50 protein-coding genes (2 of these 50 only partly in view) are annotated in these 57671 nt (G+C 56.1%); 30 read left to right on the forward strand and 20 right to left on the reverse strand.

Features of this window, described 5'->3' with window-relative positions:
- Positions 1–977: the 5' portion of a polysaccharide biosynthesis C-terminal domain-containing protein gene (locus ACOQOT_RS04485; RefSeq protein ID WP_420561176.1), read on the reverse strand. The gene continues 301 nt to the left of window position 1, outside the view; only the first 977 of its 1278 coding nucleotides appear in the window; it begins with the start codon at positions 975–977; its stop codon lies off the left edge, out of view.
- Positions 978–1163: 186 nt separating this feature from the next.
- Between ACOQOT_RS04485 and ACOQOT_RS04490 the strand changes: the two genes are divergently transcribed.
- The 10 genes from ACOQOT_RS04490 (at position 1164) to ACOQOT_RS04535 (ending at position 12496) form a co-directional block, all read left to right on the forward strand.
- Positions 1164–2396, forward strand: a complete 1233-nt coding sequence (locus ACOQOT_RS04490) for a glycosyltransferase family 4 protein (protein WP_420561177.1) — start codon at positions 1164–1166, stop codon at positions 2394–2396.
- Positions 2380–3012 (forward strand): sugar transferase, encoded by a 633-nt coding sequence (locus ACOQOT_RS04495; protein ID WP_420561178.1) that lies wholly within the window; start codon positions 2380–2382, stop codon positions 3010–3012. Before ACOQOT_RS04490 ends, ACOQOT_RS04495 begins: the two co-directional genes overlap by 17 nt.
- Positions 2999–4282 (forward strand): glycosyltransferase family 4 protein, encoded by a 1284-nt coding sequence (locus ACOQOT_RS04500; protein ID WP_420561179.1) that lies wholly within the window; start codon positions 2999–3001, stop codon positions 4280–4282. The genes ACOQOT_RS04495 and ACOQOT_RS04500 overlap by 14 nt, the downstream gene beginning before the upstream one ends.
- A 1-nt stretch (position 4283) precedes the next feature.
- Positions 4284–5384 (forward strand): non-hydrolyzing UDP-N-acetylglucosamine 2-epimerase, encoded by a 1101-nt coding sequence (gene wecB, locus ACOQOT_RS04505; RefSeq protein ID WP_420561180.1) that lies wholly within the window; start codon positions 4284–4286, stop codon positions 5382–5384.
- Complete coding sequence (locus ACOQOT_RS04510) at positions 5381–5998, forward strand: acetyltransferase (RefSeq protein WP_420561181.1); 618 nt, start codon at positions 5381–5383, stop codon at positions 5996–5998. Before wecB ends, ACOQOT_RS04510 begins: the two co-directional genes overlap by 4 nt.
- A gap of 35 nt (positions 5999–6033) precedes the next feature.
- A complete protein-coding gene (locus ACOQOT_RS04515) occupies positions 6034–7179 on the forward strand; it encodes a DegT/DnrJ/EryC1/StrS family aminotransferase (protein ID WP_420561182.1) in 1146 nt (381 codons plus the stop codon).
- Between the two features lie 96 nt (positions 7180–7275).
- Positions 7276–8646: a nucleotide sugar dehydrogenase gene (locus tag ACOQOT_RS04520; protein WP_420561183.1), complete on the forward strand. Its 1371-nt coding sequence runs from the start codon at positions 7276–7278 to the stop codon at positions 8644–8646.
- Positions 8647–8659: 13 nt separating this feature from the next.
- Positions 8660–10210, forward strand: a complete 1551-nt coding sequence (locus tag ACOQOT_RS04525; RefSeq protein WP_420561184.1) for a Gfo/Idh/MocA family oxidoreductase — start codon at positions 8660–8662, stop codon at positions 10208–10210.
- An 8-nt stretch (positions 10211–10218) separates the two neighbouring features.
- Positions 10219–11343 carry a DegT/DnrJ/EryC1/StrS family aminotransferase gene (locus ACOQOT_RS04530; RefSeq protein ID WP_420561185.1) on the forward strand — a complete coding sequence of 375 codons (1125 nt, stop codon included), beginning with the start codon at positions 10219–10221 and terminating at the stop codon, positions 11341–11343.
- 46 nt (positions 11344–11389) lie between these two features.
- Positions 11390–12496, forward strand: a complete 1107-nt coding sequence (locus tag ACOQOT_RS04535) for a glycosyltransferase (RefSeq protein WP_420561186.1) — start codon at positions 11390–11392, stop codon at positions 12494–12496.
- Here ACOQOT_RS04535 and asnB (ACOQOT_RS04540) read toward each other — a convergent pair.
- A complete protein-coding gene (gene asnB, locus ACOQOT_RS04540; protein WP_420561187.1) occupies positions 12461–14434 on the reverse strand; it encodes an asparagine synthase (glutamine-hydrolyzing) in 1974 nt (657 codons plus the stop codon). The genes ACOQOT_RS04535 and asnB (ACOQOT_RS04540) overlap by 36 nt on opposite strands.
- 137 nt (positions 14435–14571) lie before the next feature.
- Here asnB (ACOQOT_RS04540) and ACOQOT_RS04545 point away from each other — a divergent pair, with 137 nt between their 5' ends.
- Both ACOQOT_RS04545 and ACOQOT_RS04550 read left to right on the forward strand, forming a co-directional pair.
- Positions 14572–15672, forward strand: a complete 1101-nt coding sequence (locus ACOQOT_RS04545) for a glycosyltransferase (protein WP_420561188.1) — start codon at positions 14572–14574, stop codon at positions 15670–15672.
- A 47-nt stretch (positions 15673–15719) separates the two neighbouring features.
- Positions 15720–17441, forward strand: coding sequence for a glycosyltransferase (locus ACOQOT_RS04550; protein WP_420561189.1), 1722 nt, complete (start codon positions 15720–15722; stop codon positions 17439–17441).
- A 20-nt stretch (positions 17442–17461) separates the two neighbouring features.
- Here ACOQOT_RS04550 and ACOQOT_RS04555 read toward each other — a convergent pair whose 3' ends face one another.
- The 3 genes from ACOQOT_RS04555 to ACOQOT_RS04565 form a co-directional block, all read right to left on the reverse strand.
- The gene (locus ACOQOT_RS04555; protein WP_420561190.1) at positions 17462–18367 is read right to left on the reverse strand and encodes an NAD-dependent epimerase/dehydratase family protein; all 906 of its coding nucleotides are present in this window, start codon (positions 18365–18367) and stop codon (positions 17462–17464) included.
- The gene (locus ACOQOT_RS04560; protein WP_420561191.1) at positions 18364–19485 is read right to left on the reverse strand and encodes a hypothetical protein; all 1122 of its coding nucleotides are present in this window, start codon (positions 19483–19485) and stop codon (positions 18364–18366) included. Before ACOQOT_RS04560 ends, ACOQOT_RS04555 begins: the two co-directional genes overlap by 4 nt.
- Positions 19486–19604: 119 nt before the next feature.
- Positions 19605–20681, reverse strand: coding sequence for an NAD-dependent epimerase/dehydratase family protein (locus tag ACOQOT_RS04565; protein WP_420561192.1), 1077 nt, complete (start codon positions 20679–20681; stop codon positions 19605–19607).
- Between the two features lie 171 nt (positions 20682–20852).
- Between ACOQOT_RS04565 and asnB (ACOQOT_RS04570) the strand changes: the two genes are divergently transcribed.
- The 9 genes from asnB (ACOQOT_RS04570) to ACOQOT_RS04610 all read left to right on the forward strand — a co-directional run bounded on the left by asnB (ACOQOT_RS04570) (position 20853) and on the right by ACOQOT_RS04610 (position 31575).
- Positions 20853–22709, forward strand: coding sequence for an asparagine synthase (glutamine-hydrolyzing) (asnB, locus tag ACOQOT_RS04570; RefSeq protein ID WP_420561193.1), 1857 nt, complete (start codon positions 20853–20855; stop codon positions 22707–22709).
- Between the two features lie 36 nt (positions 22710–22745).
- Positions 22746–23567, forward strand: coding sequence for an ABC transporter permease (locus ACOQOT_RS04575; protein ID WP_420561194.1), 822 nt, complete (start codon positions 22746–22748; stop codon positions 23565–23567).
- Complete coding sequence (locus ACOQOT_RS04580) at positions 23564–24928, forward strand: ABC transporter ATP-binding protein (protein ID WP_420561195.1); 1365 nt, start codon at positions 23564–23566, stop codon at positions 24926–24928. Before ACOQOT_RS04575 ends, ACOQOT_RS04580 begins: the two co-directional genes overlap by 4 nt.
- Before the next feature lie 76 nt (positions 24929–25004).
- Positions 25005–26126, forward strand: a complete 1122-nt coding sequence (locus ACOQOT_RS04585) for a class I SAM-dependent methyltransferase (RefSeq protein ID WP_420561196.1) — start codon at positions 25005–25007, stop codon at positions 26124–26126.
- Positions 26127–26244: 118 nt separating this feature from the next.
- A complete protein-coding gene (locus tag ACOQOT_RS04590) occupies positions 26245–27156 on the forward strand; it encodes a class I SAM-dependent methyltransferase (protein WP_420561197.1) in 912 nt (303 codons plus the stop codon).
- An 11-nt stretch (positions 27157–27167) separates the two neighbouring features.
- Positions 27168–28157, forward strand: a complete 990-nt coding sequence (locus tag ACOQOT_RS04595) for an NAD-dependent epimerase/dehydratase family protein (RefSeq protein WP_420561198.1) — start codon at positions 27168–27170, stop codon at positions 28155–28157.
- A gap of 70 nt (positions 28158–28227) precedes the next feature.
- Complete coding sequence (locus ACOQOT_RS04600; protein ID WP_420561199.1) at positions 28228–28947, forward strand: hypothetical protein; 720 nt, start codon at positions 28228–28230, stop codon at positions 28945–28947.
- Positions 28932–29831 (forward strand): methionyl-tRNA formyltransferase, encoded by a 900-nt coding sequence (locus ACOQOT_RS04605; protein ID WP_420561200.1) that lies wholly within the window; start codon positions 28932–28934, stop codon positions 29829–29831. The genes ACOQOT_RS04600 and ACOQOT_RS04605 overlap by 16 nt, the downstream gene beginning before the upstream one ends.
- 10 nt (positions 29832–29841) lie before the next feature.
- Positions 29842–31575 carry a glycosyltransferase gene (locus ACOQOT_RS04610; protein WP_420561201.1) on the forward strand — a complete coding sequence of 578 codons (1734 nt, stop codon included), beginning with the start codon at positions 29842–29844 and terminating at the stop codon, positions 31573–31575.
- A 132-nt stretch (positions 31576–31707) separates the two neighbouring features.
- Here ACOQOT_RS04610 and ACOQOT_RS04615 read toward each other — a convergent pair whose 3' ends face one another.
- From ACOQOT_RS04615 to ACOQOT_RS04625, 3 genes are all read right to left on the reverse strand, one after another.
- The gene (locus ACOQOT_RS04615; protein ID WP_420561202.1) at positions 31708–32094 is read right to left on the reverse strand and encodes a DCC1-like thiol-disulfide oxidoreductase family protein; all 387 of its coding nucleotides are present in this window, start codon (positions 32092–32094) and stop codon (positions 31708–31710) included.
- Positions 32066–33598 (reverse strand): hypothetical protein, encoded by a 1533-nt coding sequence (locus ACOQOT_RS04620; protein ID WP_420561203.1) that lies wholly within the window; start codon positions 33596–33598, stop codon positions 32066–32068. The genes ACOQOT_RS04615 and ACOQOT_RS04620 overlap by 29 nt, the downstream gene beginning before the upstream one ends.
- 192 nt (positions 33599–33790) lie before the next feature.
- Positions 33791–35008, reverse strand: a complete 1218-nt coding sequence (locus ACOQOT_RS04625) for an acyl-CoA dehydrogenase (RefSeq protein WP_420561204.1) — start codon at positions 35006–35008, stop codon at positions 33791–33793.
- Between the two features lie 222 nt (positions 35009–35230).
- Here ACOQOT_RS04625 and ACOQOT_RS04630 point away from each other — a divergent pair, with 222 nt between their 5' ends.
- The gene (locus ACOQOT_RS04630) at positions 35231–36964 is read left to right on the forward strand and encodes a sensor histidine kinase (protein ID WP_420561205.1); all 1734 of its coding nucleotides are present in this window, start codon (positions 35231–35233) and stop codon (positions 36962–36964) included.
- A gap of 78 nt (positions 36965–37042) precedes the next feature.
- Here ACOQOT_RS04630 and ACOQOT_RS04635 read toward each other — a convergent pair whose 3' ends face one another.
- The 4 genes from ACOQOT_RS04635 to ACOQOT_RS04650 all read right to left on the reverse strand — a co-directional run bounded on the left by ACOQOT_RS04635 (position 37043) and on the right by ACOQOT_RS04650 (position 41332).
- Positions 37043–37582 (reverse strand): hypothetical protein, encoded by a 540-nt coding sequence (locus ACOQOT_RS04635; protein ID WP_420561206.1) that lies wholly within the window; start codon positions 37580–37582, stop codon positions 37043–37045.
- Between the two features lie 103 nt (positions 37583–37685).
- Complete coding sequence (locus tag ACOQOT_RS04640; RefSeq protein WP_420561207.1) at positions 37686–38102, reverse strand: hypothetical protein; 417 nt, start codon at positions 38100–38102, stop codon at positions 37686–37688.
- A gap of 26 nt (positions 38103–38128) precedes the next feature.
- Entirely contained in the window at positions 38129–40021 is a 1893-nt protein-coding gene (locus tag ACOQOT_RS04645; protein WP_420561208.1) for an alkyl/aryl-sulfatase, read from the reverse strand.
- A gap of 153 nt (positions 40022–40174) precedes the next feature.
- The gene (locus ACOQOT_RS04650; RefSeq protein WP_420561209.1) at positions 40175–41332 is read right to left on the reverse strand and encodes a PQQ-dependent sugar dehydrogenase; all 1158 of its coding nucleotides are present in this window, start codon (positions 41330–41332) and stop codon (positions 40175–40177) included.
- Between the two features lie 151 nt (positions 41333–41483).
- Here ACOQOT_RS04650 and ACOQOT_RS04655 point away from each other — a divergent pair, with 151 nt between their 5' ends.
- Positions 41484–41918 carry a hypothetical protein gene (locus ACOQOT_RS04655; RefSeq protein ID WP_420561210.1) on the forward strand — a complete coding sequence of 145 codons (435 nt, stop codon included), beginning with the start codon at positions 41484–41486 and terminating at the stop codon, positions 41916–41918.
- A gap of 82 nt (positions 41919–42000) precedes the next feature.
- On the opposite strand, the gene ACOQOT_RS04660 is transcribed toward ACOQOT_RS04655, so the two are convergent.
- Positions 42001–43008 carry an NAD(P)H-dependent flavin oxidoreductase gene (locus ACOQOT_RS04660; RefSeq protein WP_420561211.1) on the reverse strand — a complete coding sequence of 336 codons (1008 nt, stop codon included), beginning with the start codon at positions 43006–43008 and terminating at the stop codon, positions 42001–42003.
- Between the two features lie 221 nt (positions 43009–43229).
- On the opposite strand from ACOQOT_RS04660, the gene ACOQOT_RS04665 reads away from it, so the two are divergent.
- Positions 43230–43889 (forward strand): peroxiredoxin-like family protein, encoded by a 660-nt coding sequence (locus ACOQOT_RS04665; RefSeq protein ID WP_420561212.1) that lies wholly within the window; start codon positions 43230–43232, stop codon positions 43887–43889.
- A 69-nt stretch (positions 43890–43958) separates the two neighbouring features.
- Here ACOQOT_RS04665 and ACOQOT_RS04670 read toward each other — a convergent pair whose 3' ends face one another.
- Entirely contained in the window at positions 43959–44840 is an 882-nt protein-coding gene (locus ACOQOT_RS04670) for a metal-dependent hydrolase (RefSeq protein ID WP_420561213.1), read from the reverse strand.
- A 176-nt stretch (positions 44841–45016) separates the two neighbouring features.
- On the opposite strand from ACOQOT_RS04670, the gene gdhA reads away from it, so the two are divergent.
- A complete protein-coding gene (gene gdhA, locus ACOQOT_RS04675) occupies positions 45017–46360 on the forward strand; it encodes an NADP-specific glutamate dehydrogenase (RefSeq protein WP_420561214.1) in 1344 nt (447 codons plus the stop codon).
- An 18-nt stretch (positions 46361–46378) separates the two neighbouring features.
- Here gdhA and ACOQOT_RS04680 read toward each other — a convergent pair whose 3' ends face one another.
- Positions 46379–47287: a LysR family transcriptional regulator gene (locus ACOQOT_RS04680; RefSeq protein ID WP_420561215.1), complete on the reverse strand. Its 909-nt coding sequence runs from the start codon at positions 47285–47287 to the stop codon at positions 46379–46381.
- Positions 47288–47515: 228 nt separating this feature from the next.
- Between ACOQOT_RS04680 and ACOQOT_RS04685 the strand changes: the two genes are divergently transcribed.
- Both ACOQOT_RS04685 and ACOQOT_RS04690 read left to right on the forward strand, forming a co-directional pair.
- Positions 47516–48514: an NAD(P)H-dependent flavin oxidoreductase gene (locus ACOQOT_RS04685; protein ID WP_420561216.1), complete on the forward strand. Its 999-nt coding sequence runs from the start codon at positions 47516–47518 to the stop codon at positions 48512–48514.
- Between the two features lie 105 nt (positions 48515–48619).
- On the forward strand, positions 48620–49474 hold the full coding sequence (locus ACOQOT_RS04690) for a TauD/TfdA dioxygenase family protein (RefSeq protein ID WP_420561217.1): 855 nt from the start codon (positions 48620–48622) through the stop codon (positions 49472–49474).
- Here ACOQOT_RS04690 and ACOQOT_RS04695 read toward each other — a convergent pair.
- From ACOQOT_RS04695 to ACOQOT_RS04710, 4 genes are all read right to left on the reverse strand, one after another.
- A complete protein-coding gene (locus ACOQOT_RS04695; protein WP_420561218.1) occupies positions 49471–50376 on the reverse strand; it encodes an EamA family transporter in 906 nt (301 codons plus the stop codon). The two genes, ACOQOT_RS04690 and ACOQOT_RS04695, sit on opposite strands and share 4 nt — an antisense overlap.
- Before the next feature lie 33 nt (positions 50377–50409).
- Positions 50410–51651: a serine hydrolase domain-containing protein gene (locus ACOQOT_RS04700; RefSeq protein WP_420561219.1), complete on the reverse strand. Its 1242-nt coding sequence runs from the start codon at positions 51649–51651 to the stop codon at positions 50410–50412.
- Between the two features lie 29 nt (positions 51652–51680).
- On the reverse strand, positions 51681–51995 hold the full coding sequence (locus ACOQOT_RS04705) for a hypothetical protein (RefSeq protein ID WP_420561220.1): 315 nt from the start codon (positions 51993–51995) through the stop codon (positions 51681–51683).
- Between the two features lie 80 nt (positions 51996–52075).
- On the reverse strand, positions 52076–53146 hold the full coding sequence (locus tag ACOQOT_RS04710; RefSeq protein ID WP_420561221.1) for a serine hydrolase domain-containing protein: 1071 nt from the start codon (positions 53144–53146) through the stop codon (positions 52076–52078).
- Between the two features lie 93 nt (positions 53147–53239).
- On the opposite strand from ACOQOT_RS04710, the gene ACOQOT_RS04715 reads away from it, so the two are divergent.
- On the forward strand, positions 53240–55228 hold the full coding sequence (locus ACOQOT_RS04715) for a cellulase family glycosylhydrolase (protein ID WP_420561222.1): 1989 nt from the start codon (positions 53240–53242) through the stop codon (positions 55226–55228).
- A gap of 4 nt (positions 55229–55232) precedes the next feature.
- Here ACOQOT_RS04715 and ACOQOT_RS04720 read toward each other — a convergent pair whose 3' ends face one another.
- Complete coding sequence (locus ACOQOT_RS04720; RefSeq protein WP_420561223.1) at positions 55233–56066, reverse strand: helix-turn-helix domain-containing protein; 834 nt, start codon at positions 56064–56066, stop codon at positions 55233–55235.
- Positions 56067–56198: 132 nt separating this feature from the next.
- On the opposite strand from ACOQOT_RS04720, the gene ACOQOT_RS04725 reads away from it, so the two are divergent.
- Both ACOQOT_RS04725 and ACOQOT_RS04730 read left to right on the forward strand, forming a co-directional pair.
- A complete protein-coding gene (locus ACOQOT_RS04725; protein ID WP_420561224.1) occupies positions 56199–57080 on the forward strand; it encodes a TauD/TfdA dioxygenase family protein in 882 nt (293 codons plus the stop codon).
- Between the two features lie 42 nt (positions 57081–57122).
- Positions 57123–57671, forward strand: partial view of a DUF1214 domain-containing protein gene (locus ACOQOT_RS04730; protein WP_420561225.1) — the 5' portion only. 27 nt of this gene lie beyond the right edge of the window; only the first 549 of its 576 coding nucleotides appear in the window; its start codon is at positions 57123–57125; its stop codon lies off the right edge, out of view.

A 57671-nucleotide genomic window follows, 5' to 3' on the forward strand; every position in this document is an offset into this window, starting at 1 on the left:
ATGCCGGGCAGTAGAAGGACCGTGGTAGTGGCGGCCGGCGTGAACTCGGAAGAAAAGAGAATCAGGACACCTGCCGGCGGCGCCAAGAGGGCAATGGGCAGAATGGCGATCAGCACGCCCAGAAGCGGTCGGATGACTTTGGCGCCTGAGGGGGTTTTACTGCTTGCCTGATGGGTTAAGGTGGCATTGACCAGCGAACGGGGCAGATAGAGAAAGACTTCGACCGCGGCCACGGCCACCGAATAAATGCCAAGCGCCGGTAGACCGAGCAGCCCGGCGACTATGAAATTGTCTAGCCGGAAATTTGCAACGCTCATCATAAAATAGGGGTAGGAGCGGAGCGCATAGCGCATCTGCCTTTTGAATGTCGGGATGTGAGCGAAGGGCAGTCCCTCACTGTCGTACCAGCAAATGACCAGCCAGAAGAGAGTTGTGAGCCCCAGGCCGATCGACCACCAGAACATTCCGGCTTCCGCGCTGAGCGTGCCACTCCCCGCTTCGATACCAAGTCCGGCAAGGAAAACCAGCATATGGAATGCCGTCCCCGCAAGGCGGACACCGAACCGGTTGGCGCCGTAAAGAAGGGAGCCGGTCGCCAGAAATAGCAGGCCGAGCGGTGCGTCGATCAAAAGCAAAATAAAAAGCGTGTCGGACAATTCACCTAAAATATTGGTGAAAAACCGCAAACCCAGCATGAGGGTGACACAGATTGCACTGAACGGGAGCGCCAGAAGAAGCGAGTTGCCGAAAAGCGCGGCTCTTCGGCGCCCCGACAGCGCCTTGGCGCCGAAAAAATTGTTAGATGTGTCGAGCCCGAAAATGCTCACTGTGGTGATGAGAGCAAAAGCGGACAAGAAAAGAGTGAAGGCGCCTTGGGCGGCAGGGCCGACGAGCCAAGCGAAAAGAAAGAGCGCCGCGGCCTTCCCAAGAAGAAGCACGGCATTCTCTAGTGCCGCCAGGAAGGTGGATTTGATCATGAGCGGGGCGCCGCCTCTCGGGACTTCGTCAGAATGGCCGTTTTTAGGTGGACCAGTTATAGCGGGCTGGAAAACATCATGAAAGGGCCCGGATTTGTTCACATCTGTGGTTTGGGGGAAACAGGTAGGCCAGTATAGTGCCGCGGACGGGGATGCGTTGCTTAAAGGATCGGTCAGAGGGCTTAAGTGAACATCTGGATTGTAAATCATTATGCGGTCCCGCCAGGGCAGGCGGGCGGGACGCGGCATTGGGTGTTGGGGCGCTACCTGCAAAGCGCTGGGCATTCCGTTTCCATCATTGCCGCGGATGTGAATTATCAAAGCCGTGCCTCGAGCGCCGAGCAGAAGAATTACCGGGCGCGAATCCATGATTATGATGGAATCAAGTTCCTTTGGCTGAATGCCCCAGAATACAGCAACCTGTTTAGCCGTATTGTGAATATGACGGTTTTCGCGCTGCGCGCCATCATAGGCCGAGCGCCCTCTTACCTCCCGCGACCCGATGTGATTATCGGGTCTACGCCGCATCCTTTCGCCGCCTTTGCGGCCTTCATTCTCTCCCGCAGATACAAGGCGCGCTTTGTGCTCGAAGTGCGCGATATATGGCCCGAGTCTCTTGTCGAGCTTGGTGGCTATTTCCGACTAAATCCTTTCATCGTTCTGATCGACCGGCTTGAGAAATTCCTGTTAAGGCGTGCCGACAAGGTCATCAGCTTGTTGCCTCAGGCGCGCGAGGACTTGGCCGGGAAAGGGGCAAAGGACGAGGCAATTGTCTGGATACCGAACGGTGTGGATGTGTCGCTGTTTCAGGATCCGGCACCTGAAGAACCGGGCTCCTTTTTCAAGATTTTTTATGCCGGGGCGCATGGTGTCGCCAATGGTTTGGATGTGGTGCTTGATGCAGCGAAAATTCTTCAGGATGAGGGGAACTCCCATATTCGCTTTGTGTTGATCGGTGATGGCACACGTAAGGAGGCGTTGAAAAACCGTGCTGCCGCCATGCAGCTTCAGAATGTGGAATTCCGGGCGAGCGTTCCGAAGAGCGGGATCCCTGCCGTTCTGCGTGAGGCGCATGCCTGTTTCATGCATTTGCGGAATTTGCCCGTCTTTAGGTGGGGCGTAAGTCCCAACAAGCTTTTCGACTACATGGCCGCCGCCCGGCCTGTCATATTTGCCGTTAACACCTCCGCCAATCCCGTCGATATGGCAAAGGCGGGCATAACTATTCCTCCTGAAGACCCTCACGCATTGGCGGATGCTGCTCGTCGATTGGCATCCTTGCCTGCCGAAGAACGCGTTGCGCAGGGCGCGCGCGGAAGGGACTATGTGATTGAGCATCACGGAGATGATGTGCTTGGCAAGCGGCTTTTGGAGCTTGTGTGCCAACTAGCGGAGGGTGGCGGTGACCGCAGGCTATAGATTTACAAAGCGCGCGATAGACGTTGCCAGCGTCCTCCTCCTGCTGCCAGTTCTCTTGGTGCCTATGGCAGGCATTGCGGTTCTTATCCGCCTGTCGCTTGGTTCGCCTGTTTTCTTTCGGCAGTTGCGGGCAGGTAAGAACGGTGAGCCGTTCAAGCTCGTGAAGTTCCGTACCATGCTGGATGCGGTGGATAAGGACGGCGAGCCGTTACCGGACGAAAAACGGTTGACGCAGCTGGGCCGTTTTCTTCGCTCTTCCAGCCTGGATGAGCTGCCCGAGCTCTGGAATGTGTTCAAAGGCGATATGAGCCTTGTCGGGCCGAGGCCATTGCTTGTCGACTATTTACCTTATTATAGCCCGGAACAGATGCGACGGCACGACGTTCGTCCGGGGCTGACCGGATGGGCGCAAGTAAATGGCAGAAACGCGGTTTCCTGGGAGGAGCGCTTGCGGGCGGATGCCGAATATGTAAAACGTGCGTCTCTTCTTCTGGACGGGTTAATATTAATAAAGACGTTAAAGGCCGTGCTCTCGGCTGAGGGGATATCGGCAGAAGGGCACGCGACCATGCCCCGGTTCGATGAGGAAATGCGCAGGAAGTATGGAAAACAGTGATCTGGAAGATGAAGTCGCGGCGAGCGGTAAGGGGATGCAGGTCTGGATCGTCAATCACTTCGCTCTGACACCCGATCAGGCGGGCGGCACGCGTCATATCGAACTGGCCAAGGAGCTTGGCAAGCATGATATCGATGTGACAATCGTTGGAGCGGGCAGGCATCATATCTCGGATAGGGATCATGTTCCGGAGGGAAAACCGTTCTTACGCGAGCAGGTCGACGGCGTTCGTTTTCACTGGATAAGGACTCCTTCTTCCAGCCCCAAGTACTGGCGGCGCATCTGGAATAACATCACTTTCGCGTTCTCAGTGATCAGGCGGCGCGGTTTGCGTGATTTGCCGCATCCCGACATCGTTATCGGCACATCACCCGATTTGATATCCGCTTTGTCGGCTTATGCAACCTCCCGTTTCTTCGGAGTTCCTTTTGTGTTGGAAGTCCGTGATATCTGGCCCCTTTCCGCGGTGCAGCTTGGTTATTTTTCGGAGCGCCACCCATTTATTATTGCATTGAGAATTATCGAAAAGTTTCTCTATAGACATGCAGACCGAATTATCACGCTCCTTCCTGATGCCCATCGGCACATCGTGCCGTCGGGGGGGGATCCAGATCACATTGTATGGATACCCAATGGCGTGAGCATTGGTGAACAACCCGCGGCGAGTGCTTATAAGCCATCTGCTGACGGAATATTTACGTTGATGTATGCGGGGTCACACGGAAACGCAAATAACCTCACAAATCTACTTGATGCAGCAAAAATTCTCCAACAACGGAACTCATCGCACGGCTTGAGTATTAGATTGGTAGGGGATGGGCCGAATAAGCCCATGCTGATGGATTACGCTAAAAGACACGGGTTAGATTTTGTTACATTCGAAGCTGCTGTGCCAAAAAAGAATGTAGGCTCTGTTCTGCATGAAGCCGATGCATTTTGTTTGGTTTTTCATTCCATGCCGATTTACCGCTATGGAATCAGCGCGAACAAACTATTCGATTATCTAGCGGTTGGCCGGCCTATAGTTATTGCTCTTGATGCTGATTACAATCCCGTAAGTGAGGCGGGTGCTGGTGTATGTGTGCCGGCGGAGGACCCTGAGAAGTTAGCAGATGCCATTGAAAACTTGAAAAAAGTGTCGCCGCGAGAGCGACTTAATATGGCTTTTAACGCGCAAGAATATGCACGGAAAAATCATTCGATGGCGATTTTAGGTGGTCGTTTGAGTGCTCTATTGAAATCACTCACCAATCCAACAAGTGCGAAGTAAGATGTTGAAGATTGTTTCTATTGTCGGCGCGAGACCGCAATTTATCAAAGCAGCGGTGGTCAGCCGCGCGATCTTTGCCGAGTCTGGTTTGGATGAAGTCATGGTGCATACGGGTCAGCATTATGACGAGGGCATGTCCGACATCTTTTTCTCCGAATTGTCGATACCTGCGCCCGCCTATAATCTGGCGATCGGCTCGGGCTCTCACGGACGCCAGACCGGACGAATGCTCGAAGGGATTGAGGAAATCCTTCTGAAAGAAAAGCCGGACTGGGTATTGGTCTATGGGGACACCAATTCTACTCTCGCCGGCGCCCTGGCTGCGTCAAAACTTCTCATTCCTGTAGCGCATGTCGAAGCTGGGCTGCGCTCGCGCAATATGCGCATGCCCGAAGAGCAGAACCGCATTGTTTCCGATCATTTGAGCTCCCTTTTGATGACACCGACGCTCGGAGCAAATACCAATCTCGAAAAAGAAGGCATCGCGGCCTCGAAAATCGACTGTGTGGGCGATGTTATGTATGACGCATCGCGTTTTGCGGCCGAGGCAGCGGCAGGCCGAGGCAAGGCGCTTCTGGAAAAGCTGGGTCTGAAGGATGGAGAATACGTCCTTTCGACAGTGCATCGCGCAGAGAACACGGATGACCCGGCACGGCTGCGTGCCATTTTGGAAGGGTTGGCAAAGGTAGCCGGGCAATTGCCGGTGTTGTTGCCGCTGCATCCCCGGACCAGGAACATGGTGAAGGGAGATGCAGAGCTGGGGAGCTTTCTCGCCCAGCTGCAGATCATCGACCCGGTCGGATATTTCGATATGGCGAGCCTTGAGGCCGGTGCAGCACTGGTCGCGACCGATTCAGGCGGCGTTCAAAAAGAAGCCTATTTTCACGGCAAGCCTTGCGTCACACTGCGCGATGAGACCGAATGGACGGAGCTGGTCGAGCTCGGCTGGAACATAGTGCAGCCCCCCGTTTCGGCGGAGGCGGTGGCCGGCGCCATTTTGGCGGGAATTGGCCGGCTCGGGCAGGAAGGCGAGCAGCCCTATGGGGCAGGTGACGCCGGCCGCCGGATCGTCGAGGCGTTGAAGAGAAAAAGCGGCGCATGAAAGATAGAGACGGGGTCATTGTAATCGGGGCGGGCGGTCACGCTAAAGTCGCGGCAGCGGCACTGGAGGCGCGCGGCACCGAAATCATCGGTTTTTTTGACAAGAATCCTGCTCTGAAAGGGCAGCTAATTCTGGGACGGGAAATCCGCCTGCAAGAAGAGGTGGAACCGGTCCTGGCCGATTACGAAGCCATTCTAGCGATTGGTGAAAACCGGGTGCGTCAACACCTGGCAGATGAGATGAAGCCTGCTGGCTGGCATAGCGCCATTCATCCCACGGCTTGGGTGCATGAGAGTGCCCGGATCGGCAAAGGTGTTCTGATATGCGCCGGCGCCATCGTTCAGCCCGATGCGGAAATCGGCGATCACGCGATTATCAATACCGGTGCCATTGTCGAGCATGATTGCAAGGTCGGCGCCTTTGCGCACCTTGCCCCCTCTTCTTGTTTGGGCGGTGACGTGCAGGTGGAAGAGGGATGTTTTCTCGGCCTTGGCGCGAAGGTCATTCCCGGGACACGGCTTGGCGCCTGGTCGATTGTAGGCGCCGGCGCCGCCGTGATAAGAAATGTGGCCTCCGGCGCCAAGGTCGGCGGCGTGCCGGCGCGGCCTCTTTGAGAGGGCTTGGCCCGCCCTACCGCAGGACGATTTGAATGTCAGCTTTTCCCACGCCCTCGGGCGAACGCATCCTGCTTTCCCCGCCTCATATGAGCGGCCGAGAGCGGCCCTATGTCGATGAAGTTTTCGAGACCAATTTCGTGGCGCCGGCAGGGCCGATGCTCGCCCGTTTCGAGCAGATGTTTTGCGAGGCGACGGGGTTCCCTCACGCCGTTGCGGTGGCAAGCGGCACAGCGGCTATCCATCTGGCATTGCGCTGCCTGGGCGTCGGGCCAGGTGACAAGGTTTGGGCGCCGACCTTCACCTTCATCGCGTCCATAGCGCCTATTACCTATCAAGGCGCGCAGCCGGTCCTGTTTGATTGCGATCCGGAAAACTGGACGCTCGATTTGGATCTTGTTGCGGAGGAACTGCCGAAGGCGGCAGCTCGAAACGACCTTCCCAAGGCAATCATCGCCGTCGATCTTTACGGCCAGCCTTGTGATTATGATCGCCTGCGGGCTTTAGCGGACCCATATGGGGTGCCGGTAATCGCCGATGCGGCAGAGGCGGTGGGCTCCTTTCTGCACGGCCAGCATGCAGGCAGGGGGGCGACCTGCGCGGCATTCTCCTTTAACGGCAACAAGATTCTGACGACCGGCGGCGGCGGGCTTCTTGCGAGCGAGGATAAGGTGCTGGTTGAGCATGCCCGGAACCTATCCCAACAGGCTCGCCAACCTGTGCCGTATTACGAGCATAATGAAATAGGATACAACTACCGGATGAGTGCGCTCAATGCTGCCGTTGGCTGCGGTCAGCTCGAGGTGCTTGAGGAGCGGGTGGCACGCCGGCGGGAGATTTTCGAGGCGTATCGTCAGGGCTTGGGAAATCAGGCGGGTGTCAAGTTTCTAGAGGAAATATCGGGGGCTCGCGCCAATCGTTGGCTGACGGTGCTCACCTTGCCTGAAGAACTGGATTCGGCGTCAATTGTCGCAGAGCTTGATCGATATGGGATCGAGGCGCGCCAGCTCTGGAAGCCGATGCACTGCCAAAAAGCTTTGGCAGATGCGCCCTATATCGGTAGGAATGTGGCTGAATCGCTGTTCAAATGCGGTATCTGCTTGCCCTCCGGCAGCGCCATGGTAGAAGACGAAATTCGCTTTGTCATAGAGGCTATATTGTCAGTATGGAATAAAGCGTAAGCTGGCGGTGGCGCTGGTCAATAAATTGGGTTAAGACGGCATGAATTGCAGGCCGGACTGGGGGCGGTCTGAGCCGGAGTTTTGGGGAATTACAAAATGAGTTTGAACGAGCAAATTGCTCCGGTGGAGGAGGGTCTGTCGCTGTCGGATGCGCTCATTTCCCGGATAGAGTCCACTGAAGCGCGGGTTGGCGTGGTGGGGCTTGGCTATGTTGGGCTTCCCCTTGTGCAGCTTTGCTGCCGGCAAGACCTTGCCGTCATTGGCTTTGACATCGATCAGGAAAAAGTCGGCCTTCTGAACGACGGCAAGAGCTATATCGGCCATATCCCTTCTGAGGCCATCGGCAATTTGCGCCGCAACCACCAGTTTGAGGCGTCCAGCGATTTCGACCGCATTTCCGAAGTGGATGTCATCATCGTTTGCGTACCCACGCCTCTCACCCGGCACAGAGAGCCGGATCTGACGGCAATCGAAGCAACGGCCGAGGCGATTGCGCCGCGCCTTCGCGAAGGCCAGCTCATTGTTTTGGAATCGAGCACGTTCCCTGGCACCACCGACGAGGTGATGAAGCCGATCCTTGAAAAAAGCGGTTTGAAAGCCGGGGTGGATTTCTTCCTCGCCTATTCGCCTGAGCGTGAAGACCCCGGCAATAAAACCCACACGGCACAGACCACCCCGAAAGTGGTAGGCGCGGATGGCCTCGAGGCGCTGGCAGCAACGCGCGCGCTTTATAACAAGATCATCGATGCAACCGTGGTCGTCTCCAATAGCCGGACGGCGGAAGCGGTGAAGCTGACCGAGAATATTTTCCGCTCGGTGAACATTGCGCTCGTCAACGAGCTCAAGATCATTTTCGACAAGATGGGGATCGACGTCTGGGAAGTGATCGATGCCGCCGCGAGCAAGCCTTTCGGCTTCATGCCCTTTTATCCGGGCCCCGGCCTTGGCGGACACTGTATTCCAATCGACCCCTTTTATCTCACCTGGAAGGCGCGTGAATTCGATGTCCCGACCCGCTTCATCGAGCTGGCCGGTGAAATTAACACACATATGCCCAATTATGTGGTCGCCAAGCTCTCGCAGGCGCTGAACGATCATTTTGAGCGCTCGGTGAAGGGCTCGCGCATTCTCATTCTCGGCATCGCCTATAAGAAAGACGTCGATGACATGCGTGAAAGCCCCTCGCTTGTGCTGATGGAGCGTCTTGAGGCCGCCGGCGCGAAAGTGGATTTCCACGATCCCTTCATCCCGGTCGTGCCGCATACCCGCGAACATGACAATCTCTCCGGCCGCAAATCCGTGGAACTGACCGAAGAAACGGTAGGAACCTACGATGCCGTCTTGATCGCGACCGATCACAGCACGGTGGATTATGCGCTCGTTTCCCGTCATGCGCCGCTTATCGTGGACACACGCAACAGGGCCTATACGGGCGCGGATGCGAAAGCCGTAATCATCAAAGCCTAATCGAGTATCAACAATGACGTCGTCCAATGCGAAGGTGGTGGTGTGCGGGTGCGGCCACTGGGGAAAGAATCTTGTCCGCAATTTCGCCGAGCTTGGCGCGCTTGCCGGGGTGAGCGATCCGAACCAGGCACTCGCCGGGAAATTCGCCGAAGAATACGGCGTACCCGCGCTCTCCTGGGATGAAGTGCTGACGTCTGATGCGGGCGCGGTCGCTATCGCGGCACCGGCAGAACTTCATGCCCGTCTCGGCATTGCCGCGATGCGCGCGGGAAAGCATGTCTATATCGAAAAGCCCCTGGCGCTCAGTAAAGCGGATGGCGAAGCGCTTTTGAACGTGGCGGGCGAAACGGGCCGGCGGCTGATGGTCGGCCATTTGCTGCAATACCACCCTGCGTTTCTTGCGCTTCATGAGCTGGTGAAGAAGGGCGAGCTTGGCCGGCTGCAATATGTTTATTCCAACCGGCTGAGTCTCGGCAAAATCCGCCGCGAGGAAAATGTGCTTTGGAGCTTTGCGCCGCATGACATTTCCATGATCCTGGCGCTGGTCGGTGAAGAGCCCGACACGGTGACGAGTACGTTCTCGCCCATTCTGCACGATAAAATCGCCGACACGGTCCAGGTTCAGCTCAAGTTTCCGAGCGGTGTGTGCGGGCATATTTTTGCCTCCTGGCTGCATCCGTTCAAAGAGCAGAAACTTGTGGTTATCGGCGAGCGCGGCATGGCGGTTTTCGATGACCGGGCAGGCTGGAGCGAAAAGCTTACGCTCTACCGCCATTCGATCAATTGGGGCGGGCCGGTTCCCTCGCCGAATGCCGCCGATGCCGAACCTGTACCCTTGCCTGAAGCAGAGCCGTTGAAACTCGAGTGTCAGCATTTCATCGATTGCGTGACCGAAGACAAGCAGCCGCGCACGGACGGTGCCGAGGCGCTGCGTGTGCTGAACGTTTTGTTGGCCGCCGATCCGGCCGCGGCAAAAGGTGAGGGGGCGGCACGCTTCCCGGGTGTGAAAATCCACGAAAGCGCCTATGTGGATGATCCCGTCACGATCGGCGAAGGCACGCGGATCTGGCATTTCAGCCATCTTTTGGGGAATGTCGATGTCGGCAAAGGCTGTTCCATCGGCCAGAATGTCGTCATCGGGCCGAATGTAAAGGTCGGCGACAAGTGCAAAATCCAGAACAATGTCAGCCTGTATGATGGCGTTGAACTGGAAGACGGCGTTTTCTGCGGCCCGTCCTGTGTCTTCACGAATGTGAACAATCCGCGCTCGGAGGTGGAGCGCAAGGACGAGTTCCGCAAGACGCTTGTCAAGCGCGGCGCAAGCATCGGCGCGAATGCCACGATCGTCTGCGGTCATACGCTCGGCGAATACAGTTTCGTGGCGGCCGGCGCCACGGTGACGAAGGATGTGCCGGCCTATGCCTTGATGGCCGGCGTGCCGGCCAAGAGGATCGGCTGGATGAGCAAGGCCGGCGGCCGGCTCGGCGCCGATCTCAAATGCCCCATAGACGGCACCCAGTACCGTGAATCAGGCCCCGACAAACTCGAAGAAGTAACGGAGTGACAGCGAAGATGAGCGCGCCAGCCATTCAATTTATCGACCTTGCCGCGCAGCAAGCGAAAATCCGCACCAAGATCGATGCGGCGATCGCGCGTGTGCTCGACCATGGCCAATATATCATGGGGCCGGAAGTGCGCGAGTTCGAAGCGCAGCTCGAAGATTATACCGGCGCCGCGCATGCACTTGCCTGCGCCAACGGCACGGACGCCCTCGCGGTTGTGCTCATGGCCTGGGGCGTCGGGCCCGGCCATGCGGTGTTCGTTCCCTCGTTCACCTATGTTGCGAGCGCGGAAGTTGCAGGCATGCTGGGAGCGACGCCTTTCTTCGTCGATGTGCATGAAGAGACCTTCAACATCGATCCCGCAAGTTTCGAAAAGGCGATTGGGGAAGCGAAAGAACAGGGGCTTGAGGCTTCCGTTGTGGTGCCGGTGGACCTCTTCGGCCAACCGGCGGATGCGCCGGCCATTCAGAAGATTGCCGATGCGCATGGTATCAAGGTCATGGTCGATGCGGCACAAAGCTTCGGTGCCGCCTTGCATAACAAGCGCGTGGGCACCTGGGGCCATGCGACAACGACCAGCTTCTTTCCGGCCAAACCGCTCGGCTGTTATGGGGATGGCGGCGCGATTTTTACCAATGACGACGAGTTGGCGAATGTCATCAACTCGATCCGTCTGCACGGTAAAGGCAGCGAGAAATATGACAATATCCGCATCGGGATGAATTCCCGCCTCGACACGATCCAGGCCGCGATCCTGAAGGAAAAACTGGCGATCTTCCCCGAGGAAGTCATTGCCCGCGACCGTGTGGCCGCGCGTTATACGCAAGCGCTGAAAGATGTCGCCCGTACGCCGAAACTGATGGATGGCGCAACCTCCGTCTGGGCGCAATATACGCTCATCGTGGAAAACCGCGATGCGGTTCAGGCCAAATGCAAGGAAGCCGGTGTGCCCACCATGGTCTACTACCCCATGGCCCTCTCGCAGCAGACCGGCTACAAACATTACCCGGCTGTCTCAGGCGGCACGCCTGTTTCCGACAGCCTGTCCGGCCGCGTCCTCAGCCTGCCCATGCACCCCTATCTGGGGGAAGAGGAGCAGGAGTACATCATCAAAGTCGCTTGTGATAGCCTATAGAATGGTCTAACGGGTTCTCGAGAAATTCTAGAAAGCTTTCGCAATAATGGAGCAAAAGCATGTTGTGCATATGTCTTCTGTTCATCCATGGGATGACGTGAGGATTTATCACAAAGAAGCGCAAACCGTGCTAGAGATGGGATGGCTTCTAACCTTGATCGCGAGGTTCTCTGCCGCGAACAACGAGGCGCCGCCAACTTATGTGCGCATTTTGCCTGAGTTCCCCAGCCGGCTCGTGAGAGTATTGTTCGGCCCGATTCTTCTCTTCTTTATGGCGTTGAAGGCGAAAGCCGATGTCTATCATTTTCACGATCCTGAGCTTATCCCGCTCGGATTGATACTGCGTGCGTTAGGTAAGAATGTCATTTATGATGTACATGAGAATGTGCCAGCCGATATTCTTACCAAAGGGTATTTACCCCACGGGTTTCGGAAAGGCCTCTCAGTGGCGGCCGTGGCGGCCGAATGGTTGGCTGGCACCTGTCTAACAAGGATTGTCTGTGTAAATCAGGAAATTGCCGAGCGTTTTCCCCCATCTAAGACTGTCATTATAGAGAATGCACCGATCCTCGAAGAGGGTCGATCTCGCTGCACTGACCATGCAAATGGAAAGCTCAAGTTAATATACACTGGAATTTGTTCCCAAGAGCGTGGCATTGACATAATGCTGGATGCCATTGTGGGGCTCGAATGCGAGTTGACAATAGCTGGCAGTTTTCGTGATGAAGAGTTCAGGAAACGACTCTCTGAACATGCCGGCTGGCGGCAGGTAACGTATTTGGGCCAGATTCCGCGATCTGCTGTGCTGGAGGAGATGGCAACGGCTGATGCCGGACTCATTCTTTTCCGTCCAGGTTTGAATCATTCCGGTTCTCGGCCAAACAAGCTCTTCGAGTATATGGCCGCAGAACTGCCGATAATTGCGTCCGATTTTGGGGAATGGAGAAAACTCTACGGAGATTGGGGGGCTTGCTTTTTTGTGGACCCCGAAAACATACAGCAGGTCAGGGATGCAATCGCGTACTTGATTGCCCATAGAGAATTGGGGAGAGAAAGAGGGAAATGTGGCCTTCGAGCTGTTCAGCAAACCTATAACTGGTCACTCGAGAAAAAGAAGTTAGTGCGATGCTACCTCGGTATATTCCCCCCTTGAACAAGAGTTGATGCTCGGAGTGGTTAGGGATTCTGCGTAGTCTATCCAGTACGCGAAGGACACTGCTCTCCATAACGACGAATGGTATTTCTTTTTTCCATTCAAGACGTCACGCGCATGATTCAAAAGGCGCTCTCTGTCCACGAACCTATATAAAGCATGCGTCTGGGGAAGCGCTTCTATGAGCGGGAAGAATGTCTCTAAAAAAGTTCTTTCCGGCGTTTCAAAGCCTACTTTGTCGCGGCGTGAAATAATTTCCTCCGGAACGATGCCTTCCAGTGCCTTTCGAAGTAGCGCTTTTGATCCGTTCTGCGGGTCTACGAATTTCGAATGGGGCAAACCAAAAACAAAATCAGCCAGCGTAGATGTTAAGAGTGGAACTCTGGCTTCTATGGAATGGGCCATCGAGTTCCGATCTTGATAGCGAAGCAGGTCAGGTAGATTGGCTTGGCCAATCGTAGATCTGAGCCGATGACCGAAGTGACTCTCATTCTTTGTTCTCGACCTCAATCGGTCATCCAAATGGATCTGCACATTGGAAATCTGGTCTGGCAAAATCCAAGAAGGGGCCAAAGGACGTCTCACCAACTTCCTTGCCAGCTGGTGAAGCTTGGAGGGAAGAAGTTCTTGTCCAATGAGCTGAAGAAAAGAGAGTTTGTTGAAGCCGCCGCGCTGGGTGAGACTTGTGAAGAGTCTGAGGGCGCGCCATAATTTGCCTGATAAGATTAGATCAACAACGTGAGCTGCGCATTGGTAGGGGTAGCCGCAGAACATCTCATCGCCACCCTGACCATCGATAAGAACTTTAATGCCTTGGTTGGCGGCTTCTTTATAAATTCGTGTTTGAGCCAATATGCTTGTAGAGGAAAAGGGCTCACCTTGGAAGCGCGTAGCGCGAATAAGTTCGCTTTCCAGCGTGTCCGCATCGTCGGATATCTTATGGGAAACCGCATTAGTATGACTGTTCACAATATCTATCCAAGTCTCTTCAGACAGGGAACTGTCATTGGGTATATAAGAAAATGTATGTAGTGCGATTGACGGATCGACATTGTGCGCGAGGCAAACAAGAGCTGACGAATCGATGCCGCCGGAAAGGGCAAATCCAATCGGAACGTCACTGCGCAGATGAAGTTTTACACTCTGAAGAAGCAATTTCCTTAATTCAACGGCGTCGTCAATCGAGGGATCTGGGCGAGGTTCGCGATCGGGAAGCGTCCAATATTGTATCAGGCGCGATTGGCCGCTGTCGGCTAAGTCTATTTCAGCATAGTGCCCTGGGAGAATACGTTGGATGCCGTTGATCAGACAGGCGGGTGTGTGCTCCAATAATCCCCAGCGCAGGAAATCATAAATAGCTTGTGTATTGTACTCCAGCTTGCCGCCGGTAAGTTGAAGCAAGGGTGGGAGCTCCGATGAAAAAGCGAATGTCCCTTCATGTTCATACATGAACAAAGGTTTGATCCCAAAAGGGTCTCGTACTGCATAGAGTTTGCTGTTTCGGAAGTCAGCAATGCAGAACGAAAACATTCCCATCAGACGGTCGAGGCACGCTGGTCCCCATTCCAGCCATGCGGACATGAGCACTTCGGTATCGCAGCCAGATTTAAACAGATAGCCTCGCGTTGAGAGCTCATTCCGAAGTTCAATGAAGTTGTAAATTTCCCCATTGTATACGAGCGCAATTTCATCATTTGAGCTTGTCATGGGTTGATGTCCCGCCGCGGATACATCGAGAATGGAAAGTCGGCGGTGCCCGAGGAAGAGATGGTAGGGAGACTCGGACTCGCACCGGGTAAACTGGCGACGTTGGTCTCTGCGCCAAAAGCCGCTGCCTCTATCATCCGGCCCGCGATGAGCCATAAGATCCAGTAAGCATTGCTCGTTGCTTGGAACCATTGGGGAGCAAGAGTGAAATATGCTAAACAAACCGCACATAAAATTGTATCCGTGTTAACGGTAAAAGCTGCTTCCCAGTATGATTAATGTATAAACTTGAACTTGTTTTTTCGCATGGTGAGATATAAATATCACCATGCAATTGATATCGACGCGCCGGTAGTCGAGGGGGCTTCTTGAAGGTATTGCACCTGCCAAATGTGGTGAGCGGCCATGTCCAGGGATTGGCACAGGGGGAGCGTGATCTGGGCATCGCGAGCTCAACATTGAATCTGTATGGCAACCAATACGGTTTTGAGGCTGATATCAATCTTGGACTTGAGAAACGGGGAAAGCTGGGGAAGTTGGTTGGTCATTTGGAGGCGCTTGCCAAGTACAGGAATGGATATGACGTTTATCATTTCAACTATGGCTCAACATTATTGCATTTCGCAAAATATAACATAAGCCATTTGGATATCGGCCTTTTCTCCAAAGACGCCGTGAAGATTTTTACCTACCAAGGTTGCGATGCCCGACAGAAATATCCAACCATGGAACGTTTAAAGATACAAGGTAACAGCTTTGCGGCGTGTTTCGAAAAAGATTGTTATGACGGCGCGTGCAATTCTGGTCGGTTAGATTTGTGGCGCAGGCGTTCCATTGAGAAAGTCGACGAATATGCAGACCACATTTATGCTCAAAATCCAGATCTGCTTTATTTCCTTCCCCCGGAGAAATCCTCCTTTCTTCCTTATTGCATAGCCGATGAGGGACTGCTCCGCAGCAAGGAAGATTTCTTTGAGGGCGGAAAGGTACGTATCGCCCATGCCCCAACGCAGCGTGCGGTAAAGGGAACATCGTACATCCTAAAAGCTTTGGAAAAATTAGCGGATGAATTTCCGGGCGTCGTTGAAGTTGATCTAATCGAAGGGGTGAGCCGGAAGGAGTTGTTGCGGCGTCTGGCAAAAGCCGACCTCTTCGTAGATCAAGTGCTAGTGGGATGGTACGGCGTCGTGTCGGTTGAAGCGCTTTTTTTAGGGGTGCCGACAGCCGTGTTTATAAATGACGACCATTTACAGTTCATTCCAGAAGAGATGGTTAAGGGCCTGCCTTTTATACGCATAGACAAACAGAGCATATATGAAAAGCTAAGAGCGTATGTGCGCCAAAGGGAGCAAGCGGAGGGATTGAAAAGGGTTGGTCTCGAGTACGCGCATGCTTGGCATTCCCGAAAGAACGTGGCACAGCTAACAGTCTCGCATTACCGGAAATGTCTGAAAGAGAAACAATTGTAGTTTTCCGGACAATTGATTTTCTCTGATGCCGAATGCCAACGGATAAGATGACAGAAAAAAAATCGCAAGAAGTATCAGGGGCGTGCTGCCCGGCGCATCAGTGGTCGGAGGAAAAGGAGTGGTTGGACAGGTTTGAAAGAGAACACGGCCGCCCATTACGCATTCTCCATATAAACAACATTGCCAACTATGCGTATGTGAACGCCAAGTTGATGCGTCGGCACGGAATCGAGGCGGACGTCTTATGCAACGATTTCTATCACATCATGGCATCTCCGGAATGGGAAGACGCAGTCATTCATGGGGAGTTTGGCGACGAGTTCAGGCCGGATTGGAGTCGGGTTTCCGTAAATGGTTATTCAAGGCCAAACTGGTTTGCCCAAGGGCCACTTCAACTCGTTTATTCCTATCATCTGGCACGAAAACAGAAAAAGTTTGTCAAAAGCGCGATCGTACGGCGCATGCTAGAATTTTACAGAATGCGCTTGTCCAGTGTAGATCGTGTGTACCCTTATGTAGAACGTATTTATCGGCTGAAAAACAGATTCCTATTCAGAGTGTATAGTGATCGAGAAAAGAATGAGTCATATAAAAGGGCCATACTCAGGATCGTCTGGTCATTTCTGTTGGAAGTGTTCAAATCGCTAAGCTATTTGCGGCAGATAGCGCAAAAAGAGCCAACCGGAGCGATGGTCTCGATTCGACGATGGATGGCCTGTCGCTTTGCTGCAGAAGATTCCGCCGACGTAAATGAGCAGGACGCCAGAGAGGATGAGTGTCGAGGTGAGAAAGTTCAGAAGTCAGCCGATATAGAAAACGACTTGACGTATTATTGCACTCACATAAAGAGATTTCAGGAGCTATTTAAATACTACGATGTAATCCAAGGATATACCACATCGGCGGTTTACCCTCTGGTCGCGGGAGTTTCCAACTTTACCGCTTATGAATTGGGAACAATCCGGACCATCCCCTTCATTGACGATTTACAGGGGCGAGTGTGTGCATATACCTACAAGAATGCGCCGGGCGTTTTTATTACGAATGTCGATTGCATAGAGGCAGCCGACCGACTGAAGATTTCGAAAGAACGCAGAAGGGTGGTTCCGCATGCTTTTGATTTGGACAGTGCTGTGGCTTATCAGTCAACTTATGCGGCTGCGACCAGTGCGGATTTACCTTACTTTCTCGCTCCTGCCAGGCATCATTGGAAGGAAGGGCACGACTCTTGGCGAAAGGGCAATGATTGGATTGTCAGGGCTGCGGCCGAGCTTAGAAAAGAAGGCTTTGGTTTCAAAGTCGTATTTGTTGAATGGGGACAGGAGGTAGAAGAAACCAAGAAGCTGATAAGAGAACTTGGCCTCGAGGAAGTTTTCGAATGGAAGCGCCCCATGAGCAAAAAAGCCTTGTGGCCAACCTATATGGAAGCGGTAGCGGTCATCGACCAGTTTGTGGCGCCTGCAATGGGTGGCGTGGCGCTGGACGCTATGGCTCTTGGACGGGCGCTCATTACACGATTGGACGAGCCTTCATGCAAATTGTTCTTTGGGTCGGTTCCCCCGCTAATGAATGTGAAAAATGTCGCCGAACTCCGGGATGCTATGCGGAAAGTGCTGCTGGACCCGGAAAGTGCTGATCAATGCGGCAAGGAATGCCAAGAGTGGATGAAAAATTTTCACTCTGTCGAGCAAGGGCTTGCAGCGCAATTGAACATGTATCGGTCAATGCTCAGCACATCTGCTGTGGAAACTCTTTCGTCCAAAGCATGAGATTTTCTTCATCCTGCAATTCAACCATGAGTAGGACGGCTGTGTGAGATTGCGTGCAGCGTGGCATCGAGTCCGCTTGAAAACGGCGTTAACCTGTTCTTCGGCAGCAGGGCTGTGAGCTTGCTTGTGTCCCCTATCAGGTCTTTCGGCTTAAGATCTGGGGACCTTTGAAAAATGGGTTCCTTGTTTAACTTTTCGCCGATGAGCCGGGCTATCTCGCTTATGCTCACATTGGTGGGTCCCGCGAGGTTCAGGGTGTCGGGCAAGACGTCTTGGGTCAGCAAGCTGGTAACGATGTGGCAGACATCATCGATAAAGATTGGATTCGTGGTAAGGCCGGTGCCTTGGGCCGGAAGCAATACAGCATGGCCTTCCGATACCCGGTTGATGAGATCGGGTATCATGCGGCCATGTTGACCTGGTCCGTATGGTACGAACAGCCGCAATGAGGTCGTCTGCATATGACCTGAGAAGGCTCTGGTGAGTATCTCGGAGCACAATTTCGTGGCTGCATAGTAATTCGTCGGTCGGCCATCGTCTTCCTCTTGAAGAGGCAGGGTGTGAAACGGCTCATATACGCTTCCGGTGGAGATGTTGATGAACCGTTCAGCCCGTGCACGGAGTGCGGCTTGCAAAATTTGATTTGTCCCGCTCACATTGACATTGAAAAGGTCGTCGGCTTTTGCAGGAAAATCCCGATGATAAGGAGAGGTTGCCAAGTGAATGACAGCGTCCAGAGGGGGGAGCTCAGGAAGAAGGCTTTGTGGTGAGGAAAAGTCGGCAGGAATAACTGTCCCTAGCTCAAGTTCGGATAGCGAGGTAGAGCGACCGATTAAATACAAACCTTCGATCGATTCATCTGAGGACAGGAATTTTGCGAGTGCGCGTCCTACGAAACCGCTTGCGCCTGTAATTGCTATCTTCATTGCTCTATATCCGAGTGAGTGTCTTGAGCCATCTGAGCTATAAGCCGGCTTATATCGCGCCCCACCGAGTTTAAAGAATGATGCTTTGCGACGAACGGAGGGCCTGATCTTCCATACTGAGCGAGATCGATTTTCCCATGCGCTATGCTGCGCAGAGTATCTTTTATGCCGGCCAGGCTGGTATTGATAAGGGGCGGCTCATGATCCTTCAGCAGGCCTTCCTGTCGATAGATATTCAGAAGATCGTCAGCAAGGTAACACAGGGTTGGCTTGCCGCTAGCCATGGCCTCAATGCTGAACATGGCATACCAGCCCAGCACAAACTGATCTGCGACGATATCGGTTTCGAGTATTTTACGTTTGACGGATTCGTTGGGTTCGCGCTCAATTAGTTCCAGCTGAATTTCAATACCCTCTGATTGCAATTCATCGATAGCTGCAATGAGCGCGTCTGTTCCTTTGATAAACCGATGGTTTGGGGCGTGGAGCACCCTGAGCTTGTCTCTGAACGGACGAAAAGATCGCACGGGCTTATTTTCGTAATCACGGGGCGAGACGCAGAAATATGACAACATAAGCAGGTCAATGCGAGGAGTATAAGGGATCCAGTCACAGCCCGATACAACCTTGGTGGCAAAACGGGACCAGATATCCACCCGCTTTTTGATTGTTCGATAACGTGAACTATGTTCCGGGTAATCGAGTAGAAAGCGTGTCCTTACAGTTTCGTTCGTGTTTTCACGAAAATCATAAACGTCAGCGCCATAAGGAATCATGATGCTCTGTATGCCGGCAACGCGGTACAGAAAAGGTTCGATTCGCCAAGCCCATGTAGTTGAAGCCAGACCCCCGCCAACAAAGGAATGAAAGACGGTGTCGTAGCGGCTCAATATCCAGTGGGTTGTACGATAAGGCACCCAAAAACGTTGTAAGAAGCGTTTTTTGGAACCTAGAAAATGATCGAACTTCGTTGTTACGTGATACAGCGAGTGAACGTATGTTTCGCAAGGTAAGCCATGAAGTCGCAATGCAGAACATAGGTTGGCATTGCCAATCAATGGTTCTGGGCCAATGCCGATTCTTTGTCGATTTTCTTTCTTTCTGAAGCGGATAGCCATGAGAAGCAGTAATGGTATTGCAACCATGTCTGCGAACAGGCCGACAGTCGCGACAAGGGCAGCCCTCACTGAGGGCATACCACGCAAAATGTTATGGGCCGGGAAGGCGGCCATCGGAATTAAAGGGACAGCTTTTCTTTGTAGTAGACTGCTGTACGCGGAATGCCATCCTCCAAGTCTATATTGGCCTCATAGTCCAGCAGATCGCGTGCTTTCTTCACATCCGGGACACGCAATTCGATATCTGCATGCGTTTTCTCTTGGAAAATGATGTTTGAGCGCGATCCAATTAGTCGGATAACCGTACTTGCCAAGCCATAGATGGTGGTTACTGCTTTTGCATTCCCGATGTTGAAGGATTCGCCAACGGCATTTGGGTGCTGCAATACCGAATAAACCCCCTCTACCATATCGTCTACATAACACCATGCGCGAATCTGGCTGCCATCACCATGGATGATAAGATCTTCGCTGCTAAGCGCACGTTTGATAAATGTGGATAGCGCACCTTCGCCTACTTGGCCGGGACCATATACATTGAATGGGCGCACAACAGTCACAGGCATTCCATACTGATGGAAATAGGCATGACCAAGATGTTCGCATACGAGTTTAGAGACAGCGTATGTCCACCGGGCTTCGCCAACAGCCCCGATAACTGCCGACGTTATCTCGCTGCTTTGAAAGGCATGAGTGCCGAACACTTCGCTCGTCGAGAATAGGACGACCCGTTCCAACCCATTCAGTTCATTTGCGGCTCTGAGAAGGTTGGCCGTGCCTGTCACATTGATATCAATTGTAGAGACGGGTTTCTGCACAACTGTGTCGATGCCGGCTATGGCCGCGCAATGAACGATATGGGTAGGGCGGTAATCCCGGATTGCCTGCTCAAGCTTCTGGGTGTCCAGAACATCACCCTGAACTGCAGTGAGGTTGGGGTGTTTAGTTGCCGGGTCGTCTCCTAGGGCATTTCTGAACAAATTATCATATGTCATAATTTCGTTGTCATTGATCAGCCGCCTTACCAAGGTTGACCCAATGAAGCCAAAACCACCTGTAATAAAAAAACGCTTATTTTTCATTGAGTTGTATACCACAATCGCAGCAGAAAGATACCTTCCCGATAATTGGGAATCGGCGCTGATGGACAAAATTATTTGCGTGCCATCTATAATCACAGCGGTGTAGCCAAGCAAGCCTAAAGGGCGAACTTATCTGTTTATTTTTGATGATTTAGGGTCGACGGGGGCATGGTACTCCGGATACAGATCCGGATACAGAAAAGGGTGAAAACTGAGAATCTCTTGTATTTGCCGGGAGACTGGCGCATTTGCCCGAAGGGGTATGGAAATTTGGGCGTGTTCTGAATGTGCGGCATAGCGGGTTACTTCAATTGGCATGGGAAGCCTGCCGATATCACAATAGCTCAACGTATGGGCGAGCGTTTGTCGCACCGTGGCCCGGATGGCAATGGGGCCTGGGCACATGAAAATGTCGCCCTTTCCCATCAACGGCTGTCAATCTTGGATCTATCTGATGCGGCCCGCCAGCCCATGCAGTCAGAAGATGGGCGATACACGCTGATTTACAATGGAGAAGTGTATAATTTTCTGGAGTTGAGGGCATTCCTTCAGGCCAGAGGACACCGCTTCCACTCGGACGGAGATACCGAAGTCGTTCTTCATGCCTTAGCGGAATGGGGGGTTGAGGCGTTCAAGAGGCTGAATGGTATGTTCGCTTTGGCCTTATGGGACAATCAGGAAAAAACGCTGCTCTTGGCTAGGGACAGGTATGGCATCAAGCCTTTGTATTATTCCGTACAAAGCGGTTGTCTTGCCTTCGGCTCCGAGATAAAGGCGCTGCTCGCTCACCCGAGCATTGCCGGAAGATTGGATTTGGCAGGGCTAAGAGAATATCTCACGTTCCAGAATTTCCTGTCTTCAAGAACATTGTTCGAGAAGGTTCAGACACTTCCTGCGGGCTCGTTCGCCTACGTGCGGAGTGGTGACGCCAAGGCAATCAAGCCCGAGAGATACTGGTCATTTAAGTTCATGGGCGGTATGCGGCTTGAGGATGAGCGTGAGGCCATAGAGCGGGTTGGTGATGCCTTTTCTCTCGCAGTCTCCAGGCAGTTGATTGCTGATGTGGAGGTTGGAGGGTATCTATCTGGTGGTTTGGATTCCGGGGCCATTGTTGCACACGCATCAAAAATATTGCCGCATATGAGAACCTTCACTTGTGGATTTGATCTATCCTCAGCATCAGGGATGGAGTTGTTTTTTGATGAGCGGCGCGATGCAGAAATGATGTCCGCTCGTTTTGATACCGAACATTACGAGATGGTGCTCAAGGCCGGTGACATGGAGCGTGTCATGCCGGCGCTTGTGCGGTGCATTGAAGAGCCGCGTGTTGGGCAAAGCTACCCCAATTACTTCATTGCGAGTCTTGCTGCTAAGTTTAACAAGGTTGTGCTTGCGGGAACGGGCGGGGATGAGCTTTTTGGCGGATACCCTTGGCGATACGAAGAAGTTTTGGACCTCGACAAAGGGCGCTTTGCCGAAAAGCTGTTCAACTATTGGCAGCGTGTGATTCCTGCGGACTCTTTAGCCTCTGTCATGGCGCCAGTATGGTCCAATATTAAGGGCGATGATCCGCGCGAAGTCTTTGAGCATCATTTTTCACGGATCCCAGGTGGCGATAGTCGTGACGACCGCCTTAATTCGATAATGACATTCGAAGCTCAGACATTTTTACCCGGATTGCTCGCGGTCGAAGACAAGGTGTCGATGAGTCATGGCTTGGAGGTGCGATTACCTTTCCTAGATAATGACCTTGTTGATCTTTGTCAGGAATTGCCGGTTGGTCTCAAGCTCGGCCAGGCTTCAATATTGGGGGATAGGGACAAAGCGAAAAATAGTGCCGGTCGTACAAATGAAGGAAAAAGGATACTGAGAGAGGCGCTGAGGGGACAGGTTCCTGATGAAGTGCTAGGGCGCGCAAAGCAGGGCTTTTCTGCGCCTGATGCCTCGTGGTTCAAAGGCCAAAGTATTGAGTATGTCCGGAATAAGATTTGCTCTGAAGATGCTAAGCTTTACGAAGTGCTTTCCTTTAAGAATATCTATCCCCTCATAGAGCAGCATTTAACAGGCAACCACAACCGGCGGCTGATGATCTGGTCATTGCTGGCTTTGGAAGAAACCTTTAAAGAGTTTGATCTGGTCTAAGCGTTCATCAATCGATAAATAAATTGGCACCCAGACATGTTCGGCATCGGATCTGCGTTCAATACAGTTAAAAGCCTTTTTCGAAATAAGAGTCTATTGTGGGAATTGGTGCTGAGAGATGTGCAAGAAAGCTATCGCGGATCTGCGCTTTCGGCTGCTTGGGCCGTATTGCATCCTTGCGTGGTGATCGGCGTCTACATAGTTGTTTTTGGCGCCTTGGCGGGAAAGAGGTTGAACCTGGATGCTCTCGGAGGTGAGGGGCTCGACTTTACTGCTTATATGTTGTCCGGGCTCGTTGCTTGGCTTGCGATTTCTCAAGCATTGGTGAAAGGAACTAGCGCCCTGTTGGCGAATTCTAACCTGGTGAAGCAGGTTGTTTTTCCAATAGAAGCTTTGGTTGCCAAGTCGAATTTTAGCGCTCTGCTGGTGCAGTTGGTAGGGTACTTTGTCCTTGCAGCTTATATTTTTGTGCAGTTTGGTGAAATATCCCCTTTGCTGCCTTTGTTGCCGCTTGTGATTTCCCTGCAGGTGTTGATGCTTTTAGGATTGACTTATCTTCTGTCAGCTCTGTCCGTATTCATTCGCGACGTGCGAGAGGTCGTTCAAATGTTTGCGACATTTGGCATCTTTCTTCTCCCAATCGTTTATTTACCTGAGTGGTTGCCGGATTGGTCGCTTGCCGTTCTGTATAGCAATCCTCTCAGTTACCTGATTTGGTGTTATCAGGATATCTTCTTCTATCAGCAGATTATCCATCCCGTAGCTTGGGTAGCCCTGCCGCTCTTCTCCGCCGGGTTCTTTCTGGTAGGCGCAGTAATTTTTCAGCATACGAAGCAAAATTTTGGGGATGTGTTGTGACGGCTGCAATCGAGATCCGCAACCTCAGCAAGCTTTATCGTGTGTATTCCAGTCCAACAGATTTGTTGCTGGAGAGCTTTACGAGAAGGGTGCGCCATAATCTGCATGCTGCCTTGCAGGGAATAAACCTGGACATCTTGAAGGGCGAATGTTGTGGCATCATAGGTCCGAATGGAGCAGGTAAATCCACGCTGCTGAAGATAATTGCCGGAACGTTGACAGGGACAACAGGAACCGTCGATGTCAATGGGCGTATTTCGGCGATTCTGGAGCTAGGTACGGGGTTCCATCCCGAATATTCCGGGCGTGACAACGTGATACTTGGTGGCCTGTGCATGGGGATGTCCAGGCAGGAAATTGAAGCTAAGTTTGATTGGATTGTCGAGTTCTCGGAGCTTGCCGGCGTCATCGATCAACCATTCAAAACCTATTCCAGTGGTATGCAGGCGCGTCTTACATTCGCAACGGCAATCAGCGTGGACCCGGAAATATTGATCGTTGATGAAGCCTTGGCGGCGGGTGATGCGTATTTCGTCACTAAGTGCATGGCGAGAATCCGGCAGATCGTTGATAGCGGAGCCACCGTTCTCTTTGTGAGTCATTCGTCCCATCAGGTCGCCTCCTTGTGCGATCGGGCTGTATGGATCGAAGACGGGCGCGTCAGGGAAATCGGCGATGCGATCGAAGTATGCAGAAGATATGATTACAACGTTCATCTGCGTACATCTGGCGGCACTGGAAGGATAGCGCAATTGGAGCAAGGTGCTGCGATTCCAGCATCTGCCTCGCTACCGAAAGAATGCGAGGAGCAGGAGTCCCTACTGACAGTTGATGAACCTGAACAGAAGGCTGTGAGTGCTCTGCATCATGAAGTGTACCAACGTGGCGGTATTGCTGTGACCAACGTGGAATTTCTGAATAAGGATGATGAGCCGATAGATGTGGCGCGCACTTTCGATGATATCACGTTGCGGGTCTGGTACGAGAAGGATGATGCTTTCGAAGAAGAGCAAACATTGGGGCTTGCGATTGGTATTCACAAGGCGCCTGAAATGACGCTGATCAACCAATTTTCAACAGTTAACGTGAAGAGGGATGAGGACTTGCTCTCTTACGGGGGTGAGAGTTTTAGAAAAAAAGCATTTAAGAAAGGGTATATCGAAGCTCGCATCTCTCCTCTCCAGCTTCTGGAGGGGGAGTATCTTGTTTCGTTCGGACTGTTGCCCAATATCCCGAGCGGAACCGAATTCTACGAGTATCATCATCAGCGATATCGTTTGGTTGTTCAGCGCGCGGGTTACCCTTCTCCCGCGGTGTTTTATCCCATGGTGTCTTGGAAGCATGAGGCGACATCAACTTAGAATCCGGGGCGCCCGCTGAAGGTGCTCAATACGACTCCCCCTATTAATTTCTTCGCCGGAGTTCAACGAATAAGCCATGAAAAGAACATCTATCAAGCATTTGAGGTCGCCGAACTCCTTGAAAGAGTTGGAACTAGAGGAGTTTGACGCGCGTGGAGAGGATGTGCTGAAAGGGGTGTTGTGGGAACCCAAAACCGAAAACTGGTTCCCGATATTGGATGGGTTGCCGGTGTTTCCGAGCAAGGCGCTTCAGATTGATCTGCGGGATTTCGCAGCGGCTCATGACCTGCCGTTGACAGAGGAGCTTCCTCAGGATGACAGAGGGCAAAGCATAACGAGCAAAACTTTCTCGGACAAATGGCAACGCTTCAAGAATTACGGGATGGAGAAGCAGCATCAGGAGTTCCTTCTTGACTGGTACCGGAAGAAGTTCGGTCTCCCCACGCTTGAGGCGCTGGATGGATTTTACGCCTCAAAGTCTAGGATTTTAGAAGTAGGCCCTGGTTCCGGATTCCATACGCGGCTTATGGCCGAGAAGAGCGGAGCCGAGGTGGTTGCCGTCGACATCTCTGAGGGCGCTCGGACGAGCTATGAGAACTCCAGAGGTCTTGATACTGTGACCGTGGTACAGGCTGACCTATTTGAGGCGCCCGTGCCCGATGATTATTTTGACTTCATTGTGGCTGATGGCGTGCTGCATCACACACCGGATACGTTTGGCGGCGTGAAGGCGCTTTACCGGAAACTTGCGCCTGGGGGACAGTTCTTTTTCTATGTTTACAGGAAGATGGGACCCGTTAGGCAATTCGTCGATGAAACTCTTCGGGAGACCTTCACCAAGATGGGGCCTGAAGAATGCTACGAGGCATGTGAGGAGATCACCGAGATTGGGCGGCAGTTGTCAAAACTCGATGCCAAGATCGTTTTGGAGAAAGGAGTTCCCGCGCTTGGTCTTCCGGAGGGAGAGCATAATCTGCAGCGCTTCTTTTATTATGGTTTCATGAAGTGCTTCTGGAATGATGCCTTTGACTTCGAAACAAACAACATGGTGAATTTTGACTGGTATCACCCGCATCATGCTTGGCAACATACGGATGATGAGGTGGTCGGCTGGCTGACGAAGCTTGGCGTAGATAGTTATAAAATGAACGACGCAAATCCGAATGGCATTTCTGTTCTGCTGACAAAGCCTGCATGAATACCATCGTGTTTCGTATCATGTGTGAGCCGACCGCTTGAGGAGAGGTGGCAGGTGCCATTGCTCTAGCCAGATAAACCAGCGTACTTGAATAAATCGAACCGAAAAGTAGAGCGATATGACCCTGCTAAGCGCATTACGAAGACTGATGTTGCGGAGGTCCCGGCGGCAATCGGGCCAAGGTCATGCAGTTGGAGCCGGGCTGGCGTCCGCGGAAAGCGTTCAGCGACTTGCGAATGCACTGAATAAGCTTGAGGTCTATGTAACCTTGATGCATGACAATCAGCAGCGGCAAGAACGGCTGAACATGCTGGTCGCACGGGGGGTGATCTCCGGTTTGATGCAGAATAAGGTAGACGAAGTTCCTTCTGTTTCCCCTCCGCAGCGTTCTTTGTCTCTAGAAGAGCAGTTTTCTGTCTTGGCAGAGAGGGCCCCGCTGAATATTGAACAGTGGAAGCAAACCTTTTCGGCGGGAGAAGAAGCATATTCCATCCCAACGGATGCAGATTTAAGTGTCTCGGGGCATCTTGAAGCCGGATATTTCAGGATGTTTGTTAATGCGTACGCTGAGGGGCGGGTGCTTGATATCGGAACGGGGCCCCTTCCGGTTCCAGTTTATCTTGCAGACATTCCCGTTGGCCGTCTCGCCGGAATAGATCCGCTTCCCCCTATCACGCCGCATCCGTTCATCTTTGCGCAAACCTATGCAGAGTTTTTGCCGTGGGAGGATTGCTCGTTTGAAACCGTTACCGTAGGCACGTCGCTGGATCATGTTTACCTGCTCGACGTCGCGCTTGATGAAATTGCTCGTGTACTGACGGCAGAGGGAAAGCTTCTCCTTTGGACAGGTCTCTTTGAAGATACCTTTCCTTATGATCCTTATAGCGCGACAATAACGCCTCCGGATCGCTTCCACCTCTTTCATCCCGGAAAGAATTGGTTTTGGAAGGTTCTGGCAGACAAGTTTGACGTACTTGAAACGATCGAAATCCAGTCTGGTAATTATCTTATAGCACTCGAAAAGAAATAGGGGAGTTGTCGATGGAGTTGAAAGGCAAGAGGGTGCTTGTAATTGGCGGTGGAGGATTGATCGGATCTCATACCGTTGATTTGCTGACGCAAGAAGATGTCGCTGAGATTATTGTCTATGACAACTTTACCCGTGGCAGCATGGGCAATCTGAAAAGCGCGCTGCGCGATCCGCGCGTACGAATATTTGAAGCTGGCGGGGACATAAATCAAACAGATATCTTGCAGGCGGCAATGGAAGGCGTTGATGGCGTATTTCACTTTGCCGCTTTATGGTTGCTTCAATGCCATGAATATCCGAGATCAGCCTTCAAGACGAATATAGAGGGTACGTTCAATGTCTTGGATGCCTGCGTCAAGGCGGGAGTACAGCGTCTGGTTTATTCGTCATCGGCATCCGTCTACGGTGACGCGCTAACCGAGCCAATGACTGAAGATCATCCTTTCAACAACAAGAATTTCTATGGTGCCACGAAGATCGCTGGCGAAGCGATGCTGACCGCTTACTGCCATAGATACGGTCTGAACGCTGTGGGGCTGCGCTATATGAACGTGTACGGGCCCCGCCAGGACTATAAAGGCGCATATATCGCTGTCATCATGAAGATGCTCGATGCGATCGATGCCGGACAAGGCCCCACCATCCTGGGTGACGGCAGTGAGGCGTTCGACTTCGTTGCGGTAGAGGACTGTGCTCGCGCAAACATCCATGCCATGAAGGGCGACACGACGTCCACTTTCTATAATGTAGGCACGGGTATCAGAACTTCTCTCAAGACGCTGGCGGAGCTTCTGATTGAGCTGACGGGTAGCGAGCACGAAATCATCTACGCGCCGCGCAGCGCAGCTACACTGGTCCGTAACCGTATTGGTTGCCCCGAAAAGGCAGAAGCCGAGATCGGCTTCAAGGCGGTTTATGGTCTGAAGGAAGGTCTGCAACGACTGATAGAGTGGCGTAGGGCGCATATCGAAGAAGTTGAGGAAAGACGAAAGAAGCAGTGAATGCTGTTGTGGCTTGGTGGGCAGCTGGAATGAATAACCTATGATAGTTCTTTCTTTTGATACCGATCATATGACCGACAACATGATGGGGCTTTTTTTGTCGGAGTGTTTACCGTCCGAAGTTCCGACGACTTTTTTTTGCACACAGCGTTACTCCGAGCTAGCGAAACGTCGTAATGCGGAAATCGCGTTGCATCCGGTATTGGATCACACACATGACTGGAAAAGCATTACGGAAGGCATGATTGCTGACATAGGAAGCACGGAAGGGGTGTCGGGCATCAGAGCGCATTCCTGCGCTTACCAGCAAAAATATGGGGTGCTTTTGAGCGAACTGGGGCTCCATTATGTAAGCCAGGTCACGCTGCCTTTCGAATGTGAAGTGGAACCTTTCATGCATCCATGGGGAATATGGGAGATTCCGATACGCTATATGGATAATATGGATATGTGGGCCAGCGAGCGCAGCGGGCTTACGGCCCGGAAATTCTCCGTGAAGGTGCTGGAGGCGGCCATTTCTAGCAAAACGCCATTTTGCTTTGATTTCCATCCTGTCCATATACTCCTGAATACGTCTTGCATGGAGGATTATGCGCGCTGGGCCGAAGCCGGGCGGCCAGAAATTTCCGCGCTCGCGCGGAATAGAAATTATGGGGTCAGAGACTATTTCAATGACCTTCTGCAGCTTGCCGCTGATGCGAATGCGGAATTTTCTACTTGCCGGGATATCCTCGGCAGTATCGGCCCGAACGGAGAAGCCGGGAGGAGGGTGGCGTGCGCGTCGGCGTAATTGGCCGGTCACAAATGCTGTATAATTCCGTGAAAGCCGTCGCGGATGCAGGGTACGAAATCGCCTTTGTCGCGACGGCGAAAGAGGCGCCGGAGTATACAGCGACGGCTGAGGATTTCAGGCAGCTTGCAAAGTCTTTGGATGTCCCGTTCTTCAGAAGATTGGATCTGGAAAACGAAGACTCGATCCGTCATGCCTCGCGCGAAATCGATATCGCGATCACTATGAACTGGCCGCGGATTTTTACAGAATCTGTCACGTCCCTATTCGGCAAGGGGATAATAAACGCCCATGGATCGCTTTTACCCAAATACAGGGGAAATGCCTGTCCGAACTGGGCAATCATAAATGGGGAAACCGAGACCGGTTTTACGATACATCTCGTTGAGCCGGATGCGCTCGATACCGGTGATATCGTATTCCAGAAAAGCATGCCCATGACCGAGCACACATATATTGGCGACGTGTATCAATGGTTGGAAGACGAGATACCGGCAGGATTCTGTTCGGCATTGAATAATTTGAATGCTGAGGGCTTCAGTCCCAGGGCCCAGGACGAAAGGGAAGCCATTAGAGGATATCCACGGCGGCCAGAAGATGGGCGTTTGGATTTCTCACGAGCCGCATACGACCTCCATCGTCTTGTACGGGCATCCTCGTATCCGTTCGAGGGCGCTTACTGTCATTTCGAACGAGATGTAGTGGTTCGTGTGTTCCGGGCTCGGGTAGTTGAACTTTCGACGGTCAGCCTTTGTGTTCCTGGTCAGGTTCTCCAGCTAGAAAACGGTGTGCCCTCAGTCGCTACTGGGGATGGCGCAATACAGTTCGAGGAATTTGAAGCAGTGCATCCGATCCATATTACCCGCCGATCACGTTTTTATTGATGTTCAGAAAATGAGAAAGCGCATACTGCATGTTGGCAACATCGCCAACAACGCATTGATAAATGCCGGAATATTGGCGTCTGCAGGGTACGAAAACCATGTGGCGGCACCGGACTTGTATCATTTTGCTACCACACCGGAATGGCAATTCCTTGGTGAAAGTATCGGTCGTGGCGATATCGGTCCGGACTACTTTCCTAACTTCTTCAAGTTCAACGAGGCCAAGGATGTCCGTCCTCGTTGGTTTGCGCAGGGACCGTATCATTACGTTGTGAATTACCTGTACTATTTGGTTTCTGGAGACCAAGAAGCTGCAGATATGTGTTGGTCTATGCTTCAATATCAGCGCTTCAAGGCTATCCGGTATCAAACGACCTCACCGCAACGGATATTGGAGGAGGCTGGGCAGTTTGAAGACTCGCTCAAGGAGTTGGATGTCGCTTCGGTCTTCCATGAAGAGCTGTGGAGGGGGTGGGAACTGGACTATGCGATTCGACGGGTTTACGAGATAATTCTGGACATTTCTGGGGATGAGACCATGGAAGCAGTATCGCCCCCCTTTCCGGCCGACTGGTTGAGTTATTATGCGTCTTTCCGGGGGGATTTTGCTGAAGAACTTGCGCAGTGGCGATCCAGTCGGCTTGCAGTGTTTAGCGGACTTCAAAGGATTGTTCCAACGGATGAAGGGCCGGCGCAGAGTAAAATTAGTTGGTTGGTAGCGTTTTGTCAGAGAACGCTAAGTTCATTCCTGCCGCAGGCGGTGCTGGAAAGGGAAACTGTCTCGTCTATGGATGTAGATGGGGCCCCTTACGAAGGGGTTATTGATGAGTGGAAGTTGCTGCTTTCCCGGTACGAGCATCGGATCATGTATGGGACAAGTCCTATATTGGCTTACTTGGCAAATGCGCATCCTTATGTGGCGTTTGAGCACGGCACCATCCGGTCTATGCCATTCGAGGGCGGTTCAGAAGCGCGTTTGCTGGCAGCCTCGTACGAGCAGGCCGATGCCGTGTTTCTGACGAACACAGACTATATTACGGCAAAGCCACGCTTGGAGTTTGACGAAGCCAAACGATACTATGCGCCTCATCCGTTCGATGAAAAACCTCTCATCGAATTTTCCCGTTCCTATAAAGTGAGACGCTCCGCGGAGAAGACGGTCTTTCTGGCTCCTGCGAGGCAGGATTGGGCGAGGAACGATCCGAAATGGTCGAAAGCCAACAACCTTATTGTTGAGGCTGCAGCGTTATTGCGCGGCAGAGCGGAGGATGCCTTCGTTGTTCATTTCATAGAGTGGGGCGACGATGTGCAGGCTACACAGGATTTGATCGCAGAGAAAGGTCTTGAGGAAAACTTCCTCTGGCATGCGCCAAAAACAAAGCGGGACTTATGGAAAGCATACTTGGATGCGCATGCGGTTATTGACCAGTTCCTGATTTCCGTGATCAGTGGGGTAACTTTTGAGGCGCTTGCACTCGGTTGCCGCGTAATTACCAAGGATGATGGTATTTGCAACCATGAGTTTTTTGAGGGGCACCCGCCGCCATTATTTGCGGCGTCGACGCCCGAGGAGATCGCAGAGCAGATGCGCAAAGTGATGGAAGATCCCTGTGACATATCAGGCTGGGGGCAACGCGCTCAGGACTGGGTTCTCGAATATCATTCGGCAGAACGCTTGGTGAATTTGCAGGAAAGGGCTTTTGAAAAGATGAGCGCCTCGTATGGCCCGCGAATTGTCAGGTAAAAGCCCGTTGTTTGTCACCCGCTCGTTAAGGGCATGCAGGGTTTGGATTGTGCTGAAGTCTCTTTCCGCCATATATAGGGAGCACGGTTGAGCAAGGCCTATTGAGATATGCAGATGAAGGATTTCTTCAATCTACAGTTCTGTCTTTCCGAGGAGTCTCAACAACAATTTCCGTCCTCGAACCAGCGTAGGATAAATATGTCTCGATAGGCGTGGTGAAGAAAAGAGCTTGAGCATCAATTTCGAGAATAATGAATCCCCATCGCCCAAGCTGCTTATCATCACCAATGCATCATCGCCATAATAGACGACATCGTTAACTCGAATGATCATCCCGTCATTCACATTCATCCCTGCGTCAAGGAAATGTGCGACGAGTGCGGGTTGCTGCCTCGCATTCAGAACCTGAATGTTTGGGGCCGCATGCCGTAGCCTTGCCATGGCTACAAATCGACTGCAGACGGGACATTCTCCATCATATAAGAGGATATCATCTGAGGGTCGACTTGCAGGTGTCATACAGTTCCACCGTCTCTGCTGTTTGCCGTTCCGGAAAGACTTGGCCGCATGCTTCCCATCTCACCTCTGCCGGTCTGTTTTCAGTGTTTGATATTACTGTGCCACGAAGCAAATAGAAATTCTCAACCTCTGTCATATCGGTGGTTCCGCGCTCGGATACAAGGTGATCGGGAGCGCGAAAATCGCCAAAAACCCATCCGTCAGCATCAAGTTTTCGCGTTGCGATCAGCAGTGTCTGCAGACCGCGTATATCTGTTATCGCTGGAGACCCTTCGTTATTCAAAATTGAACGCACGTATATATCCATGGTGTTGGAGTGGCGGAATTCTATAAATCCGCCATGATTGAGGGGGAACCGCTTAAATTCATTTGTTTCACGGTCAAACCGGCCGACACTGTAAACGGTCTTGATTTCGTCCATTGAAGGATACCTCCAGCCGAACTGCATGTAATTGTAGAATGGGGGCATCCAGTAGCCGAGAGGAGGTAAGAACGCGATTGCAAGAGGGACGGCCAGTACAATGCTCCATTGCCAGTTCGCAAGTCCGGTATTCGCACTACCATCCGGATGTGCTTTGACCATCTGTCCAGTTTTCCATTCCTGGTATTTGTCCCAAGCCCGCCCCCACGGGATGCTTATGCCCAGCGCGATGGCGGTCCAGGTAAAGAACATAATCCCGGTAGCAATGAACACGAACAGGTGATACGCGACACTGAACAGGCCCGCATGGTAGCGAATGAACAGTATGAAGGGAGCCAAAATCCACAGGAACTGCTCGATCAGTACAACGAGAGCTGCGAAATCATCCAGGATCGCATATTGCACCATAAGGTTGGATATTGGAGCTGCAAAAAAGCTCAGCCAGCCTGGCATTTGCTGACCGTGCATTAGTGTGCTGATGGAATAGTAATTTCCGATATTGACGTTCAGAACCCACGCGGGGTCAAAGACCAGCTTGGAAAGAAACGCCAGAAAATAATATGCGGAGACGAACAGTATGATCATCAAGCCCAAGGCGGCTGAATGACGATTGTCAACGTTCCTGAATGCAGTAGCTTCTTGAAGTCTGACAGGGGCTGCTATCAGGATAAAAAGAATTACGAGCGGGGTGTCCAAGTCCCACATGTTGGCGCGCCATAAAAAACCCGATGTATCCAGCACCAGCAACGCAAGAAAAGCCGATGCGAAAAGAAGTCGCTTGGGAAAAGCGATACATAGAAGGAGAAGTACGGCAACCACTAACTGAAGTGACCGTGGATCAATCGCTTCTTGGTAAATCCCACACTGCGCGCTACTGACCAGATTGTAGAGCCAATTCGGAGGGAACCAGTAAATAGGTGCCCGATCACATAAGACCTCGAGCGCCGAAAAATCTTTGGAAAGGCATTTGTAGATTGTGGCCGCAAAAACCAGAATGATGAAAATGCGTATATCGATGGGGCGATGTGCAAGCTTGAGACGCGGCCATTGCCAGTCTTTATTTAAATACAGAAAGTTTCGCACTATCCCCCCCGGGTAACATTTTCACATTGGTGCACAATCTTCTTCATCGATTGCGATTATAGTTTCCAGCCTAAAGTTTACAGCACGAAATTCCAGTCTCAGGTTTATGCGTCTATACGGGCCTGGAAAGTTTGCGTGCCCCCCTGTTTCCTTGCAACAAGAGAGCAGCGTCGAGCGCAGCTTAATCCCCCCTCAAAAAAACGCCTGGATCCCAGTCTGCTCTCTGCCAAGGATCAGCGCATGCACGTCGTGGGTGCCTTCATAGGTGTTCACCGCTTCCAGGTTCATGACGTGGCGGATGACGTGGTATTCGTCGGAGACGCCGTTGCCGCCATGCATGTCGCGGGCGGTGCGGGCGATGTCGAGGGCTTTGCCGCAATTGTTCCGTTTCATGAGGGAGATGGCGGCCGGCGCCGCGGTGCCGGCATCGAACATGCGCCCGAGCTGCAGGCAGCTTTGCAGGCCGAGGGTGATTTCGGTCTGCATGTCGGCGAGTTTCTTCTGGATGAGCTGATTGGCGGCAAGCGGGCGGCCGAACTGTTTACGGTCCAGCGTATATTGCCGCGCTGCGTGCCAGCAGAATTCCGCAGCCCCCATGGCGCCCCAGGCGATGCCGTAGCGCGCCCGGTTGAGGCAGCCGAAGGGGCCGGCCAGGCCGCGTACATTGGGCAGGATGTTGTCCTCGGGCACGAACACGTCGTCGAGCACGATCTCCCCGGTGATAGAGGCGCGCAGCGAGAACTTGCCTTCGATCTTCGGCGTCTTGAAGCCCTCGAAACCGCGCTCCACGATGAAGCCGCGGATCGTGCCGTCCTTGCCCGGCGTCTCCTCGAGCTTCGCCCAGACGACGGCAAGGTCGGCGATGGGCGAATTGGTGATCCACATTTTCGCGCCGTTCAGCCGGTAGCCGCCATCGACTTTCACCGCCCGCGTCACCATGGAGCCGGGGTCGGAGCCATGGTCGGGCTCGGTCAGGCCGAAACAGCCCACCCATTCGCCGGTGGCGAGCTTCGGCAGATATTTTTCCCGCTGCTCCTCTGAGCCATAAGCATAGATCGGATGCATGACGAGGCTCGACTGCACGGACATGGCCGAGCGGTAGCCGGAATCGACCCGCTCCACCTCGCGCGCCGCAAGCCCATAGGAGACGTAGGAAAGGCCCGCGCAGCCGTATTTTTCGGGCAGGGTGAGGCCCAAGAGCCCCTGTTCGCCCATCTCGTTCATGATTTCCCGGTGGAAGATCTCGTGCCGGTTCGCCTCCAGCACCCGGGGGAAGAGCTTGCCTTGGGCGAAGTTATGGGCCGTGTCCCGCACCATGCGTTCTTCCTCGCTCAGCTGGGAGGAAAGCGCCAGCGGGTCTTCCCAGTTGAAGGGGGGCAGAAGGGGGTTGGGCTTGGGTTCGGCGGCCATGGCAATTCCTCGTCGCGGGAGCAAAAACTGGCGCCCTTATAACAGGCGCCGCTGCGTCAGGTAAGGCATCGCGTGATTATTTAGCTGCGCGGCCGTCCTTTTCCAGGCGCTGCCGCGCTGCGCGCCGTCACGCACTTGTGTTCATGTCAGAATGGCAAGTTTACGATTATTTCCAGCCGTTCTGGCAAGCTTCTTTGCAGGTTTGGGGGCGGAGAAGCAGATTTGTCGGATCAGGCACAAACAATCGGAAAGCAGGAGCGGCCGCCGCTTTTCCGGATACGCCTCTCGGCCACCCGCGAGCTGGTGCTGAAGAATTGCCGCTTGTGCTGGCGCATCACGGCGGCGGTCTTTCTTTCCATCCTCTTCATCGAGGCGCTGATCCTCATCCCCTCCTACCGCAATTACGAGACCGACCGGCTGGGCGCCGCCTTCGCGGCCGCCGATGCCGCGCTGACGGCAAGTTTGATGCAGGCCTCCCGTCAGGGCACCGGGGTGCCCGGGCAGGCGGCGGAGGATATTTTGGGCGTTGCCAATATTTCCGGCCTCGTCTTTCTCAACGGCAAGGCGGAGCCGCTGCGCCGGCTCGGGGAGCCGCTGGCGGACCCGGAGGGTGAGGCGCTGGCCGGCGCGGTCGTTCAGGAGGGCCGCGCGCGGGCGGCACAGCTGCGCCGGATCGAGGCCCGCGGCACCTACCTTCTCTGGGTCACGGTGGAAACGCCGGGCCTGACGGGCGAGCTGCTCTCCTTCCTCGTGCGTATTGCCGCGCTGGTGGCGCTGGTCTCGATCGTGGTGACGGTCTCCACCATGCTGGTGCTGCGCTGGGCGGTGCTCAAACGCTTGATCGAGCTTGAAAATGCGGTCTGCGCGGCCTCGCGGGACCTGCCCCATGCCGAGCGCTATCAGGTGGCGCTGGAAGAGGTGAGCCGGGATAGCCGGAAAGACGAGCTGGGCGCGCTGGTGGGCGGGGTGAACAGCCTTTTGCGCTCCGTCTCCCAGTCCATCGCGGAGATCGAGCACCGCGAGCAGCGCCTAGCGAGCCTTAACGCCTCGCTGGAAAATCGGGTTTGGGAGCGCACGGCGGAGCTGGAAGCGGCGCAGAAGGAAGCGGTGGCCGCCAGCAATGCCAAATCCGCCTTCCTTGCCAATATGAGCCATGAGCTGCGCACCCCGCTTAATGCCATTATCGGCTTTTCCGAGGTTATCTCGGACGAGCTGCTCGGCCCCATCCAGCAGCCGCGCTATGTGGAATATGCCCGCGATATTCTGGGCAGCGGCCAGCACCTTTTGTCCATCATCAATGATGTGCTGGACCTCTCGCGCATCGAGGCGAACCGGGCAAAACTCGATCTCGGCACGTTCGATCTCAACTGCGTGGTGCGGGAGATTACCCGCCTGCTTTTCATCAAGGCGCAGGAGCGCGGCGTCACGCTTTCCAAGCTGCTGCCCGAGCGGCCGACCGTTCTTCATGCGGATGAACGGCTGATCAAGCAGACCCTGCTCAACCTGGCTGCCAATGCCATCAACTTCACCGAAGAAGGCGGCGATGTCGTTATCGCCGTCGCGCCCGGGCCGGACCACGTCCATATCGAGGTGCGCGACAGCGGCATCGGTATCGACAAGAAGGACCTGGAAAACGTCATCAAGCCGTTCCGTCAGGTTGCCCATGTGGAATTCCGCTCGCATCAGGGCACGGGGCTCGGCCTGCCGCTTTCCAAGCGCTTTGTCGAGCTGCATGGCGGCAGCTTCAAAATCACCTCCGAGCTGCATGTAGGCACCGTAGTGAGCATCTGCCTGCCGCGCGCTGCCGTGCAGGTGGATGAGGAAGGGGAAGGGCGCCCGGCAGACACCCAGGAAGGCGCACAGGCAGAGGGCGCGCAAAGGAGGCGTAGCGCGGCCCTGCAGGAGGGAGACGAGGCGGGAGCGGCAGCGCTCGGCCGCCCGGCCGCTCTGGGTTAGCTCCCGCGGCATGAGGAGGAGGGCGCGGCGACGCGCGCCCTTCCGCCTTGTCTCCCATTTTCCGGGGGTAGTGGCCTCTCAGGCAGGTGCTTCGCCGTCGAGATAGGCATAGGCCTCGGAAAGCGCCGCCTCGGGGCTTTCGGGCAGGGCGGGCCAGCCTTGTTCCGCCAGGCGGCGCAGCCGTTCCATCAGCCGCACCAGCTCTTCGGCGCTGAAACCCAGATTGGCCTGCAACCCCTCGCGCGCGCCCCCGCGCAATGTGAAATGCGGCACCGGCGTTCCCTCATAAATGGGGCTCTTGCCCAGCGCGCCGAGGTGAAAACGTTCCACGTCCCGCCAGTCATAGTGCCGGGGCGGGCCCGCACCGTCGGTAATGGCAAAGCCGCGCTTGTCGATCGTCAGCGCGCCGGCGCCGAGCCCGGTGCTTTTCAGCGCGTAATAGGAAATAAGGAGCGGGAAGGGCAGGCAGATGAGAAGCGCCGTGCCCAGGCGCATCGCGCCTGTCGCGCTTGTGACAAGGAAGAGGGCGCCAAGCGTGAAGGCCCAGGCAAGGCCCATGGCCCGGAGCGTGCCCTGGCGGTCCGGCGCGATGTGAAGCTTCCAGTCATTTTCGCTCATGGCCGTCTCCAGCTCTTCCTAAAGGCAAGCATGGCCGGGGCCGCAAAAAGAGGGAAGCTGCACATTTGACCGGCTTGACAAAACATGCCGCGCCGTGCCGCGCTCAGGTTTCCTCACTGGAAAGCTGAAAGGTCTCGATGACCGCCGGATGGACGAGTTTCGCATGGAGGGTGAGGAGAATGATCTGCCCGTCCAGCGAGCCTTCTTCCTCGAGCGCCGCCTCGATGCGCCGTTCCTGCTGGCGGGCGAGCACGGGATTGTTGACGCTGGAAAAAGCATCGGGCCCGATCATGCAATAAGCGGCGAGAGCGGCTGCCTCCTCATAATCACATGTCTCGGGCCGGGCAGGGGCGGCCTCCCGCAGCAATTTGACGAGCGTCAGCTTCACCGCTTCGGGCATGAGATTGGGATGCAGATCGACTTCCCTCAGCGCTTTGTCGAGGGCGCGCAGATCGGCCGAGCGGCCAAAGCGCCCCAGAAAGCCGAGCGAGGGAAAAGCGGAAGACCTGTTCTCTGTCATGGCTCAAGTCTGCCACAGGCCGGGCCTTAAGGCATCACAATCTCGAACCAGAAATCGAACGTGTCGAGGAAGGAAAGAAGATCGGTAAGCGCCACCTCATCGCCGGTCAGCTTTGCCGCACCCGATGCTTTCAGGTCCGAAAGCTCCTTTTCCCGGATCACGAGCTCGATGAAATCCATCCGCGTGATGGCAAGCGTCAGGTCCGCATCGTCATGGGTCTTGCCGGGCTCGTGGCGCAGCGTCGCGTTTTCCAGCGAGACAAGAAAATGCTCGCCCGTATCCGTGATGGTCAGGTTGATGGCGAATTCCCGCCGCCCGGCTTTCGGGCCGTTGAGCCGCACGGAAAGCGCGTCCAGCACTTCGTTCACGGGCAGCGTTTTCAGCTGGCCGTTGGCGCCGGGGCGGGGCACGTTGGAAGGCGCGCGCGGGCTGCGCAGCTCCTGCGCGCCGGTGAGATAAAACGCGCGCCAGGGCCCGCTTTCAGCCTGATAGCCCATCTGCTCCAGCGCATCGGCCTGCAGATGCCGCGCCTCTTCGTTTGAAGGGTCGGCAAAGACGAGATGATTGACGATCTCCGCCACCCAGCGGTACTCGCCTTTTTCAAAAGCGGCGCGCGCGGTTTTCAGCACGCCGTCCGCCCCGCCCATGGCCTCCACATAGCGCTTGCCGGCTTCTTCGGGCGGCAGCTTGTGCAGGTTCGCCGGGTTGCCGTCGAACCAGCCAAGATAGCGCTGATAGACGGCTTTGGCATTGTGATTGAGCGTGCCGTAATAGCCCCGGCTGAACCATTCTTCTTCCAGCGAGGGCGGCATGCGGATTTCTTCGGCGATCTCCGCCGGCACCAGTCCGTGATTGGCAAGGCGCAGCGTCTGGTCATGCACATATTTGTACATGTCGCGCTGCTTCTTCAAAAAGTCGCGGGCGCGGTCCTCGCCCCAGCGCGGCCAGTGGTGGCTGGCGAAAAGCACGTCCGTCTTGCCCGCGAAAAGCTCGATCGCCTCGTTGATGTAATAGGACCAGGCTTTGGCATCGCGCACCTGCGCCCCGCGGGGCGTGTAGATATTGTGCAAATGGCAGGAGCAATTCTCCGCCATGCAGAGCGCCTTGAATTGCGGGAAATAGAAATTCATTTCCGAAGGCGCTTCGGTATCGGGCGTGACCTGGAAAACGATTTCCACCCCGTCGATGGTCAGCGTTTCGCCCGTCTCGCAAATGCTTTTCGTCGGCGGCACGAGGCTGACCGAGCCCATGGAAACGGTCTTGCCGAGGCCGGCATCGACATGTCCCTTAGGCCCGCGCGGCAAAAGCGCGCCGTACATATATGTCGCGCGCCGGCCCATGGCATTGCCCGCGAGCACGTTTTCGCTCACCGCCGCTTCCAGAAAGCCTTCCGGCGCGATGATGGTCAGGCCCTTTGCAATATCTTCGTCCGAGATAACGCCCTTGATGCCGCCATAATGGTCCACATGGGAATGGGTATAGATGACGGCGGTGACGGGCTTGTCGCCCCGGTGCTCGCGCATCAGTTTCAGCGCGGCGGCTGCCGGTTCGGCGGAAATCAGCGGGTCGATGACGATATAGCCCGTCTCCCCTTCGATGAAGGTGATGTTGGAGAGATCGAAATTGCGCACCTGATAGATGCCGGGCGTTACCTCGAACAGCCCGTGAATGGCATTGAGCTTCGCCTGCCGCCAGAGGCTGGGGTTCACCGTGTCCGGCGCGTCGCCTTCCGTAAAGTCGAACTGGCTCATGTCCCAAACGGCATGGCCTGCTTCATGCAACACCTTGGCGTGGGGAATGGTAGCGATGAAGCCGCGCCGCGCGTCCTCGAAATCCTGCCCCGTTTCCTTCGGCAGCTGGTCTTTCAGCGCGGCTTGCGCACAGCAGGTGGCATGTGTGGCGTCTTTCGGCGTTTCCATCTTTCTCTCCCAGCAGCCTTGCGGCACGGTCCGGCTTTTCGCGCAGGTATTGTCGGTGCGGCGGAGCCTAGAGCCAAGCCGCGCGAACGCCAATCCGCCGCGAAAAGCTGTTTCGCGAGGCGGAATTAAAAGGTGTGGTCAAGAGCCCGCGCTTTAAGATCCCGAGGCTTTTGCCGGGGTGAGGCGGAGGATTTTGCCTTCTTCCTCGTCCGTCAGCACCAGAATGGCCCCGTCCGGCGCCACGGCCACATCGCGCAGCCGCGTCTGCTGCGGCACAAGATAGACCTCCTGGGCCTTCGGTGCGCCGTCCTCGATATCGATCCGGCGAAGGCTCATTTCGACAAGCGAGGTAACGAGCAAATCACCTTCCCAGTCCTTGAACATGGCGCCCTCGTAAAGTGCCATGCCGGCCGGGGCGATGGAGGGCGTCCATTCCACCCAGGGCTGTTCCATGCCCGGATATTCCTCATAAGGAGAAATTTGTGCGCCCGAATAATCGACGCCGCCGGTAATCACCGGCCAGCCGTAATTCTTGCCCGGCTCCAGCACGTTGACTTCATCGCCGCCGCGCGGTCCGTGTTCCTGCTCATAAATTCGGTCCGAGGCCGCATCGTAAAGAATGGCCTGCTGATTGCGGTGGCCATAGGTGAAGATTTCCGGCAGCGCGTCATTGTCGTTCACGAAAGGATTGTCCTCAGGCACCGTACCGTCGCGGTTGATGCGCACAACCGTGCCCAGATGATTGGAAAGGCGCTGTGCGTCTTCGCGGTAATCGAAGCCGTCCCCCACTGTCACGAGCAGTGTGCCGTCGCCCTTCAGCGTCATGCGCCCGCCGTAATGAACGGGCGTGTCCTTTTGCGGGCTGGCATCGAAAATCGTCTCGACATTGGAAAGCGCCTTGCCGTCGAACGTGGCGCGCACGACGCGGGTGTTGTTCGCCTCCGGCGTGCCATGGGCGAAGGAAAGATAGATCACGCGGTTTTGCGCAAAGTCCGGGTCGAGCAGCACGTCGAACAGCCCGCCTTGCCCGGCATAATAAACTTCCGGCACGCCGGCCACGGGCTCAGGCATCACCTCGCCGCGGCGCACGAGGCGCAGGCGTCCGGGAAGTTCCGTCACGAGCATGGCACCGTCCGGCAAAAAGGCGACATTCCAGGGATGATCGAGCCCTTCGGCCAGCGTTTCCACATCGAAGGGGGCGGCGTGGACCGCCTCTTGCGCGGCGGCGGGCGTCAGAAGCGCCCCCGCCGCAAATACGGCCCCTGCGAAGGCAGCGATGAAAGGATTGGTCCTTGCAACGTCGTTGGCCATGATGCGCGTCCTCCCGGCTTGGCTCCTCGGTGCCGCGGGCCTTTACCCCGCGTCTTTCGGCGATCATAGTACATCAGAGCGCGCTGCGGGAAACCGATGCGCCGGAACGAAGATCAAAAGATCAAAAACAAAGATCCAGGAGGGGGCATCCATGCGGTTCGTCAATATTGCGGTCGCGTTTATCATCGCGGTTCTGACCGTCACGGTGCTGGGCACCGCATCTCACTCGATCTTTGTGTTAAATGAGCTGGCGGAACTCGGCGTCACGGTCGAGGGGCAGTATCTTTCCAGCATTCTGAACGATCTTGCGGGTATGGGCCCGCTTTACGGCGCGCTGATGGCCATCGGTTTCGTGATCGCCTTCATCGCCGCGCACTTTGTGCAGCTTCTTGCCCCCTCGCTGCGCTGGTTCGTTTACATGGTAGCGGGCGCGGTCTCGGTCTATGTGACGCTTACGGTGATGGGCATTCTCTTCGACATCACGCCCATTGCCGGTGCCCGCTCGGCCCTCGGCATGGCCTTTCAGGCAGGCGCGGGGGCGGTGGCCGGTCTCGTCTATGCGCTGATGACGCCCCGGCGCGATTGAGCGGGGCATAGCTCCCGGCGATGCGGATATGAAAACGGCGGCCCTCAAGGGCCGCCGTTTCCGTTCGGGGGACGCAGTGGTGTTACTCGGCGGCCTGCGCAAGCTGGGCGCGCGCTTCGGCCGGCATCTTCGCCAGGAACTCGCGGCAGGCCTCCACATATTCGCTTTTCAGCCGGGCGACGAGTTCTTCCACCGGCGGGGCATCCTTGATCGAGCCGATGCCCTGGCCGCAGCCCCAGATATCTTTCCAGGCTTTCGATTTCTGGTTGCCGCCGGAGCCGAAATTCATTTTCGACTTGTCGGCTTCGGGCAGATTATGCGGGTCGAGCCCGGCATTGACGATGGACGGCGCCAGATAGTTGCCGTGCACGCCGGTAAAGAGATTGGAATAGACGATGTCTTCGGCAGCCGAGTCTTGCAGCATCTGCTTATAGCCCTGATCGGCATTGGCTTCCTGCGTGGCGATGAAGCGAGAGCCCATATAGGCAAGGTCCGCGCCGAGCGCCTGCGCCGAGGCGATGCCATAACCATCCGAAAGTGCGCCGGAGACGAGCACCGTCCCGTCGAACCATTCCTTCACCTCGCGCACGAGAGCGAAGGGCGAGAGCGTGCCCGCATGGCCGCCGGCACCCGCGCAAACGAGAATGAGCCCGTCGACGCCCTGCTCGGCGGCTTTCTTGGCATGTTTGACGTTGATGACGTCGTGGAAGACCACCCCGCCATAAGAATGGGCGGCGGTGACCACCTCTTCGGGCGGGCGCAGGCTGGTGATGATGATCGGCACTTCCTGGCGCGTGCACACCTCAATGTCGTGCTGCAGCCGGTCGTTGGAGGCATGGCAGATCTGGTTCACCGCGAAAGGCGCGACTTTCTTGTCCGGATTGGCGGCCTGATATTCGGCGAGCTCTTCCTTGATGCGGATGATCCATTCTTCCAGCACATGGGCCGGGCGCGCATTGAGGGCCGGGAAGGACCCGACGATCCCCGCCTTGCACTGGGCGATCACAAGCTCGGGGCCCGAAACGATGAAGAGCGGGGACCCGACCACCGGCAGTTCCAGCCGGTCCTGAAGAATTGAAGGCAGCGCCATGGAATGGCTCCTTGAGCAGTTTCCGATTGAGCGGTTTCTTTCGACCGGTGAGCAATATAGGTCAGCGGGTCCGCGCCGTCTTGTACGCTTACAATCAATCACCGGATCAAAAATGCGCAAGGCGCATGGGAAAATACCTGTGGAACTCCGGATAATGTGAACGGGTGCCCTCGCGTCACGCTCCTATAGTGGCGCAAGAAAACCAAAGGGCGGAGGGGCGCATGGCGCTGAAAGACGAATTGGAAAAAATGAAGGATCTGGCGGGCAAACGGCTTCCCTCCGATGTCCTGTCGATGATGGAGCAGGCGACGAAGGATCTGGCGGCAACGGGCATTGCCGCGCGGGCGGCGGCCAAAGGAAAGGTCTTTCCCGGCATGACGCTCAAAAATGCGCTGGGCAAGCCCGTCAGCCTCGGCGCGCTTTATATGGAAACGCCGCTCATCGTGACCTTCTACCGGGGCGCCTGGTGCCCTTACTGCAATCTGGAGCTGCGGGCCTATCAGGCTATCCTGCCGGAGATCAAAGCGGCGGGCGGCCAGCTTGTCGCCGTGACGCCGGAACTGCCGGACGGCGCGCTCACCTCGGTGGAACGCCACGGGCTCGAATTCGAAGTGCTCTCCGATGAGGGCCTGGCGCTTGCCGGTGTCCTCGGTCTCACCTTCGAACTGCCGGCAAAGCTTGCCGCCATTTACGGCAAGATCGGCAACGACCTGCCGAAGCTGAACGGCACCGATGATTGGGTGCTGCCGGTGCCCGCGACTTACGTGGTCGGCACGGACGGGCGCATCGCGCTTGCCAATGTCGAGGTCGATTACCGCGACCGGATGGAGCCGCGCACGGCGCTGAAAGCCTTGAAGGAAACCATCACTCAGGCTGCGTGAAGCGCAGGCAAGAGGGTAAGAGAAAGGGGCCAGACGGCCCCTTTTGTTTGCGTGTTTTGGGCGGGCAGCTTAGGCCAGCACCGGCTCCGGCCCGACGCTTGCCTTCACTTCTTCTAAGAGCTTGCGGTTGTCATGCTGCCAGGGGTGGAAATCGGCCTTGAAATAATCGAGCCATTCCCGCCCGAGGCCGCGCAGGATGCCGTCCTTGCCGAGGAGAAACGAAAGCCCGCTGCGCCAGATTTTCATGCGCTGCCAGAAGCTGTAGCCGTCGCGCTTCAGCATATGATTGATGTTGCGCACCGTGTCGCCGATGAAATTCACCGTGATGAGCAGCATGGTGATACGCCGCTCCTTCACCGTGCCGCCTGCCAGTTTCAGCACATCGAAGGCGACGGCTTTATGTTCCGTTTCCTCGATCGCGTGCCAGCGCCAGAGCGCCTTCATGGCCGGGTCCGCGCCTTCCAGCCATTTCGGATTGGAGAGCGTGCCGTTTGCCATGATCGCGGTGTAATGCTCATAGGCGACGGTCGCATAAAGATGCGAGATGACGGGAAGATGGGCATAGGCCCAGTCGCGCCGCTTGACGATGGGCTGTTCCATGTAGTCGAGATCGTAGCCGCGCAGTTCGCAGAGCCGTTCGTTATATTTGCGGTGCTCGCGGCTATGGATCGCTTCCTGGCCGAGAAAGCCTTTCACGTCTTCCAGCAAGGCCGGATCGCTGACCTGATCGCGGAAGGCCTTCACCGCATCCATGAAGGATTTTTCGCCGACGGGGAACATCATGGAAAGCGCGTTGAAGAAAGCGGTCTTGAACGGATCGCCGCTGTGCCAATTGGCCGCGAGCGCCGTTTCCAAATCGAATTCATAATTGCGCGGTTTGATGTCGACCATGCCGGGTGCCGGAGCGGCTTCGGGCTGGGGGGCATCTTGCGCGGTTTCGGCGGTGGTCATCGTCATCCTCCAGACTGACGTAGGGTCGTCCACATATTATGTTTACTGACATTAATGTCAATACCGATCAGATTCCCTTGAAATCCGGGAATTTTTGAACCTCTTTCCCAAAGCAGGCGTAGAGAGGGCAGGATGATCCGAGACATATCCGCCCCAAGCACGAGCAGGAGAACTCGATGAAATATGCATCGCTCGACGATTTCATGAATGCGGTGGAAGCGCGCGATCCCCATCAGCGCGAATTCCTGCAAGCGGTGAAAGAGGTGATGGATAGCGTCTGGCCCTTTGTCGAAGAGGTGCCGCATTATGCCGAACAGGGCCTGCTCGACCGGCTGGTGGAGCCGGAGCGTGTCATTCAGTTCCGCATTCCCTGGACGGATGATGAGGGCATCGTGCGGGTGAATCGCGGCTGGCGCGTGCAGCACAATTCCGCGCTCGGCCCTTACAAGGGCGGCATGCGTTTCAAGCCGGACCTAACGCTTTCCGTGCTCAAGTTCCTTGCCTTCGAGCAGACGTTCAAAAACGCGCTGACCACGCTGCCGCTCGGTGGCGGCAAGGGCGGAGCGGATTTCGATCCCAAGGGCAAGAGCGAAGGCGAGGTGATGCGCTTTTGCCAGTCGCTCGTTCTGGAACTGAGCCGGCATGTGGGGCCCCATACGGATGTGCCGGCGGGCGACATCGGCGTCGGCGAGCGGGAAATCGGTTTCATGGCCGGGATGGCGCGCAAGATCACGAATAGTGCCGAGGCGGTTTTCACCGGCAAGAATCTCAGCTTCGGCGGCAGCCATCTGCGCAAACAGGCAACGGGTTACGGCGTGATTTATTTCACCGAAAGAATGCTCGCCCGGCGCGGCGAAGGCCTGGAAGGCAAGAGCATCGCCATTTCAGGGGCGGGCAATGTCGCCCAGCATGCGATCGAAAAGGCGATGCAATATGGCGCGCGTGTGGTGACGGCATCGGATTCCTCCGGCGCGGTTTTCGATCCTGCAGGTTTCGATGAGGAAAAATTCGCCGCCCTTCAGCAGATCAAGAATGTTGAGCGCGGCTCGCTTGAAACCTATGCGGAAAAATTCGGCCTTACCTTCGAAAAGGGCAAACATCCCTGGGGTGCCAAGGCGGAGATCGCCATGCCCTGCGCCACGCAGAACGAGTTGATGGAAAAAGATGCCAAGACGCTGGCCGAGAACGGCACGCGCTACGTGGTGGAAGGGGCGAACATGCCCGTCTCGGCGGATGCGCTGGAAGTCTTCAAAGACGCCGGTGTCTGCTTTGCCCCCGGCAAGGCGGCGAATGCGGGCGGGGTTGCGGTTTCCGGCCTTGAAATGTCGCAAGGCGCCATGGGCCTGCGCTGGCCGCGCGAGGAGGTGGAGCAGCGCCTGCAAAACATTATGTGCGAGATCGAGGAAAGCTGCGCCGTTTACGGCGTGAAGAACGGCGACTGCGTGAACTATGTGGACGGGGCGAATGTCGTGGGCTTTACCCGCGTCGCCGATGCGATGCTCGCGCAAGGGGTGACGTAAGCGCGGGGAGGGGAGGCCTTACGCCTGTTCTTTCCACTCCCCCAGCAGCTTTTCCTTGTCGGTCTGGGCGGAGGCGGCGATGAAATCGAAAACCGCGCGCACCGGCGCCGTATCGCGCAGGTCCGGGTGGGCAAGCATCCAGATATCCGTCGCGCTGAAGAGCTTGTCGGGCGCGATGCGGATGAGATCGTCATAAGTATCGCCGATCAGCGTGGTGAGCACCGAAATGCCGAGCCCCGCGCGCACGGCATGCACCTGATCGGCGACGGAGGAAAAGCGTAAGGCGGTGGGCGCGCTGCGCGTGACATGGTCGGACCAGTGCGCGAGTTCCTGTTCCGCCGCGCCCCCGGCAAAGCCGATCATCGTATGTTTTGCCCATTCCTCGCGCTTGGCGGGCAGCCCGTGCTGGGCGGCATAGTCGCGCGAGGCATAAAAGGCGACGCCGCAGCGGGCGATCTTTTTGCCCACCAGATTTTCCTGCCCCGGCCCGTAAAGCCTTATGACGATATCCGCCTCGCGCCGGCGCACGCTGGCCGGCCAGGTGTCGGTGACGAATTCCAGTTCGATATGCGGGTACTGGTCGCGGAAGGCGGCCATATGCGGCATCAGCCAATAACCGGCAAGGGTCGCGGCGGTGGAAATGCGCACGATGCCTTTGGGCGCGCCGTCCGCCGCGCTTGCCGCCCGCTCCGCGCGCAAGGCCGCCGAGGCCATATCATCGACTTCCGCTTTCAGCCGCTCGCCCGCCGGGGTGAGCGAATAGCCGTCCGCATCGCGCACGAAAAGCTTCGTGCCGAGGCTGCGCTCAAGCTCCGTGACATGGCGGCCCACCGTTGCGTGGCTCAGTTTCAGCCGCCGTCCGGCCGCCGAATAAGAGCGCACATCGGCAACGGCAAGAAAGGTGCGGAAGAGATTCCAGTCGGCCATATTCTGTTCATCAGCGGTGATTTGGTGTTCAATTATGCACGAAGATGGGGTGTGCCCTCGCGGAAATCAAGGAAAAGAGAAACCGCGGCCTCAGGCCCGTGCAAAAGCTGACCTAAGGGAAGGGCCTTACTCAGCCATAGGCCCTGGCCCGGCGATCTGGTAGAACAGAAACACCGCAATTGACCGGCCAAAAAATGGCCGCAGAAGAAAACGGACGGGAGAAAACACGTGATCAAAACACGCTTCACGGAACTCTTCGGAGTGGAAGCTCCGATCGTGCAAGGCGGCATGCAATGGGTCGGCCGCGCCGATCTTGTCGCCGCCGTTGCCAATGCCGGCGCGCTCGGCTTCATTACGGCGCTGACCCAGCCGACGCCGGAAGACCTGAGCAAGGAAATCGCCCGCTGCAAGGAAATGACGGACAAGCCCTTCGGCGTGAACCTGACGATCCTGCCCGCGCTCAAACCGCCCCCTTACGCCGAATACCGTCAGGCGATCATCGAGGCGGGCGTGAAGATCGTGGAAACCGCAGGCTATAAGCCCCAGGAACATGTCGATCATTTCAAAGAGCACGGCATTAAGGTCATTCACAAATGCACCGCCGTGCGCCACGCGCTCTCGGCTGAGCGGATGGGCGTCGATGCGATTTCCATCGACGGCTTCGAATGCGCGGGCCATCCGGGCGAGGATGACATTCCCGGCCTCATTCTGATCCCGGCCGCTGCCGATAAGGTGAAAATCCCGATGATCGCCTCGGGCGGTTTCGGCGATGCGCGCGGCCTCGTTGCCGCGCTCGCGCTCGGCGCGGAAGGCATCAACATGGGCACGCGTTTCATGTGCACCAAGGAAAGCCCGATCCATCAGAAGGTGAAAGAGCAGATCGTCGCCAATGACGAACGCGCCACGGACCTCATCTTCCGCACGCTGCACAACACGGCCCGCGTCGCCAAAAACGCCGTCAGCCAGGAAGTCGTCGCCATCGAGAAGAAGGGCGGGGCGAAGATCGAAGACATCGCCCATCTCGTCTCCGGCCAGCGCGGCAAGGTGGTCTATGAGGAAGGCGATCCCGATTACGGCATTTGGTCGGCCGGCATGATCCAGGGCCTCATCCACGACATTCCTTCTTGCCAGGAACTGGTGAGCCGGATCGTCAGCGAAGCCGAAGAGCTGATGGCAAGCCGCTTGTCGCGCATGCTGGGCGGCAAAGCGGCGGCGGCAGCCGAATAAGGCCTGTTTTCGCAGATATAATTCGACCGGACGGCCCCCCTTATTGCGGGGGCCGTTTGCGTTCCGCTAGGCTGGTTGCCATAAAAAGAAATGGGGAGAGGAACCATGGCCTACCGGCATATCGAGGTGAAGGCGAACGAAACCGGCTTCGGGGCGGAGATTAAAGGGCTCGACCTTTCCGCGCCGCTTGCCCCGCAAACCCTGGAAGAGGTGAAAAGCGCCTGGGCGGAGCATGGTGTTGTCTTCTTCCCCGATCAGCCGCTAGAGCTTGACGCGTTGGAGCGGTTCACCGAGGAGATCGGCCCTTTCGGCCATGACCCGTTCATCAAGCCCATGGCGGATCACCCCCATGTGCTGGAGCTGCGCCGCGAGCCCGATGAAAAGGCGACGAATTTTGGCGCGGGCTGGCATTCCGATTGGAGTTTTCAGGAAACCCCGCCGGCTGCGACGCTGCTCCATTCCAAGGTCGTGCCGCCCAAAGGCGGCGACACGCTTTATGCCGATTGCGCTCGCGCCTATGAAGCGCTTTCTCCTGCGATGAAAAAGCTGCTTGCGCCGCTCAATGCCGTGCACAGCGCCATTCTGCCCTATTCCAAGAAAGGCATCTTCGCGCAGGAAAAAGAAGAGCGCACGATGCAGATCATCACGTCGGACGAGGCGGAGAAGACGCAGAGCCATCCCCTTGTGCGCACCCATCCCGTGACGGGCCGCAAGGCGCTTTATGTCAGCCCCGTCTATACGGTCGGCATTGAAGGCATGAGCAATGAGGAAAGCCAGTGGCTCCTCGGCGGGCTTTACCAGCACATGACGAAGCCGGAATTCATCTACCGCCATAAATGGCGCGAGAACATGCTGGTCATGTGGGACAACCGCTCGACACTGCATTTTGCCGAAGGCGGCTATGACGGCTATTTGCGCGTCATGCACCGCACGACCGTGGCGGGCGAAAAACCGGTTTAGGCGGTAAGCACCAGGACGATGAGCCCTGCGACAATAAGCAGAGTGCCCGTCACTTCCTGCCGGTTGCTCTTTTCCTTGAAGATGAACCAGGAGGCGGCAAAGGTGAAAACAAGCTCGATCTGCCCGAGCGCTTTCACGTAAGCAGCATTTTCCAGCGTCATGGCCGAAAACCAGCCGATGGAGCCGAGCGCCCCGGCAAGCCCGGTGAGCGCGCCCCATTTCCAGTTGCGTAGCGCCGCGGCAAGCTGTCCCCGCTCGCGCCAGAAAAGCCAGCCCGTCATGATCAGCGTTTGAATACCGAGCACATAGCAAAGCGTGATGGCGGCGGGCACCGCAAAGCCTTCCATCCCGAGTGAGAGGGAAGCGGCGCGGTAGGAGACGGAGGCAACGCCGAAGGCCGCCCCGCAGGCAAGGCCGGTGAGCGCAACTTTTTCCTTGAAGGAGCGCAGTACTCGCCCAAACGAAATGGAGCTATGCCCGAGCGAGAGAAAGAGAACCCCTGCCATGCTGATGAGAATGGCAAGCCCCGCGCCGGGCGTAATGGCATCCCCCAGCACCACGAAACCGATCAGCGCGGTTTGTACCGTTTCGGTTTTCGAATAGGCGGTGCCGACGGCAAAGACCCGGTACTGAAAAAGCGAGACGAGAAAAAACGTGCCGAGTATTTGCCCGATGCCGCCGACAAGCCCGTAGATGAAAAAGGAAAGGCCGGGCGCGGGCAGGGCGCTTTGCGAGCTTTGCAGCAGGACCCAGAGGTAAAGCGCGGCGATGGGCAGCCCGTAAAGAAAACGCACATAGGTCGCACCGCCGACGCTGAGCGCGCCGGTGAGGTGCTTTTGCAGAACCGAGCGCAGATTCTGCATGAAAGCAGCCGCAACCGTGATGGGGATCCAAAGCGGCAAGGGAAACGTCCTTGATGCGGGAAAGAGGTTTCCCTAGTCGGTGAGCGCGCCGTAAACGAGCTGCTGGAATTGCGGGCGCAGCGGATAGGCCCGGGAGGGCATGAGCTGGGTCATGAAAATCCCGATCAGTTCTTCATCCGGGTCGATCCAAAAATAAGTCGAGGCAAGCCCGCCCCAGCTATAAGAACCCGGCGAGACCGGCATCGCCGCTTCCGCCATATCCATGATGATGGAAAAGCCGAGGCCGAAACCCGCCCCGTCCATGCCCGTCTCGGAGAAGGCGGACTGGTCCATGTCCTTCATGCTTTGCCCGCCGGGCAGATGGTTGAGGGTCATGAAGTCGATCGTCTTGGGCGAAGCGATGCGCACCCCGTCGAGCTCACCGCCATTGAGCAACATCTGGCAGAAGCGGAAATAATCGGTGGCGGTGGAGACGAGCCCGCCGCCGCCGGAGAGGAATTTTTGCGGACGCGCATAGGTGCTGGTCTTGTCCGCCGGATCGGCAAGGCGCACTTCCTTCGTCTTCGGGTCTTTTTCGTAATTGGCGGCAAAGCGGGCGAGCTTTTCCTCGGGCACCGAAAAGCCCGTGTCATGCATGCCGAGCGGATCGAAAATCCGTTCTTTCAAAAAGACATCGAGCGGTTTGCCGGAAATCACTTCCACAAGCCGGCCGCACACATCCGTCGACATGGAATAGTTCCAGTGCTCGCCGGGTGAAAAGAGAAGGGGAATATCGGCGATCTTTTCCACCATTTCTTCCAGTGTGATGCCGTCCGTTGCAGCGCCCGCAAGCCCGGCTTTGCGGTACAGCGCATCCACCGGATGGGCATACATGAAGCCGTAGGTGAGCCCGGATGTGTGGGTAAGAAGATCGCGGATCGTCATGGCCCGTTTCAACGGCTTCGTCGTGAAGCTCTCCCGGTCGCCTTCATCGAAAACGCGCAGCCGCTCGAAGGCGGGCAGGTACCGCGCCACTTCATGGGTGATCTGAAAGCGGCCCTCCTCATGCAGCAGCATCAGGGCAAGGCTGGTGATCGGCTTCGTCATCGAATAGATGCGGAAGATCGTGTCTTTTTCCACCGGCGTGCCGTTTTCCCGGTCGCGCAGACCCACCGTTTCGAAATGGGCGATCTTGCCTTGCCGGGCTATGAGGGTGGAGAAACCGGAAAACTTTTGCCGGTCCACATAATGTTTGAAGAAGGCGGGAATGCGCGCCAGCCGCTCGCTCGAAAGTCCGAGTTCTTCCGGCGTCGTGAATTCTCCTGCATGCGTCATCGCATCCTCCCTCTTTGTTTCTTTAGCCCTTAGCGGGCCTCATTGTCATTGGGCCGGAAGGGAATGCGCGGCGCCAAAAGCCGCATCAGTTCCTGCGTATCGCGGGCGCTGGCCGCGATGATGCGCGTGCCGCATTCAAGATCGACGGCATCCCATCCTTGCGGGGTCTTTTCCAGGCGGAAGCTCGGCTGGGCATAGCCGCAGCGGAAGAGATAGGCTTCCGGTTCTCCGGTCGCGTCGGGCTCGAAAAAGACATCGAAGATCGTGCCCGCCACGGCCTCTTTCAGCCGCACCTGGTCGTGATTCGTAATGCGTTCCGCGGGAAACCGGACAACCGATCCCATCTGCTCCTCCCGTTTGGGCAAGCTTAGCGTGTTCCCCGGCGCGGTTCACCCCCTTATGGAGGCCTAGTTGCGGCCCATGCTTACTGGCGAAAAGCCTCCGTCACCGCGCCCAGCCATTTCTTGACGTTTTTCGACTGTTCACCCGGCGAACGGCCATGGCGCACGAAAACCATGTCGAGATCGGGGACGATCAGCGTGAACTGCCCTTCAAAGCCATTGGCCGAGAAACTTCCCGGCCCGCCCATGCCGAGCCACCAATGGGCGCCGTAAGGCCCTTCTTCCTCGAAAGCTTTCGGGGTCTGCGCGGTGGGGGTGCGGGCATAATCCACCCAGCCCTCGGGCAGCACCTGCCGGCCGTCCCAAGCGCCGCCGCGCAAGTAAAGCAGGCCGAATTTGGCAAAATCCCGCGCTTCGGCGTAGCAGAAAGACGAACCGATAAAGGTGCCCGCCGCATCGAATTTCGGCATGACGTTTTTCATGCCGATGACATCGAACAGCTCCTTGCGCATGAAGGCTTCGAATTCGGCGCCTTTTTTGCCCGCCGCCTCCGCCGCGCAGCGCGCCACGATATTGCTGGTGCCGCTGGAGTAAGACCAGAAGTGATCCGGCGCATAAGCGGCAGGAAAAGAAGCGGCGAAACGCGCCACGTCGTCCTTGCCGCTGCCCCAGAGCATTTCGATCACATCTGAAGGGTTATCCGGCTCATAATCTTCACGGAAGGCAAGCCCGCTCGACATGCGCAAAAGCTGATCGAGCGTAATGGCGGCGCGCGGATCGCCCTCCGGCCATTCCGGCGCTTTCACCGGCTCGTGAATATCGACCTTGCCTTCCCGCACCAGAATGCCGATCAGCGCCTGGGTAATGCTTTTCGCCATGGACCAGGATTTATAAGTGTCATGCGGCCCGAACCCTTCGGCATATTTCTCGAAGATCAGCTTGCCGCCTTGAACGGCAAGAAAAGCATGGGTCTCGCCGAGATCGTCCGGCTGGGAGAAGGCTTTGGCGACCAGCTCGTCGAATCCCTTCCGGTCCATCTGGCGCGGCATCTCGCCGAGCGGCCAGGTTTCGGTCGGCCAAGGCGTACCTTCCGGCTGCCGGGGCAGGGCAGGTAAAGGAAGATCGGGGGTGATAAGCCGGTCGTGAGATGTCATGAAACTGAACCTTGCGCTTGATCCCGTGTTTGCTGACTGGTCAGCAAGACTGATATTGCTAGGATAAGCATAACAGGAAAGCAAAGGGAGGCCATGCCGGTGCCGAAAACCAAGCCGATGCCGAAAATCACCATCGATGGCTCGAAATTCAGAGACGAAAAAGGGCGGATGGTGATTCTGCGGGGCGTCAATCTCGGCGGCGACTGCAAGGTTCCCTTTCCCGATGGCGGCACGCACCGGCCGACGGATTTTTCCGATCACCGCACCGTTTCCTTCACCGGCCGGCCTTTTCCGCTGGAGGAGGCGGATGAGCATTTCTCCCGCCTGAAAGCTTGGGGCTTTAATTGCCTGCGTCTGCTGACGACCTGGGAAGCAGTGGAGCATGAAGGGCCGGGCAAATACGACACCGCCTATCTCGATTATTATACCGAGCTTTGCCGGCTGGCCGGTGATTATGAGTTCTATGTCTTTGTGGATTTTCACCAGGACGTCTGGAGCCGGATGACAGGCGGGGACGGCGCGCCGGGCTGGCTCTTTGAAAAAGTCGGCCTCGATTTCACGAAGTTCCACGAGGCGGGCGCCGCCCATGTCATGCAATACAAGTATGACTATGCGCGCGGCGGTCGGCAGGAAGAAAACTACCCGACCATGACCTGGTCGCAGAATTACCGCCTGCCCGCGAACGGCATCATGTGGACGCTGTTCTTTGCCGGGCGCGACTTTACGCCGGACTTTATGATCGAAGGCCAGAACGTTCAGGACTATATGCAGTCGCATTATCTGGGCGCGATGCGCGAGGTCGCGCGCCGCCTTGCGGACATGCCTCATGTCATGGGCTTCGATACGCTGAACGAGCCGGGCACCGGCTTTATCGGCGAGCCCGTGAGCTACCGCCATACCGGCCCGAGCGAGGTCAATCCGCGGATCGCCGCGCCCGGTCCTGCCTGGTCCGTGCTCGATTGCCTGGCCGTGGCGCGCGGGGTGACGCGCTCCATTCCGCAGCTTGAGTTTTCGCTCGAGGAAATGAAATCCGTCGTCACCCATGAGAAAACGGAAAACCCGAACGGAGTTTCCATCTGGCTCGAAGGTCAGGGCTGCCCCTTCGAGGCGGCGGGCGTTTACAGCTTGGAGGGCGGCGAGCTTAAAGTCGCCGATGAAGATTATTTCCGCAAAGTGAAGGGCACACCCGTCACCGTCGAAGACACTTATATGGCGCCTTTCTTCAAGAAGGTGGCCGAAACCGTGCAATCGATCCGCGAAGACTGGCTGGTCTTTGCCGAGCTCGATCCTTTCACCGGGCTTCTCGGCGGCGCCTTTCCGGAAGAAACGCCGGAAGGCACGGTCAATGCCTCGCACTGGTATGACATCGTCACGCTTTCTTCCAAGACCTTCATGTATCCGACCTCCGTCAATCCTTTTTCCGGCAAGGTGCTGGAAGGGCGCGAGGCGATCGAAGAACATTACGCCAAGCAGCTGTCGCGCATTCGCGACACCGCCCGCACCTTAAACGGCGGCAAAGGCGCGCCGACGCTGATCGGCGAATGCGGCATTCCTTTCGATCTCGATGGCGGGGCAGCTTATGAGGCGTTCCGCGCAGGGGACCATTCCCAAAAGCCGTGGGAAAAGCACATCATGGCGCTCGACTTTCTTTATAACGCGCTCGATGCGCTGCATCTTTCCTCGGCGCAGTGGAACTATACCGCCTCCAACAGCAACGATCTGGCGGTGGGCGATGGCTGGAACCAGGAAGACCTGTCGATCTGGAGCCGCGATCAGCAGGTGGACAGCCAGAACATCCATTCGGGCGGGCGGGCGCTGCACGGTTTCGTGCGCCCTTATGCCAAGGCCATTGCCGGCACGCTGCAGGAGATTTCTTTCGAGCGGGAAAGCCGCCACTTCGAGATGACCTATGAGGCGGCGGGCAATGAGGCGACGGAGGTTTTCCTACCTGCCGTGCAATATCCCGAAGGCGCGAACCTGACCGTGGATGGGGGCGAGGCGACCTATAATGGTCACACGCAAATGCTGGCTATCACGGCGCTGAAAGACGGGCCGGTGACGATCACCATCACCCCGCGCTGAGGCTTCAGGCGGCAGCGGCGATCTGTTTCGCCATTTCGTGCAAGGGTGCGGCATAGCGGGTGGCCGCTTCCTGCTCGCTCATGGCGCTGTCGTAAAACCGCAAAGTGATCGCGGCAAGAACGGCATCGCCTTTCATGATCGGCACGGCAATACCGTTCGCCGTTTCCCCCGGCACCGTCGCCATGGTGGCATAACCTTTGGCATGAATTTCCGAGATCAGCCGGGCGATGAAATTCTTGTCCTTCGCTTCCCGGTCCGCCGCATGGCCCGATTGGCGCAGGAGACGCAGCAGCACGTCGCGCTCGTCTTTCGGGCAATAAGCAAGATAGGCGCGCCCGAGCGCCGCCTGCAAAACGGGAATGCGGTTCGGGCGCTTGACATCCGCGTCATAGCTGAAAGGGCTGAGCCCTTGCGTGCCGTAATGCACATGCATGCGCGCGCCTTCGAGCGTCGCAATTGCCACAGGCCATTTATGGATGCGGGTAAAGGCATCCATGTAGGGCCGGGCCACTTCCACCACATGATGGTCGAAACGGAAGCCGCGCGCGAGCTGTAGCACTTCCTGCGTCAGCCTGTAGCCGTGGCGGCGGGACAATTGCTCCACATAGCCCGCCGCGATCAGCGTTTGCAGAAGGCGCACCAGGGTCGGCTTGGGGAGGCCCGTGCGCTCATGCAGAAAGGCGAGGGAGGCCGGGTTCTTTTCATTCAGGACACGCAATATATCGAGCGCCCGCAGAACTGGCTGCACCGCGCTCTCGCCGGTCTGGAGCGCTGGCGCGGTGTCCGAGGCCGGCTGGGCGGCGGTTTGAAAAGCCTTGTTCTGTGCGGGTTTCGGCATGGGTGCGATTCTCAAATTCCGTGTTGCGGAATTCTGCCACAAAAGCGCTGCAGGCCCAAGCCGGCGCTCCTAGCCTTTTCTCAAGCCGCGGGAACAGCGGCACGGGAGGAAAGCGATCTGGAGGAGATGCTGATGAACGTGCAGGTACTGGACGGGCAATTGCCCGGCAAATCCATCGAAATTGGCGAAGGCTTCACGCTGGAGCCCATGACCCCGGCCATCGGCGCGGTTGTGCGCGGGGTGGATATGGGCAAGGTGCCCTCCGGCAAGACGAAAGACGCGCTGCGCGCCGCGCTGCTCGACTGGAAGGTGTTGTTCTTCCGCGATCAGGATGTCTCGACCGAAGCCCATATCGAATTTGCCCGCGCCTTTGGCGAGCTCGAAGTGCATCCCTTCGCCCCCCATAAGGAAGGCTATCCGGAAATCCTCGCCATCACCCATGACAAGGACCGGCCGGGCAAGGAAAACAAATGGCATTCGGATGTGACCTGGCGCGAATGCCCCTCGCTCGGCTCCATCCTGCGCGCCATCGACGTGCCGCCGGTGGGCGGCGACACGCTCTTTTCGGACATGTATGCCGCTTACGATGGGCTGAGCGATGAGGTGAAAGAGAAGATCGAAGGCAAGACCGCCATCCACGATTTTGCGCATTTCCGCGTCATGATGAAAAAGCGCGGGGCGAGCGATGCGGAAATCGAGGAGATGAACAAGAAATACCCGATGGTTGAACATCCGGTGGTGCGCACGCATCCGGAAACGAAGCGCAAGGGCCTTTACGTCAATGTCGCTTTCACCCAGTACATCAAGGGCATGGAGCGGGCCGAGTCCGACGCGCTGCTGCAGCATCTTTATGCGCAAGCCGCCATTCCGGAATATCAGTGCCGCTTCCGCTGGGAGAAAAATTCTGTCGCCTTCTGGGACAACCGCGCCTGCCAGCATTACGCCGCGTCCGATTATTGGCCGGCCGTGCGCCGCATGGAGCGGGTGACGATTATCGGCGACAGGCCTTTTTAACCCGCGCGGCCCTAAAGGGCGGCGCATTAAACGGAAAAAGCGATGAAGAAGTTTATTTTCTGGGCGAGCGCCGCCATCGCGGCGCTTGTCCTGGGGGCGGGCAGCACGGCCTTGATCCTGAAATCGAACACGCTGACAGGCGGTGTGCGCTCAGGCAGCTGGGGCACGAACCTTGCCATCGGCTCGGAAGAGGCAGGGCTTTATACCCGCGCTATCGTGGCCGTTTACGGTCTCCTCGCGCTCAGCAAGGAAGAGACGATCTATTACACGGCGGGCACCGATGACAGCGGTGCGCCGCTTTCGGGCGATTGCACCTATAGGCTCGAGGGCAAAGACCTCGATGCGCGCTGGTGGAGCATCACCGCCTATGGGCCGGACAGCTTTTTGATGGATACCGGCGCCGATCATTATTCGGTGAGCCAGACAAGCATTGCAAAAGAGTCCGATGGCAGCTTTACCGTCCGTGTCTCCGCCAAACCTCAGGAAGGCAATTGGCTGCCGGTCAAGGCAGGCCAGAGCTTCGACGTAATGGCCCGTTTCTATAATCCCGGCCCTGCCATTTACGAGAGCCCGGAAACCGCGCCGCTTCCC

Origin of the sequence: Tepidicaulis sp. (assembly GCF_965222285.1) — a bacterium.
In the GTDB taxonomy this organism is placed as follows: domain Bacteria; phylum Pseudomonadota; class Alphaproteobacteria; order Parvibaculales; family Parvibaculaceae; genus Tepidicaulis.

Excerpts from the sequence above, each read along its gene's own strand:
- ACOQOT_RS04520 (WP_420561183.1), top strand. The coding sequence starts at position 7,276 with ATGAGTTTGAACGAGCAAATTGCTCCGGTGGAGGAGGGTCTGTCGCTG.
- ACOQOT_RS04510 (WP_420561181.1), top strand. The coding sequence starts at position 5,381 with ATGAAAGATAGAGACGGGGTCATTGTAATCGGGGCGGGCGGTCACGCT.
- ACOQOT_RS04645 (WP_420561208.1), bottom strand. The coding sequence starts at position 40,021 with ATGGAAACGCCGAAAGACGCCACACATGCCACCTGCTGTGCGCAAGCC.
- ACOQOT_RS04655 (WP_420561210.1), top strand. The coding sequence starts at position 41,484 with ATGCGGTTCGTCAATATTGCGGTCGCGTTTATCATCGCGGTTCTGACC.
- ACOQOT_RS04610 (WP_420561201.1), top strand. The coding sequence starts at position 29,842 with ATGAGAAAGCGCATACTGCATGTTGGCAACATCGCCAACAACGCATTG.
- gdhA (WP_420561214.1), top strand. The coding sequence starts at position 45,017 with ATGAAATATGCATCGCTCGACGATTTCATGAATGCGGTGGAAGCGCGC.
- ACOQOT_RS04705 (WP_420561220.1), bottom strand. The coding sequence starts at position 51,995 with ATGGGATCGGTTGTCCGGTTTCCCGCGGAACGCATTACGAATCACGAC.
- ACOQOT_RS04715 (WP_420561222.1), top strand. The coding sequence starts at position 53,240 with ATGCCGGTGCCGAAAACCAAGCCGATGCCGAAAATCACCATCGATGGC.
- ACOQOT_RS04660 (WP_420561211.1), bottom strand. The coding sequence starts at position 43,008 with ATGGCGCTGCCTTCAATTCTTCAGGACCGGCTGGAACTGCCGGTGGTC.
- ACOQOT_RS04560 (WP_420561191.1), bottom strand. The coding sequence starts at position 19,485 with ATGGCTATCCGCTTCAGAAAGAAAGAAAATCGACAAAGAATCGGCATT.
- ACOQOT_RS04585 (WP_420561196.1), top strand. The coding sequence starts at position 25,005 with ATGAAAAGAACATCTATCAAGCATTTGAGGTCGCCGAACTCCTTGAAA.
- ACOQOT_RS04575 (WP_420561194.1), top strand. The coding sequence starts at position 22,746 with ATGTTCGGCATCGGATCTGCGTTCAATACAGTTAAAAGCCTTTTTCGA.
- ACOQOT_RS04535 (WP_420561186.1), top strand. The coding sequence starts at position 11,390 with ATGGAGCAAAAGCATGTTGTGCATATGTCTTCTGTTCATCCATGGGAT.
- ACOQOT_RS04550 (WP_420561189.1), top strand. The coding sequence starts at position 15,720 with ATGACAGAAAAAAAATCGCAAGAAGTATCAGGGGCGTGCTGCCCGGCG.
- ACOQOT_RS04500 (WP_420561179.1), top strand. The coding sequence starts at position 2,999 with ATGGAAAACAGTGATCTGGAAGATGAAGTCGCGGCGAGCGGTAAGGGG.
- ACOQOT_RS04595 (WP_420561198.1), top strand. The coding sequence starts at position 27,168 with ATGGAGTTGAAAGGCAAGAGGGTGCTTGTAATTGGCGGTGGAGGATTG.
- asnB (WP_420561193.1), top strand. The coding sequence starts at position 20,853 with ATGTGCGGCATAGCGGGTTACTTCAATTGGCATGGGAAGCCTGCCGAT.
- ACOQOT_RS04640 (WP_420561207.1), bottom strand. The coding sequence starts at position 38,102 with ATGACAGAGAACAGGTCTTCCGCTTTTCCCTCGCTCGGCTTTCTGGGG.
- ACOQOT_RS04680 (WP_420561215.1), bottom strand. The coding sequence starts at position 47,287 with ATGGCCGACTGGAATCTCTTCCGCACCTTTCTTGCCGTTGCCGATGTG.
- ACOQOT_RS04555 (WP_420561190.1), bottom strand. The coding sequence starts at position 18,367 with ATGAAGATAGCAATTACAGGCGCAAGCGGTTTCGTAGGACGCGCACTC.
- ACOQOT_RS04720 (WP_420561223.1), bottom strand. The coding sequence starts at position 56,066 with ATGCCGAAACCCGCACAGAACAAGGCTTTTCAAACCGCCGCCCAGCCG.
- ACOQOT_RS04530 (WP_420561185.1), top strand. The coding sequence starts at position 10,219 with ATGAGCGCGCCAGCCATTCAATTTATCGACCTTGCCGCGCAGCAAGCG.
- ACOQOT_RS04650 (WP_420561209.1), bottom strand. The coding sequence starts at position 41,332 with ATGGCCAACGACGTTGCAAGGACCAATCCTTTCATCGCTGCCTTCGCA.
- ACOQOT_RS04635 (WP_420561206.1), bottom strand. The coding sequence starts at position 37,582 with ATGAGCGAAAATGACTGGAAGCTTCACATCGCGCCGGACCGCCAGGGC.
- ACOQOT_RS04700 (WP_420561219.1), bottom strand. The coding sequence starts at position 51,651 with ATGACGCATGCAGGAGAATTCACGACGCCGGAAGAACTCGGACTTTCG.
- ACOQOT_RS04600 (WP_420561199.1), top strand. The coding sequence starts at position 28,228 with ATGACCGACAACATGATGGGGCTTTTTTTGTCGGAGTGTTTACCGTCC.
- ACOQOT_RS04690 (WP_420561217.1), top strand. The coding sequence starts at position 48,620 with ATGGCCTACCGGCATATCGAGGTGAAGGCGAACGAAACCGGCTTCGGG.
- ACOQOT_RS04615 (WP_420561202.1), bottom strand. The coding sequence starts at position 32,094 with ATGACACCTGCAAGTCGACCCTCAGATGATATCCTCTTATATGATGGA.
- ACOQOT_RS04590 (WP_420561197.1), top strand. The coding sequence starts at position 26,245 with ATGACCCTGCTAAGCGCATTACGAAGACTGATGTTGCGGAGGTCCCGG.
- ACOQOT_RS04625 (WP_420561204.1), bottom strand. The coding sequence starts at position 35,008 with ATGGCCGCCGAACCCAAGCCCAACCCCCTTCTGCCCCCCTTCAACTGG.
- ACOQOT_RS04515 (WP_420561182.1), top strand. The coding sequence starts at position 6,034 with ATGTCAGCTTTTCCCACGCCCTCGGGCGAACGCATCCTGCTTTCCCCG.
- ACOQOT_RS04665 (WP_420561212.1), top strand. The coding sequence starts at position 43,230 with ATGGCGCTGAAAGACGAATTGGAAAAAATGAAGGATCTGGCGGGCAAA.
- ACOQOT_RS04725 (WP_420561224.1), top strand. The coding sequence starts at position 56,199 with ATGAACGTGCAGGTACTGGACGGGCAATTGCCCGGCAAATCCATCGAA.
- ACOQOT_RS04525 (WP_420561184.1), top strand. The coding sequence starts at position 8,660 with ATGACGTCGTCCAATGCGAAGGTGGTGGTGTGCGGGTGCGGCCACTGG.
- ACOQOT_RS04710 (WP_420561221.1), bottom strand. The coding sequence starts at position 53,146 with ATGACATCTCACGACCGGCTTATCACCCCCGATCTTCCTTTACCTGCC.
- ACOQOT_RS04670 (WP_420561213.1), bottom strand. The coding sequence starts at position 44,840 with ATGACCACCGCCGAAACCGCGCAAGATGCCCCCCAGCCCGAAGCCGCT.
- wecB (WP_420561180.1), top strand. The coding sequence starts at position 4,284 with ATGTTGAAGATTGTTTCTATTGTCGGCGCGAGACCGCAATTTATCAAA.
- asnB (WP_420561187.1), bottom strand. The coding sequence starts at position 14,434 with ATGTGCGGTTTGTTTAGCATATTTCACTCTTGCTCCCCAATGGTTCCA.